Source organism: Pseudomonas sp. MN1F (assembly GCF_009391885.1).
Taxonomy (GTDB): domain Bacteria; phylum Pseudomonadota; class Gammaproteobacteria; order Pseudomonadales; family Pseudomonadaceae; genus Aquipseudomonas.
Genome location: NZ_VZII01000002.1, coordinates 57,672 through 99,897 on the forward strand (window position 1 = coordinate 57,672; position 42,226 = coordinate 99,897).

Here is a 42,226-nt window from a genome sequence, read left to right on the forward strand (position 1 = left end):
CTGTTTTCACTTATCCGGCTCTCTCGACGCTTGATCGAACTCACGCTGTCGTCCACCCGCTGACACTCGGAGGTGCCGCATGAGCACGTCGTTCAATCTGCTGAACCACGCCATGTTGAACCAGGTCCTGCATGAGCTGCGCCATGGTCGGCTGCAACGCTGCAAGGCCTTGGGCCTCGGCGACGAGGACATCGAGGTGCTGCAGTCGCTGCCGCCCACGACCTTGTCCCACCTGGCGCACTCCACGATCGCCTGGGTCGAAATCAAGGTCGACACCACGGTGCTGCGGCGCCTGATCGCCCAGGCCGAACGCGACGAGCTGAACGAGCGGCTGATCAACCGTGCCCTCAAGCTCGGGGCAAGTTCAAACATCATGTACCGCTGCTTCGGCCTCGACCATTCCGAGACGGCGTTGCGCCGACGCATCCTGAAGATCGAGACCCATCGCGGCCGCCCCGTCCAGCTCAGCGAGACTCAGGAGCATGCGGTGTGGAACCGCTGGCGCCAGTTGCGGGCTGAAGATCCGGACAGTGAACCGCTGGATGCAATGATGATGCTGGCCGAGGAACAGCAGATCAGCCTGACCCTGATCTGGCAGCAGATCGAGCTTTACGGAGGTATCCCATGCTGAATTTCTACACCGTGGACTGGGCCGATGTGGTGCGCCAGAGCATGGTCACGCTCAAGCGCTGTCTGGAGCAGGCCGAACAAGCCAAGGCCGCCCGTGCGCTGGCTGAGGGGCCGGGCTTTGTGTACCACGGCAGCCACGAACCGTTACCGGCGGGATTGCTACAGGATCGCCGGCTCACGCCCGTGGAGCGCAATCTCTGGTTGGTGCTGCGCTGGTTGATCACCGAGCGGCAAATGCGTACCCCACGTTATCAGGACCTGCAGCCGTACCTGGCGACCAGTCCGTGTGGCGCACAAGCTTCGCGCGAGACCATCGCCCGCGCGCTGAACGTGTTGCGTGCCACCCGCTGGCTCAGCCTGAGCGAGCGTTATCGGGATGCTCAGGGTTGCCTGCGCGGCTGTGTCTACGTGCTGCACGACGCACCGCTGTCACCCGCACAAGCCGTCGACCAAGATGCCGGTTACCTGACCCTGATCAGCCAAAACCTGTCCCATGCCACCAAAGGGGTACGCGATCTCGCTCAGCATCTCCTCCAGGAGCTGCAGGCGGATCCGGAGGTAGCTGACGAAGCCTTGGCCATGATGACTTCGCCCACCGCAACAGGCGCTCAACAGGTCTTGCCGCTGCAGGCCGACAGCCATGCCGAGCATTCCGAACGAGGCGAGGCGCACAGCGTTCGGTTTGCCACACCGTCCTCGACCGATTCCGAATCCAGCATGAACGTCCCGGCTTCGGCTGCCGTTCGGAATCCCGCGCACGACCGTACCGTACAAAAACAAAGCAAAAAAAGTACAGTACCGCCCGCCTCGGCCAGTGGCAGCGCCGCTTGGCCAGAGGGATTGCAGTTAAGCCCGACTGAACAGCGCCGGGCAGTCCAGGCGCTGCGCCAGCTCGCGCCCGAACAGCGACAAGCGGTGATCAATGAAGCAGCCGTTCGCTGTAGCCGCGGCGACATCCGCAAGCCGATTGCGTATCTGTTGGGGTTGATCAAGCGGGCGTGCCAGGGCGACTTCACCCTGTGGGCCGCCCGTAGCGATGCGCCGCCGGCACCGCGCAAGCGGATTCGCCCGCCAGAGCCAGCTGATGAGCGATCGCGGGAATCCGGAAGCCGCGTGGCCTCACCGCTGGCCAAGGCGTACCTGGAGCAGCTCAAGCTTCGCTGCGGTGTCGTGAGCGGGGCAACGTAACAGCGCGCTGAGTGTTCCAGATCTCCAACGTCCAGCGGACTTCAATGGATTTGATCACAGTGGCATCACTTGAAGAGTGCGATCAGCAGGATCAGGTGACAGGTCGTAGCAGTGGCCGAGGCAGAACGTATCGTTTGGCAGCGTTGGAACTCAGTGGATTTGATCGCAGTGGCATCACTCCAGTGACGTCTTCTAGCCAAACTCAATCGCTCGAGGAGTGTGATCTGCGTGATGGCTGTGAGGTCGCAGCTTTGACCAATCCCGGGATGAAGCAGTTAGCTGCATTGGCACTCAGTGGATTTGATTACAGTGGCATCAATGCCAGGACCATTGAAAGTAGGGGCAATGTGAGCCCATCGCGTTCACATTGATCACTGCCAGGTTGCCCGAGAGCGCAGATCGTCGGCGTCATTCCGACGGCGAGGATCTGGCGATGGTCGACCACTACCAGCTCAACCTGGGCTCACTGCGCAGCAGCATCACACTCACCCTGCACACGCATCACGCAGCAAGACTGTGGCAAGGCCGTGCCGCACGCGAAGGCGTGTTCGGCATCATGGGCATGGCGGGCTACATCAGCGTCACCAACCTGCTCAAGCAGGCGAGCAGTCAGGACGACCCCTTCGCCGACTGGTTCATGCTGCAACTCGAAGACAAGGTGCTGCAGGCCAAGGCCGAGCTGCTGGCGTTGACCGAACAAGTCAAACTGGTCGAGCGCGACCTGCCCACCCAGGTCAGCATCGGCGACAACCTGAACATCCACCCTGTCACCCTGCCCCTGTTCATCGGCAGCCAGTTGGGGTTTCTCGCCGTCTACCTGCTGACCGACTACGACACCCTGGTACGCCGCGTCCTGCTCGCCCACCACACCGCGCTGATCGGCCGGGTCGACATGGAGTACTGGATCGATGGTGGCGCCCATCTACTGCGCAGTCTGTTCAGCATGGCGCAGCAGTACCGACTGGCCGGGATCAGCCGCGACGACATGGCCGCCAACAACGCCCGCGCCCGCGAAGCCATCGACAAGTTCGGCACCCCGCCCCAGGACATTCTCGAAGGCACGCGGCGCTCGCAATTCGCCCCGCCCATCGTCCGCCCAACAAAAGCACCTTTGACCGTCGAGGCCGATCCACTTGAGACCGACGTGGAGTCCTCGCCCGGCGCCCCCGCCGAAGGCGGTGATGCATGACCCTGGCCGAAGCGATCGCCCATTGCTTGTCATCAGAGGCCTATCGCGAGCTTGAACAAAGTGCCTCTCTAAAAGGCCTTTTAAAGCCTTTTAAGGGTAAGGGGGAGCTGTTCCAGTTCGCCGAGACAATCAAGCAGCTGCGCGGCGAACTCGAGACGCTAATGGCCGCGATGCTGGCGATCATGGCGCAGCCACCCTTCTCGCTGCTCGAGTTGCGACTGAGCGTCCAGCACAGCTCCCAGGGCGCCTGCTTCCTCCGCTGGCGCAGCCCGGACTTCAAGCGCATGGGCGTGGAGGTCTGGGAGCAGGTGATGGAGCATCCGTTACTGCAGCCGGAGTTGCGCCAGGCGCTGTACCAGCTGGAGGCCAACCGGATCGTCCTCAACCTGCAGATGAGCAGCCTGAACTCACTCTATCGCCAGGTCCTCATGGGCGCCCTCAAGCTCGCGTATGCCGATGACGTCCTTTTCGATACCACCACCGAGGAGAAACACCCATGAGCACGTTCTTTGTTGGCGAAGGCAATATAGGCAGTCCCCCTGAGTTTCAGGAGTTCAACAACAACCCGGACGAGCCAAAGCGGCTGCTGCGGTTGAATGTGTATTTCGACAACCCAGTACCGCGCGAGGGCGGCTATGAAGATCGCGGCGGCTATTGGGCACCGGTCGAGCTCTGGCACCGCGATGCCGAGCACTGGAGCACCTTGTACCAGAAAGGCATGCGCGTCTTGGTCATGGGCCGAACGGTCAAGGATGAGTGGGAAGACAGCGAGGACAATGCCCGGGTGACATTCAAGGTCGAGGCACGGCACATCGGCATCCTGCCCCATCGCCTGGCCGGCGTATCCATGCGCGAGAAGGCCAGTGACAATGGGGGCAGCAGCCGCAAGCCGGCCGGCAAGAAAAACACCCGCAAGTCGACCTGAGCGGGTGGACGTCAGTGGAACCGTGCCCGTCAGCGCGATACCGCTCAGTCGCGGGGCCCCACGCCGCGGGCAACGCCACGCAGGTCGTCCCCCTCGATCAACCCTTTGACTTCCGCCAGGTACTGGTCCAGGGCAAGGAACGCCCGCCAGTGCGCGGGCGCTTCCTTGACCCACGCGATCAACCTGGCCCTCGCCGCTTGGTTGTCAGGTTCCTGATGGGTAGCCATGAACAACTCGCAGGCCTTGATCGCTAACGCATCCGCTTCATGCTGCTCACGTTCGTCCAATCCGCAATCTCCGTGTGACGGTCAGGTCACCGTAGTCTCATTGGGTGATACGCCCCACTAGGTTGACAGTCAACCTGTCAGGTCGTTCATATCCTTGGGTGGCTGGTCAACCATACGGGTTGAATTGGAGAGCCACCCCGTTGCCAGTCAAAGAGCCTAGCCCACAACACATCGGCCGCCAGTTGGCCAAGTACCGCCGTGCCCAGGGCTTTACCCAGGCGCAAGTTGGTGAACGCCTGGAGATCGGCACCGAAGCGGTGTCGCGCATGGAGCGTGGCAAGGTCGAACTGACCGTGCCCAAGCTGCTACAGTTGGCGGATATGTATGGCTGTCCGGCCGATGAGCTGCTGCTGGCCATCAGTCCTCGGCCACAGGACCAGGGGCAAAAGATTGCCGCTCTGATCAAGGACCTTGGCGAGACGGACAAGCAGTTTGCCCTGGACCTTCTGCAGACCGTGACCGCACACCTCGCGCAACGGTAGGTCGCTCGCCGCTGGCGGCTACACCGATATGATCTCGACCAGTTCAGCTTTTCCCTAGCACTCCCCTGTCACGCGACCACCCTGTCGGTACCTGACCGAGAGGGCCACGCCATGCGCCTCTACATTTGCGAAAAACCGTCCCAAGCCCGCGATATCGCTCGGGTCCTGCAGGCCCATCGTCGCGGCGATGGCTGCCTGCAGGGCGCGGGAGTGACCGTGACCTGGTGCGTGGGGCACTTGCTGGAGACTGCGCCGCCAGAAACCTATGGCGACCAGTTCAAGCGCTGGTCACTGGAGCATCTACCGATCATCCCGCAGCACTGGCAACTGGTGGCAAAGCCCAAGGTGACGGCGCAGTTGAAGGCGATCGGCCGGCTGCTGCAGACCTGCACCGAGGTGGTGATTGCCACCGACGCCGACCGCGAGGGCGAGATGATTGCCCGGGAGATCCTCGAACGCTGCCAGTATCAGGGGCCGATCCTACGCCTGTGGCTGTCCGCCCTCGACGACGCCTCGATCCGCCGGGCCCTGGCAGCATTGCGCCCGGGTGAGCAAACCCTGCCGCTGTACCACTGCGCCCTCGCCCGGTCACGGGCTGATTGGCTGGTTGGCATCAACCTCAGTCGACTGTTCACCCTGCTTGGTCGCCGTGCCGGCTTCAACGGCACGCTGCCCGTGGGCCGTGTGCAGACGCCGACCCTGCGCCTGGTGGTCGAGCGTGATCGCGCCATCGCCAGCTTTGTCGCCCGACCGTTCTGGACCGTGGACGTCGAGTTGCACGCGGACGGGGCGGATTTTCAAGCTCGCTGGCAACCCTCCCATACTCACTGTGATGAGGCTGGGCGATGCGTTGACCAGGCGGCGGCCGAGGGCGCTGCTCGACGCCTAGCCGCAGTGCAGTCAGTGCAGATCGAGCGTGTCGACGTTGAACGCGTGACGGAGGGACCGCCCTTGCCGTTCGACCTGGGCACGCTGCAGGAGGTCTGTTCGGCCAAACTCGGCCTGGGCGCGCAGGAAACCCTCAGTGTGGCGCAGGCACTGTACGAAACCCATAAGGCCACCACCTACCCCCGCAGCGACTGCGGCTACCTGCCAGAGAGCATGCTGGACGAAGTGCCGCGTGTGCTGCAGGCCTTGGCCGCGACCGATCCTACGCTTGGCCAGCGCTTCAAGGAGCTTGATCCGACACGACGCTCCCGCGCCTGGAATGGCAGCAAGGTCACTGCCCACCACGGCATCATCCCCACCGCCGTGTTGATCCCGCTGGATCAGTTGTCCGAGCGCGAGCGTGCCATGTACACCCTGATCCGCGCCCGCTACCTGGCGCAGTTTCTGCCCCACCACGAATACCTGAAAACCCAGGTGCAGCTGCGCAGCCAAGCCGATCAGTTGATGGCCCGCGGCAAGCAGATCCAGGTGCGTGGCTGGAAGGCCGTGATCGACGAAGCCGAAGCCGACGCCAGCGAACCGACCGAGCAAACGCAGCGGCTCCCCACCTTGCAGGAAGGTGCGCCGGTTGCTGTGCGCGATGCCACGGTCAATGCACAGCGCACCCAGCCGCCCAAACCCTACACCGAAGGCACACTGGTCAAGGCGATGAAAACCATCGCCAACCAGGTGGCCGACACGCGCCTGAAGCAAACCTTGAAAGACAGCATTGGCATCGGTACCGAGGCCACCCGCGCCGCGATCATCCAAGGCCTGATCGATCACGGCTACTTGACTAAGAAAAAGCGCAGCCTGGCGGCCTCTGCGGCCGCCCACACGTTGATCGAGGCCGTTCCGCGTGAGGTGGCTGATCCGGTGATGACTGCGGTATGGGAACAGGCACTGGCACGGATCGAGACCGGGCAGTTGAGCATCGAGGCGTTTCTCGCCAAGCAGGCGGCCTGGCTCACCCAGGTGGTGCGCAGCCAGGCCTCGCTGAACCTGCAGCTCCCTCGTTCGAAAGGTCCCGCCTGCCCCGTGTGCCGCAGCCCCATGCGCCAGCGCAAAGGCCGCACCGGTAACTTTTGGTCCTGTGTACGCTACCCGGACTGCAAGGGCACCAAGCCAGTGAAGGCCAGCGCGGCACCCGCCAAGCCGAAGCGAACCTGACTGCTTGACGCTGAGGCCAGTCGCTGGTGTAGTGAACAGGCCCCTCGCCATTTGGCGACCCCAGGCCGATTCGCTCCGGGCAGCTCGGCCAGACTCATTGAGTTCGGAGCCTCTTTCACCGCGTTGCATCACTGTTCCGGATGTCCAAGATTCCCGAGACGGATGACCCGTGCGACCTGCTGCAGGCTGTAGGGGTCATCCGCCTCGGCGACGATGCTCAGTGCCGGTGCCCGCCGGCGAAAAAACGGGCGCCGTTTGTGCGCGGATGCGTGCCAGTTATCCCGACCCAGGCCACGACAAGGGTCGGTTGATCAGGGTGACGCGACAGCTGAAGTGAAGCGACGACTTCGCTGTCAATGGACCGGATCAAGGGTGGCCTTTCTGTTCCTAGCCCGACGACCGTTGGGCTATTTTTTCGCACGTTTGAATCTACTGTGCACCACCCACGTCCACACCTCCGAGCCCAATCAAAACCGCTGTTGACGGGCGCTACGCGCCGTTCTATAGATGAACTGCACCACGCTGTCGTTGACAGCATCAGGTAGCCGGAACCTACAAGGCTACGCTCTCCCCAGAGTGGTTCCTCCCAAAGTGCGACTAGCGTTCGGCGGCTCGCACGGTTATCGCTCCCCGCGATGATGAGCGCTCTTACACCACTGCTGTTGCACCTGACCTTCCCTTGCGGACTCACCCCCGCCAGGGCCGGTGAATATCCGCGTTTCTCGCAAACAGGAGATTCACCATGACCACAGCAAACACTGCTGCCCCCACCACTTACTTCAACCTGCACACCCAAGGCATCGGTTACCTGAATCGCGTCCGCGAAGTCCCGGTTCGTCGTGGCCAAGCGTTCATGGCCTGTGACATCGCGGCCTTGCACGGCGCCTCGGACGACGTCGAGTACACCCGCTTCGACTGCAAGGTCGCTGGCGGTGAAGCCGAACGGCTGATCCGCGAACACCTCGAGGATGTCCGTGCCGAACGCAAGGTGCTGATCGCGTTTCGCATTGGCGACCTCTGGGTCGATGCCTTCACCTACGAGAAAGGTGAGCGCAAAGGCCAACCCGGCGCCAGCCTCAAAGGCCGGCTGATCTTCATCGAATGGATCAAGGTCAACGGTCAACTCACCTACAAAGCGCCAGCTCGGCAGGATGCTTCCTCGGCTGAACTGCCGCCCCAAGCGGCAGAAGAGCATGCACCGAATCCTTCACACAGTGCCGATCAGGCTCAGGACCAGGCCACGCAGCCTGCCTGAGACGGATGTTCCACCCCAGAGGCGCTCATCTGAGCGCCTTTTTTCCACCCCTGGAGGCTGCCATGGAGAGTTATTGGCTCTGTGAAGATTGCCTACACGCCGTCGCCTACGACGACTTCAGCACCTTGTCGCTGTACTACAGCGAGGCCGAAGTCGACCAGCGAATCACGCAGATGCGCAAGGAGCTGCAGGTGTTATTGCCACTTAGCGCTGATTTCGATCCGGAAACCGGTGTCGGCATCGCCCCCTTCTCCACTCACTCCTGCGAAGCCTGTCACTCCCCGTCGCACGGCACCCGGCATCGTTTCACCCGCCTGTGACCGCCTGACCCTAACCACAGGGGGCTCCTCCCGGAGCGCCCCTGCACACGAGGTTTTGCTCATGAACACGCCATTGACCCTGGTCGAGCCCCTCGACCCCGTCCTGACCCAGCGTGCCCACGAAGACGCGTTGATCAGCGAAGCCCTGCAGTTGCTGGACCAACGCTACTTTCAGCGCGGCGAAGTGCTGATCACACCTGCCGACGCCGCCTCCTACCTGAAGCTGCGCCTGGCGCCCTATCACCACGAGGTGTTTGCCCTGCTCTACCTCGATTCACGCCACCGCGTGCTGGACTTCGAAGTGTTGTTTTTCGGCAGCATCGATGGTGCCTCGGTCTACCCCCGTGAAGTGGTGGTCAAGGCACTGGCACACAACGCCGCCGCGGTCATCCTCAGCCACAACCACCCTTCCGGCTGCCCTGAACCCAGCGGCGCCGACCGCGTGCTGACGGCGCGTCTGATCGAAATCTTGGCGCTGGTCGAGGTCCGCGTTCTGGACCACATCATCGTCGGTGAAGGTCAGCCGCTGTCCCTAGCCGAATATGGCTGGATCTAACCCTCTCCCTCGCCACCGCCTGCATGGGGTGGCGTTCTCTTTTAATTGGAGCGCCACCATGCTCACCTCAACCCCTAACCCCTTTGCCCGCGGCTTCCACTCATTCGCCTGCGAACGGGTGGTCCAGATCCACTACGACGACCAGTGCCCGCCCTGCTACCGCCCCCTGCACACCGCCCAGTTGGACCTAGACGACGATCACATCAACTGCCAGGCTTGCGTGTTCGATGACGACTGCGCCGTCATCACCGAAGGCCAGGATGTCTCGGGTTTCCTTCGCATGCAGTTGCCCGCGGACGGCGTGGTCAGCACCGTGCTGTACCAGGTCACCGCCGAGCGGCTGAGTGGCTCGGTACACGTTGGTGACCTGCCCAGCTTGGAAGCGGCGGAGCACCTGATGCAGCAGCTGTCCTTTGCCACCGGCCAATACAGCCGTAGTTGGGAGATCAGCTCATCCCACCTACCGGCCGACGAGTTCGCCTACCTTGAGCAGCTTGCCCGCAGCGAACGACCGGCCGGCTTCTTTGAATGCTTCCGGTTGGTCAGCAACCGCTCCGTCGGCTGCAAGCTGTACTCGACACCCTGGCACCGCAGCGGCCAAACAGAAGGCCTCGGTTGCTCAGCGGCGGACGTCTGCACGCGCCTGCTGGACGAACAGGTCCCGCCGGTGTTGATGACCCTGTTGCTGCTGGCCGGCCAGGCCGACACGCGTTTCCTGGTGTTCGATCCCGATGCAGCCCTGCTGGCCGGACTGCCGGTATTTGCTGACAGTTGACCCAAGGCGCCCCGCAGGGCGCCTTTTTTATGCCTTGAGCCCGATAAACAGGGCGGGCAACTTCGGTTTTTCAGTGGGTGCACCTCGCGCGCGTTGCCAAGGTGTCGGCAACTTCTGTCGAGACCTGCTCATGTACACGCCCGCACTTCCTTACCTTGTCCTGATGCTCGCGCTGGCGGGCTGCAACATGTCGCCAGCCATCACCCCACCGGAGGCACCAGCCAAAGCCGTACCAGCTCCGATCACGCCGCCCAAGCCGTTGTCAGAATCACCGGCGTGGGTCCGCCAAGACCGCTACACCCTGGTCAGCACGCGACCGACGCTCGAGCAACGCCAGCCATTGTTCCAGCTCATCACTGTGCAGATTTCACCGGCGCTGCACGCGACGGTCGGTGATGCCCTGCGCCACGTGTTGCAACGCTCGGGCTACTCGCTCTGCGCGAACCGCGCCGAGGTCACGAGATTGTTCAGCTGCCCCCTGCCGGCCGTGCAGCATCAACTCGGGCCGATCGCGCTGCTGGACGCTTTGACCATCCTCGGCGGCCCGGCCTGGCGGCTGGTTATCGACCCGGTCGAACGCAGCGTGTGCTACACGCTTCGCACACCGGTGCCCGTCCCACCACACCCGCCGCTGGAGATCGCGCCATGAAGGTCCATCACTTTCAGGCCCTGGTGCTCGGGGCCCTGTGCCTGGGCGCCGCCGTGCTGGCCGCCGTGACCTATAACCACCAGCAGCAGCTGACCGCGTTACTGGTAGCCCTTGAGAATGCGCCAGCCGATCCAGTCCCGGCGCTGCGGCGCGACCTTGATGCACTCGGCGTCACCCTCGCGGCACTTCCACCGCAAGTGAAAGCGCAGGGCGAGCACCAGCGCCAGCAGGATGCGGCCTTCGCGACACTGAGCAAACAGCTGGATGAGGTGAGCGCGTCGCTCAAGGCCATTGGAGCGGTTTCACCGAGTCCGACCAAGGCCGACCTGGCCGCGATGGATCAGCGATTGGGCAATGCCGAAATCGCCATCCGCGCCCTCGAGGTTCGACCGGCTACGCCATCCGCACAGACCCAGCCTGCAGCCCCGGCCAAACCGGCCGCCAAAGCCCAAGCCCCGACGCCGCCATTCACCTTGCTAGGTATCGAGACCCGTGGTGATGTCCGGTTTGTCTCGGCCCTGCCGGCCGGCGCGCACGCCCTGTCGACCGTCCACCTGCTGCAGCCCGGCGACAGCCTGAACGGCTGGCAGCTCAAGGTCCTTCGCCGGAACCAGGCCGTGTTCCAGGTGCCTGGCCTCGGCGAACGTTCGCTGCCCCTGCCGTGACGAGGTGCATATGGTCCGGTTCACTCCCCTCTCGCTACTCCTACTCCCCATCTGCCTGGTAACAGGCCCGGGGTGGAGCGCACCCGCCACGGTCGAAACGGAGCAGCAGTCCAGCGAGCAGGCCCCGTTGCAGCAAGCGCGATCCGCAGCACAGGCCAAGGCCTGGGGGCTGACCGATGACGAATGGGCCAAATTCGAGCGCCTGCAGAGCGGTCCACGCCAGTACTGGTCCCCGCAGCTCGACCCGCTGACCACCCTGGGCGTGGAAGCCGATTCTGACCAGGAGCGTCAGCGCTATGCCGAGTTGCAGGTGCGACTCGAAGCCAAGCGCGCCGAGCGCGAACTGGCCTATCAAAAAGTCTACACCGCGGCTTGGGCACGACTGTTCCCGGGGCTGCTGCCGGTGCAAGGGATGAGTGATGCCGCCCCCTCGTCGAGCAACGCGCGCTATACGGTGTTTGTGGAAGACCCGTGCTCGACCTGCGGGGCCAGCCTCCGCCAATGGCTGAGCATGGGCGCCCACTTGGACGTCTACCTGGTGGGCAGCCAGGGCGACGATGCGCGCATTCGGCAATGGGCGCGCATGGTGGGCATTACCCCGATCCAGGTCAGTAGCGGCCAGATCACCCTCAATCACGACCGCGGCCGCTGGTTCGCCCTTGGCGCCAGCCGCCCCCTGCCCGCGCGCTTTCAACAGGTGGAAGGGAAATGGCAACGCGTCGACTGACCCTCGCCCTGACCCTGATGGCAGTCACTGCCGTCCGAGCAGGCGGCTTGCCTCCGCCGGCGTACCAGTTGGCCGCCGCCCAGGCCGGCATCCCGGCCTCGGTGCTGTTCGCCATTGCCCAGCAGGAGAGCGGCACGTCGTTGCGTGGGCAGCTCATCCCCTGGCCGTGGACCTTGAATGTGGCCGGCACGCCGCAGCGTTTCGCCACCCGTGACCAGGCCTGCAGCGCACTCGCCGGGGCGCTCACCCAGCATGATCCCAAGCGCATCGATGTCGGCCTCGGGCAAACCAACCTGGGTTACCACCCCGAGCGTTACCCCACCGCCTGCGATGCTCTAGATCCGCGTAGCAACCTCGCCGTCACCGCCGACCTGTTGCGCGCGCACTACGCCGACGCCGGTGATTGGGTCATTGCCGCCGGCCGCTATCACCGGCCTGCGGGAGGGGCCCCGGCGGCGCGCTACCGCATGCAGTTCAGCCAGCACTGGCAACGCCTTGAAGCCGCCGCATCCAGTCGTGGAGGACCACGCTCATGATTGACGTTCGCCGGGGCGCACTGATCTGCGGGTTGCTGGGTTGGTTGACTGCCGGGGCATGGCTTGTGCCGACCACCACAGTCATGGCCACCGAATCGGCCACGCCGGTTGAACGACCCGACCCACGCACACCGAACTGGGTGCTGCCGGTGCATAGCACGCGCCTCAGGCCGGGTGAGGTGCCGCGCAGAGCGCTGGATCTTCCAGGCATGGTCCCGCTATTCCTTGTTGGCGCGGACGCCGACTCGTTGGCGTGGCTGGCGCAGCATGCGCCGGCTCTGAAGCAGTTGGGCGCCAACGGCCTGGCCGTTGAGGTCGCCGATGCCGCAGCGCTGCTGCGCATCCAGGCAGTAGCGCCTGGGTTGACTATCTGGCCGGTCAGTGGCGACGACATCGCCGAGCGGCTGGAGCTGGAGCACTACCCGGTACTGATTACACCAACCGGCCTGGAGCAGTGAGGAACCGTCATGGGTGATCATGCGATGGAATCCCTGCTGCGCCCGGCAGTGGAGTTGTACACCGTGGGCATATGTGCCGGTGCCGGCGCGCTATGCCTGCATTCGCCCTGGGCAGTGGCGTTGTCACCGGAGATTGGCGCCGGCATGGCCCTGGCCTATACCGCCTTCGGCCTCAAGCGCCTGAATGAGGCCCGCATTGTTTTGCGTTATCGGCGCAACATCCGCCGCCTGACCCGCTACTCGCTGACCAGCCGACAAATCCCGGTCAGCAGCAAGCGCCTGTTCATGGGCCGTGGCTTTCGCTGGAGCCGCCTGCACACCCAGCGCTTGCTAGAGGCGCAAGACCCCGCGCTCGCCCGCTACGTCAACCAGTCGGTTGCCTACCAATGGGCACGGCGCCTGGAGCACGTTCTGGAAAAAGCGCCGCCAGGGCTCTCCCTCCTGCCTCGCGTGACCGCCTGGGATAGTCCCCTCAATCCGGTACGACCGCTGCCGCCCGTGGGCGGCTCACCGCTGCTGCATGGCGTTGAGCCCAACGAGCAGGAAGCCTCCTTGCCACTGGGCGAACGCGTGGGTCATACCCTGGTGCTGGGCACCACCCGGGTCGGCAAGACGCGCCTGGCCGAGGTCTACATCACCCAGGACATTCACCGACCAAGCCAAGAAGTGGTGATTGTCTTCGACCCCAAAGGCGATGCCGACCTGCTCAAGCGCATGTACGTGGAAGCACGACGTGCCGGCCGTGAGCACGAGTTCTATGTCTTCCACCTGGGCTGGCCGGAGATTTCCGCACGCTACAACGCCATCGGCCGCTTCGGTCGCATTTCGGAAGTGGCCACCCGTATCGCTGGCCAACTGAGCGGCGAAGGCAACTCGGCGGCGTTTCGTGAGTTTGCCTGGCGTTTCGTCAACATCATCGCCCGAGCCCTGATCGAGCTCGGCCGGCGCCCCGACTACCTGCAGATCCAGCGCCATGTGGTGAACATCGACGCGCTGTTCATCGAATACGCCCAGCACTTCTTCGCCTGTCATGATCCGCAGGCATGGGAGACCATTGTGGATCTCGAAGCGCGGCTCAACGAGAAGAACGTGCCGCGGCACATGATCGGCCGCGAAAAACGCGTGGTCGCCATCGAGCAGTACCTGACCGCCAAGCGCCTCTTCGACCCGGTCATGGATGGCCTGCGCTCGGCGGTGCGCTACGACCGCACCTACTTCGACAAGATCGTCGCCTCGCTGCTGCCGCTGCTGGAAAAGCTCACCAGTGGCAAGACGGCACAGTTGCTGGCCCCAAACTACGCTGACCTCGACGATCCGCGACCGATCTTTGACTGGCTGCAGGTGATCCGCAAACGCGGCATCGTCTACGTCGGCCTGGATGCGCTGTCCGATGCCGAAGTCGCCTCAGCGGTCGGCAACTCGATGTTTGCCGACCTGGTCTCTGTCGCAGGGCACATCTACAAGCACGGTATCGATCACGGTCTCCCGAACTCCTACAGCGCGACCGACAAGGTGCCCATCAACCTGCACGCCGACGAGTTCAACGAGCTGATGGGCGATGAGTTCATTCCGTTGATCAACAAGGGTGGAGGTGCCGGTATCCAGGTCACCGCCTACACGCAGACCTTGAGTGATATCGAGGCACGCATCGGCAGCCGGGCCAAGGCCGGCCAGGTCATCGGCAACTTCAACACCCTGCAGATGCTGCGCGTACGGGAAACCGCGACCGCCGAACTGCTGACCAATCAGCTGCCCAAGGTCAACGTGCAGACACGCAGCCTGGTCTCCGGCGCGACCGACACGGCGGACCCCGATGCCCGAACCGACTTCACCTCCTCCTCTCAGGACCGCGTGACCACCGCCGCCGTGCCGCTGATCGAACCCGCGCACATCATCGCGTTGCCGAAGGGGCAGATGTTTTCGTTCCAGGAAGGCGGGCAGCTATGGAAGGTACGGATGCCGCTGCCCAAACCAGCCAGGGACGATGCGATGCCGGCTGACCTTCAGGCCCTCGCTGCGCGTATGCGCGAGTCCTACAACGCCAACGCGGGAAGTTGGTGGAGCAGTACCGGAGGTGCGCCGACGGTCGACTTCGACCCCGAGATGCCACCACCTGGGCGTAAACACGCCCCGTGATCCCCTGACAGCCCGCGAACACCCGGGAGCATTATGCCTACTGCCCCAACCAATCCTCCTCAGACACAACGACGACCAGGGCTGATCTTCGGCACGCTTGAGCTGTGCCTGCGATTGCTCGGCCTCCTGTTTGCTTCCCTGCTGCTCTCCATCCTGTTGGAGTTTGTGGGCATGCTGTGGTTCTGGCCTGACCAAGGCTGGCATCACAGCCATGCCATGTGGCTGACTGAACTTGGCTGGCTCAGCAGCCACTTTAAGAGTTCGCTGCTGGTGCAGGAGCCGGCACAAGCCACCGCGAAAATCCTTGAACACCTCAACGACTGGGTCGTGTTGCGCTCAGGATGGGCGCAATCGGACGCACACCTGAAACTGCTCAGTCGCGAGGCGTCGCTGCAAGGACAGCTTGCTCAAGCGTACGTCGCTGGCCAGGACTACCTCCTGGCTACCCTGTTCACGGTCTTCACGTTCGTGGTGCGCTTAACCGTTCTCACTCTGGCCACGCCCCTCTTCTTGCTTGCGGTGCTCACCGGCATGGTCGACGGGTTGATGCGGCGCGACCTGCGTAAGTTCGGGGCGGACCGGGAGAGCAGCTTTGTTTATCACCGAGCCAAGCGGACGTTGCTGCCGTTGATCTTGAGCCCTTGGGTGATCTACCTCTCACTCCCTTGGTCTGTGAATCCCATTTTGGTATTACTGCCATGCGCCGCACTGCTTGGGTGGATGGTGGCGATCACGGCTACAACGTTCAAAAAATACCTTTGAATGACTGCATTCGACCCATTGCTGCCCTTCGTGGAGTACAGCTAGCAGCCAGAATCGGTCAATCGCAGAGTCTACGGAGGTGTGAGCGGCTCAGTCTTCACCAGTGAGAGCGTGCAAAGCCGTTTCCATTGTGACCGCCCCATCATCGGCCAGCGAGGTCAGCATCGCCAGCATTGTCTCGCAGCGCTGAAGGAAGAAGTCGCTAGCAACATCGTCCCAATCGTCGTCTTTGGCTAAGTGGTAAACGCCCATTAGGCTGAGCCTTGAGCTAACTTCTATCACCGGGCCGTAAGCGTCACGCTCATGAATAGTCAGATGCCAGTCCGGGGAGCCGAGGTGATCACCTAGCGACCTAACGAATTTCTCAAGTAAAGCCCTCTGTTCAGGCTCTAGGCCGCATCCATATTTCCAAATGCCCAGTCCTACTATGAGATCCGGAAGGCCCGGGTTAGCTGGTAGTAGTTCGTACGCCTGTCTAGCGATGACACCGCACAAGAAGACCAAGCTACTGTCGGTAGTTGAACGTGCAGCGGGTGTCAGAGTGCCCCCAAAAAAAGCAGGCGGTGAAAGCGGCCCCGTAGGTTTCCGAAACTGAAGCTTCGCGGGAGCAACGTCTCCACCGGACCTCAATGATTCACTGAGTGCTTTCGAGGCTATGGCACCTAGTTTCCTCATTCCTTCCTGTAAGCGATCAAATGCTGGAAGTACGACAATATCCGCAAGATCGATACGGGTACCACTCATGTTCTGGTCCTTGATGAAAGTGAGCAGGCTACTAGCCATGAACGCTAGGGCGCTGCCGCTGCTGCGTTTGTGAGTTTGAGACAGATAACGGGCTATGTCCCTCCAGAAGCAAATAGATCCCTTCCAGTGTTCTGGCGGAAGCGTGGCGTGGGTCAGTAACGTAATGCCCTTGATCTTCTCGCGGCGCTTATCCAAGTAACGTTGGTAAAGGGTCAACTGATCTGTATAGGCGACACCGTCATCGTCTAGGTGCGCAGTGAAGGGTGCCCAAGTTTTGTTCTCGATAATGATGAAGATGCCTGGGCCCCGACCTACCAGGTCGGGGCGCTTGTTAGTCGCGCTATCGTGGCCATGGCCGATGACGTGTTGAGTTTCCCACTTCACCGCGCGTAGGTCTTTAGCGGGAGCCCGTGCAACCGAATCGAGAAGGAACACGTCACGGATGATTACTGGTAGCTCCCCGGCCAGCGTGGCCTGCCGCAACCACTCGGCTAGTGCTTCTGTAAGGTAATCTTCAAGTGGGCTGCGTTGCTCCCGTTGGCGGTAATGATACAGTTGGGAAAGAAAACTCATAGGCGATTCATCCATGTTTTTGCCGACGCCCCTCGCGGCCCTTCGCGGGGGACAGCATTCGGCCAAAAGCATACCGTCGACGCGGTTCTGATTTAGCCGATAGTCAATGATCACAGCATGCGACTGCATATCTAGAGTTATTCTGGCTTATTGCTTACACCTATATCCCAATATACCCCTCTAATTTTCCGTAATCATGCCGAAGACATTAGTGTCAGGCTTCGTTGGCGGCCTACCACTAACTCTCTCAGGATCGACCTCAATCCGCGTTCATGTTGACAGAGAGCTCTATGACCGATATTCGCCGTGCAACGACCCTGCGCCAGGGTTAAGCTTCTCTGGCGTCGAGCCCAGATATGAAATTTAACAACACTGAGATTTACAATGGGTTGCTCTCGACCTCAAGCCCAAGCTTTTCTAAAGCCTTTCTGTGTAATTTTTGAAACCGCCATTCGGCATAACGCGGTTTGAGGTTGACTGGCTTTATATCCCATTTGGTACCGGCTATCCGCAGAATACCACTCGACAGTGCCACAGCAAATATAACCCAGCCTAAAGAAGCTTCGTCTACTTTGAAGAGCCCAAGCGCGGCAACTGCACCCTGACCTAGCCATACTGCCACGGAGAGGGCTGTAGCCTCGCGGCCTGCCTGCCTTTTGCAATCCCAGTAAGTATTTTTTCTTACTGCCTCAAGGTCGCCGGAAAGAGCACCTATTCTAGATTTCGCCACATTAAGCTCTTCGCTGATAGCGTTTTTGTCCTCTAATGCTTCTTTACGTATGTCATCTGAAACGCGAGCAATCGTCTCAGTGATTTTCTCATCAGTAAGTGCGGCTTCATCCCCTAAAGTCAGCCTCGTCAATTCGATCTGCACGTTATGACTACTACGCAGAAGTTGATGGTCTCTCGCAGAGATTTTTCCTTCTTTCTCTAGCTTCTCTGCTTCTATTAATACCTTGTCCCAAAATCCTCTTGGCGGCCGTGCTGCTGCATATGCAAAAGCAAGAACCTCTTTTTGGGGTAGGGCTGGCGCACCCTGCGGCGCCTTTAACCAAGCTGTATTCGCCAAGCTGAAATCAGTTATTACACTTGAAACCTCACGAGACATTTGGAAGGATTTACCATACTCAAACGCAGCTTTTGAGAAAGAGGTGTTACTAGTTACCAATACCGCCTTAGCTTTTTCAAGTGATCGAGGAGAACTGTCTCTTCTAAGAACGTAGACGCTGCGCACCGATCGAATATCATAATCTTTGGCGCGCGGATTGTTATAATCAATTTCATCACTCAGTACAGCGTCGAAAGCCTCAACGGCAATTTCAAACTTATGGTTCTCCTCGCTATAAGAGGGAGTTGAGACGGCAAGCACACCACTTCTCTCCAAAATTTCTTCTGCTTTACCGGCTATCATCAGCAAGTCAGCTTTTTGCTTACCCGATTTTCTTGCCTCATTAACAATTGTGCCTCGCCCCTTGTAGGAATCGATGAAATCAGCCGAACTATTTATAGAGTAGGTAAGCTCATCATATGTATGCGAGAAATAGCGCACCTTACCATTCAAGCGCTGAACTAAAGAAATTACTTCTTTGATCGCCTGTTCCTCACGCTCGCCCTCAAGCCCCAGTAGCTGGATTAACAATGGTGTATCTAAGTAGAAAGTAACGTCATTATACGTGTCAGAGACCGAGTGTAAATCCGGGCAAAGCAATGCGTTGGCCAACATGTGACCTTGCATAAGCATGGTGAATGAATTAAAAAGATTTGGCTGGCTCTGCAAAGCCTCAACAAAATGGCCAACCAGCGCCAGTTGCCAATTTGCATTACGTCCGATGTCGGGTAGCGTAGTGCCTCTAAGGTACGATTTCAGGCATGGAATGGAAAAGTGGGACAGGAAGTTAACTAAACTTTCAGTTGCCTCATCCTCAGATAGCACTCGCCCAATAGTACCTGTTGAAAAACCTATCAGTTCATTTACAATCAATGAAATATGTCGACTAGCGTCCGCCTTGGCCGCTGTCAAGTCGCTTTCAGGGAAGCTATCATTACAGGTGAACAGTCCATCACGCTTTACCAGAAGGCCTTCTTTTGCCAAACGCTGCAATACTACCTGCACGGTTCTAGGTGGAATTTTAAGACCACAGGAATCCGAAAGCCTTTCTGCCACGGCCACATCATTTATCTTGCTGGGCGGATCATTAGCTAGAACATCTATAATGTAAGGACGTATATAGTCCAGATAGTCTCCACCGCTATTAATTCTGACTTTGAGCATAGCCAAGCTACAGAGCGCCTCTGAATTGCTCAATTGATTATCCTCAACAGAAATTTTTGTGCGGTGCTCGCGTGTTGTAACTTGCAATTCTGACTACCTTGTACTTTTGGTTATGTATACATCTGAGTGCCTACGCAATATTAACGCAGGAGTATTTTTTCAACGTTGATTCAAAAGGTAGCGCAACGCCACCAGCGAGTCCAGAGACAGTCACCGGGCATGGCCAAATTGTTCGCGGCGCGATTTCATTAGGACGGCTAGAGCAGACGTCGCCTGAAGCCTACCCGCCTGCGTGAAATGATGGAGCGCGTCGGTGCCCTTCTGGGTCTGCACATTGTCAATCAAGCAGCACACCTGAATCGCCCCTGGTTTCATAGACGCGTTCAATTGTCTGACTATTGCCAATTAGCCAATTCTGAATGAAGGAAGCGGGTCGGAAGTCTCCTGACCCGAATGGCGGCTTTTGGCCGAAAGCAGCCTCTGGCGGACCTACCCTATGGGTCGAAAGTCGACGATTGCGGGATGGTCACGGGCGCACTAGAGCTTGATTCGAGGGTGTATGTTAGGGTGAAACGGGAGGCCCGCGTGGCCTGCCTCCCCAGCTAATGTCGCCACCTAATGCACCTACACGCCCGACTCCTCAGGTAATTTCATGACATTGAAGTCATCGTTTGCCAATGTGCTTCGAGTGCTACGCAGTCAGCGCAACATCACCCAGCGCGGATTTTCCGACACAACCAGCCGCACCTACTTGTCCAAGCTCGAAACTGGTAGATCGAGCATCACACTGGACAAACTTGAGCAGCTTAGCGAGAGATTGGAACTGAGCCCTTTGACGCTGCTGGCGTTGACGCTGAGCGAGGATACGGGGCAGACGGCAAATGAGTTACTTGGCAGGACCAGGAACGAGATTCGAGCACTTGAGTCGGAGGGTCGAATTCCAGGACTACAGGCCACACTGGGGGGCAATTTAGCTGAGCCCTCTTTGCCGGCCAGTTCACGCAATCCTCGACCGAAGATGCCCCCGCGCGCTCCGTGCGCAATTCAGGCGGAGCTGTCATTCTCCGACTGATGACTGACTAGCCTTTCAGGTGCTCGCTGCAGCGTTAGAAATAAGCCTGCAGCGCCGGCAGGTCCGCATCGCCCCTCAATACCTCACTCCAGGCTCACCCCACTTCTGCCCAACGTCGCCAGAAAGCGAAAGGCCAAGAATCCTTTTAACTCGTGCCTCAACTCGCCCGCTCGGTAATGGTGGCGACCAGAGATTGCTCTGGAGCCTGCCATGAGGACGTATGCCTTCCCGTTGCTTGTGATTTGTCTAGCAACCCTTCCGGCTGTTGCGCAAGAAAGTCGCGAGCGCTCGGATCTGGGGCTCGTGCAACGCCAGTTCACTGCCATCGACCAGTTGGCCGAGCGTGCGGAAAGCAGCTCAGACGATGCAGTTGGAACGCGCTATCGCTTCGACTATCCGAGGTTTGCGGCAGACCTAGAACGTGTGCGTGAAGGCATCCAACAATACTTATCGCCCTCCCGCGCGCAGCCGGCTGACCTGGTCGAGCTGGCCGGTCAGTACCGTGCTGAAGCACCCCACTCGAGCCCCTCCGATGAGCATGACTGACGCTCAACTCAGCGCGTTCTCGGCTGTGGCCGGGTTTGCCCCGCAGCTCAGTTCGATGCTGTGGCGCTCCTCGGTGCTGGTGTTGGCGTTGCTCTGGTGCACCTGGGCCCTGTGGACCGGCTACCGCGGTTGGGCGGCCGGCAACATCAATTTCGGCGCGCTAGGCGGCAGCACACTGCGCCTGGTTATTGCCCTGATCGTGCTGATGTTTTTCATGCTGTCGTAATCAGGAGACCCCGTCATGAAACTCTCCCGTCGCTGCAAACTTCCGCTGGTCTCGCTGTGGGCAACCTATACAAAAGCCCTGTTCGGTGGCTTGGTGCTGCTGAGCTCGACGCCAGCCTGGGCGGACCTGCCGACCATGGAAGCACCTTCCCGCGGCGAAGGATCAGGCCTGATCGACACCATCAAGAACTACGCCTACGACGGCGGCATCCTGCTCGGCCTGTTGATCGCTACCCTCGCCTTCCTCGGCGTGGCTTGGCATTCGCTCACGGTCTACGCCGACGTGCAAAACCAGCGCAAGACCTGGAAGGACCTCGGCGCCGTGGTCGGCGTCGGCGCGCTGCTGGTGGTAGTGATCCTGTGGTTCCTCACCAAAGCCGCCACGATCCTGTGAGGTTGCCATGTCCGACGTCCCTGCCACTCTCCCCGACGGCACGCTGACCTTCCTGCCGGAACGCCTCAACCGCGACCCAGCCGTCCTGCGCGGTCTCACCAACGACGAGATGTGGGTCGCGCTGATCGTAGGTGCCGTACTGGGCCTGATTCTCGGCGCACCGCTGGCGGTGGCCACCGCCTCCATCGCCACCCTCCCCACCTGCATGTTCCTGTGTATGGCGCTGGTGCTGCTTGGCGGCGGCAAACTGATGCGTCGGGCCAAGCGTGCCCGCCCCGAAACCTGGTTGTACCGGCGCCTACAGTGGCAACTGGCAGTGCACTGCGGCATCAGCAGTCAGTACCTGATCCTACACTCCGGCCCGTGGACGGTCCGGCGCACGCGCCGGCCTGTGTGGGTTGCTCCATGAGCCGTTTCCGCAACAAAGTCGATGCGCAGCAGGCGCATATTCTCAGCCTGCGACTCGCCGTGGCAGTTCTGGCGCTGCTGTGCAGTGGGCTGTGGTACGGCTGGCAGTCCGCCCCTTCCGAACTGACCATTCATGTGCCGCCGGATCTGCGCTCCGGCAGCACACGCAGATGGTGGGACGTGCCGCCCGAGAGTATCTATGCCTTTGCCCTGTATATCTTCGGCCAACTGAACCGTTGGCCCACCGACGGCGAGGTCGACTACCACCGCGCGATCTTCGCCCTGCAGCCCTACCTGACACCGGCGTGCAAGACCTTCTTCGATGGCGACTTTGAGTACCGCAAGGCGGCCGGCGAACTGCGCGGCCGCGTACGCGGCGTGTACGAGGTGCTGGGTCGTGGCTACAGCGACGATCCCGAGCTGCGGGTAAAGCAATTGGATAAGCACAGCTGGCTGGTCAAGCTCGACCTCAATGCCGACGAATACTACGCCGCCGAGCCGGTGAAGCGCGTGGTCGTTCGCTACCCCCTGCGCGTAGTGCGCTTCGACGTCGACCCTGAGCACAACAAATGGGGCCTGGCCCTGGACTGCTACGAAGGCACACCGCAGAAGTTGACACTGCCTGGAGGTGCGTGATGATGCGTGTCTTGATCCTGATGCTGGTCTCGATCGCCGGCTGGTGTTCAACCGTGGGTGCCGTCGAGCTCAAGTACTGGGACCGCCTGCCGTTGGCCGTGCCGCTGACGGTGGGCCAGGAACGTATCCTGATGCTGGATGGGAATGTCCGCGTCGGGCTGCCCAGTGCGATCAACAGCAAGCTGCGCGTGCAATCAGTCGGCGGCACTGTGTACCTGCGTGCGTCGGAAACCATTCCCCCGACCCGACTGCAGCTGCAGTCGGTGAAGTCGGGGGACATCATCCTGGTCGACATCGAAGCGCTTGAGGGCAGCGAAGCGCTGGAGCCGGTCAAGATCGTTGCCCAAGCGCAGGCGCCAGACGTGGACAACAAGCAGGACGCAACCCCTGCAGCGACGCCGGTACCGGTGGTGCTGACTCGCTATGCAGCGCAGAACCTCTATGCGCCCCTGCGCACCGTGGCACCCTTGCCCGGCGTGCGCCGGGTCCCGCTGGGCGATTCCTCTGGCTTCAGCACACTGCTGCCGACCGAACACGTGGCCATCAAGGGGCTCGCCGCCTGGCGGCTGGGCGACTATTGGGTGACGGCGGTGAAGATCGTCAACCGTGGATCAGCCAAGGTCATACTGGACCCGCGGCACCTGCAGGCCACACTTTACGCCGCCACCTTCCAGCACGAGTACCTGGGGCACGCCGGCACACCTGAAGACACCACCGTGGCGTACCTCGTCACCCGCGGCGGCGACCTGAAGCACGCGCTGCTGCTGCCACCTCCTGCACCGGAGGCCGCCGATCATGAAAGCTAATGGTTTGCTGAAATGGCTGGTACCTGCGGTCCTGCTGGGGATTGTGCTGATCATCGGCAAATCCTGGGTGTCTGCGCCAGACGTTCAACCTGCCCATGATCCCGAAAACACTGCCCTCAGTCCGGAACAAGCCAAGGCCCTCGGCATCGCCGGCGACACGCCGCGTGACACCGTGGCCACGCTGATCGGCCAGGTAAAGGCGATGCGCAGCGAGATGCTGTCGCTGAAGAAAGGCAACGAGACCCTGCAGACCGAGAATAACCGGCTGCGCACGCGCGAAGGCAACATCGACAGCCGTATCCAGAGCACGCTGAGCAGTGTCACCCAGCAGGTCACCGAGCAGCGCCAGCAGGCCAACGATGCCCGGGAGAAGGCCGAGCAGCAGCACCGCGAGACCCAGGGTTTGCTGTCCCGGCTCAAGGATCAACTCACCAACAAGCCGGCCACGAAGTCCGACGTACCCGTGGGCTTTGGTCTCGAGCCGGGTGACGAGCAACAATTCTCCGGGGCACAACCTCCAGCGGATGCGGTGCAGTGGATCGAGCCATCAAATGCACGTGCTGGCCAGGAAGGCACCAGCAAAGCCGAGGGGCCGTTGTCATCGCTGACGTCGAAGTTCAAGGATCTGCATGGCCTGGACAACAACGCCATCGACCGCGGCCAGGACCATCTGCGCAGCGTGGCCAAGGGCGAGCGCGACCTGGAAGGCACTCAGGATCGGACCGAGGGCGCCAAGCCGGTCTACACCCTCCCGGAAAACTCGACCCTGATGGGCTCGATCGCCATGACCGCCCTGATAGGCCGAGTGCCGGTGGACGGCACAGTGAATGATCCCTACCCGTTCAAGGTGCTGGTGGGACCGGAGAACCTCACCGCCAACGGCATCGACCTACCGGACGTAGTCGGCGCGGTCATGAGCGGGACCGCGGCCGGCGATTGGACCTTGTCCTGCGTGCGCGGCCAGGTCGAGTCGATCACCTTTGTCTTCAGCGACGGCACCGTCCGCACGGTGCCACAGCCACAGAAGGTGGTCAGTCGCAACCGCAGCAGCGCCCAGACCTCGGACTCCGAAAAAATCCGCGGCGGACTGGGCTACATCTCCGATCCTTATGGCATCCCCTGCATCGCCGGCGAGCGTCGCTCCAACGCCCAGCAGTACCTGGGCAGCCAGAGCCTGATCACTGCGGCCGGCGCCGGTTTCGCGGCCGCGCTGGGTAGCGAGCAAACCAACACCTCGTTCATCAACTCGGCCAGCGGCAGCCTGGGGCTCTCGCAAAACAGTGGCAACAGCGCGCTGAACTCGGTCATCAGCGGTGGCATCGGCGATATTCGCGACTGGATCAACAAGCTCTACGGCGAAGCCTTCGCCGCCATCTACGTCCCACCGGGTGCCAAGGTGGCCCTGCACCTGGATCACGAAATCAGCATCGACTACGAACCCAAAGGCCGGAGAGTGAACCATGAACGCCCATCCGTTTCGGTACTGGACCTGGATTAGCCTGCTGCTGTGCCTGCACCTGGCAGGCTGCACCACCAGCAAGGACGAAATGCTGCCCCACGGCGATCACACCATGCTGGATATCTGGAACAGCGGCGGCGCGGTCGGCACGCAACAGCAATTGCAGGAGGCTCGCGGAGAACTGCGCCGGCCGGTGCTCGATCCCGAACGCCTGAAGGACCAAAGCGCCTACACCCGTACGGCAGCCAACGAGATCCGCTCCCAGTTCCCGCGCCTGCCTAACCCTGATCTGGTGATGTACGTCTACCCGCACCTGGCCGGTACCCAACAGGCACCCGTGCCTGGCTACTCGACCGTATTTCCGCTGTACGAGAAGGTCCAGTACGCGCTGCCCGGCGAACGCCTGGATGATCTGTGATGGACGATGATGCAGATCGCACCCCGCCGCGCTGGCAGCCCTGGCGCGCGGCACAGCGTCGGCGCGCCACGTGTGCGGATGAGGCCGCCCAGTATGCACACAACCCAAGTTTCACCGACCACTTGCCCTGGGTCGAATACCTCGAGGAAGAGCAGTGCTTTCTGCTCGACGACAACCGCTCAGTGGGCGCGGTGTTCGAGTTGCAGCCGATCGGCACCGAGGGCCGTGAGCCCGAATGGCTGATGGCGGCACGTGATGCGCTGGAAGATGCACTGCAGGACAGCTTTGACGAGCTCGACCAGGCCCCCTGGGTGGTGCAGTTCTTCTGTCAGGACGACAGTGATTTTTCCCCGTACCTGGAGCGCCTGGCACAGTACGTTGCACCACGGGCGACAGGCACCCCCTTCACTGCAGCTTTCCTCGCCTCGATGCAACACCACCTCGATGCCATTGCCAAGCCAGGCGGCTTGTTCGACGACCATGTCGTGTCGCACCTGCCCTGGCGCGGCAGCAATCGACGGATTCGGCTGGTGGTCTATCGCTGGCTCGGTGACCAGGCCGACGACGAAGGGCAAAACCCCGCTCAGTTGTTGGGAAGGACCTGTGATCGCCTGATGGCCTCGTTACAGGCCTGCGGGGTCAATCCTCGCCGGCTGAACGGGCGTGACTTCTATGCCTGGTTGCTGCCTTGGTTCAACCCAGCCCCCACCGTCACGGGCGAATCACCAGCGGCATTCTATCGACGCGTGCCGTACCCGGAGGCTGATGACGGCGAGGACCTGACACTGCCATTCGACCACGACTTTGCCGAGCGACTGTTCTTTCAGGAGCCACGCTCGGACAGCCAGCAGGGGCTGTGGTATTTCGATCAGCAGCCGCATGCCGTGATGGTGGTCGACAAGCTGCGCCGGCCACCTCATATCGGCCAGCTGACCGGTGAGACCCGCAAGGGCGAGGCGCTCAACGCCCTGTTCGACCAGTTGCCCGAGCAGGCCGTCCTGAGCCTGACCTTGGTGATTACACCCCAAGATGTGCTCGAGGAGCAGCTCAACCGTCTGGCGCGCAAAGCCATCGGCGAAAACTTGGCCTCGACCCAGACCCGCCAGGACGTGGAAGAGGCCCGCGCACTGATCGGCCGCCAGCACAAGCTGTACCGGGGAACCTTGGCCTTGTACCTGCGCGGCGCCGATGAACAGCAATTGCGCCAACGCTCGATCCAGGCCGCCAACGTGCTGCTCGGTGCCGGCCTGCAGCCGGTGCGTGAGGGCGATGAAGTGGCCGCCTGCAACAGCTACCTTCGCTGGCTGCCGATGGTCTACAACCCTGCGCGGGATAAACGCAACTGGTACACCCGGCTGTTGTTTGCCCAGCATGTCGCCAACCTGCTGCCGCTGTGGGGACGCAGCATCGGTACCGGTAACCCGGGCATCACCTTTTTCAACCGAGGTGGCGCGCCGCTGTCATTCGACCCGCTGTCACGCTTCGACCGCTCCATGAATGGTCACCTGCTGTTGTTCGGCCCGACTGGCGCCGGCAAGTCGGCCACCCTGGTCTCGATCCTGATGCAGGTCATGGCGGTGTACCAGCCGCGGCTATTTATCGTCGAGGCCGGCAACTCCTTTGGCCTGCAGGGCGACTACTTCGCCACCCTCGGCTTGACCGTCAACAAGGTCCAGCTCAAACCGGGCAGCGGCTTGAGCCTGGCCCCCTTCGCCGATGCCCGCCGGCTGATCGAGCGCCCGGACCAGGTCACCAGTCTGTCGACCGAAGACCTGGATGAAGACGCTGCGGGCAGTGACGAGCAACGCGATGTGCTGGGCGAGCTGGAGATCACCGCCCGCCTGATGATCACCGGGGGTGAAGCCAAGGAAGAGGCGCGACTGACCCGGGCAGACCGTAGCCTAATTCGCGAGTGCATCCTCGACGCCGCCAGGCACTGTGCGGCCAGCGATCAGCAGGTCATGACGCGCCATGTGCGAGATGCCCTTCGAACGGTGGCGAGCGACGCCCACCTGCCCGACAAGCGTCGCGAGCGGGCTCAGGAAATGGCCGAGTCCATCGACCTGTTCTGCCAAGGCTTCGAAGGGGCGTTGTTTGACCGACCAGGCACACCCTGGCCGGAAAGCGATGTCACGATCGTCGACCTCGCCACCTATGCCCGCGAGGGCTATGAAGCGCAGATGTCGATCAGCTACATCAGCTTGATGAACACCGTGAACAACCTTGCCGAGCGCGACCAGTACCTCGGTCGGCCGATCATCATGGTCACCGACGAAGGCCACATCATCACCAAAAACCCGCTGCTGGCGCCCTTCGTGGTCAAGGGCACCAAGATGTGGCGCAAGCTCGGTGCCTGGTTCTGGCTGGCGACACAGAACCTAGCCGACTTCCCCGATGCGGCGCAGACCATGCTCAACATGATCGAGTGGTGGATCTGCCTGAACATGCCGCCGGCAGAGATCGAAGAGATCGCGCGGTTCAAGAAGCTCACGCCGGCGCAGAAGACCCTGCTGCTGTCGGCGAGCAAGGCCTCGGGCAAGTACACCGAGGGCGTGGTCCTATCGAAGCAGCTGGAGACGCTGTTTCGCGCAGTCCCGCCGAGTCTTTACCTCGCCCTGGCCATGACAGAACCCGAGGAAAAGGCCCAGCGCTGGCGGTTGATGGAAACGCATCAGCTGTCCGAGCTGGAGGCCGCGCTGCGGATTGCCGCGGAAATCGATCGCCTGCGCGGCATGTCCTGAACCTCGGAACACACGATTTTCTGGGCCTGCTGAACAATAAAAATCGGAAGGAGTACATTTGTACTCCTTTGGTGACTTTGGACAATCCGCAGCCTCACCCTGGCGACTGAAGAAATCGAACGTACCAGTCTCGGTTTGTCCGTCCCCCTCCTCTACCTGATCCGCGATGCTGCAACTCGGCGCATGGATGCACACCGTTGTCCCTTGCCGAGCGCTGCCGATGAACCTGACCGCCCCATGCCGAACGCCACAGCCGAGCAAACCTGGCCGGGGTCGCGCCTTCCTCGCGATCGCGTCGCTCATGGCTGCCGAACAGTGCCTGGCGCTGACCACCCCCTCCATCATTGCCTCCGTCGCGTCGCTGCAGTGTTTGGAGTACCGGATCGTCGGGATCTGCTACTGGCTGCTGTGTACTCCGTTTGGCTGTACAGTGAGAACATCGCCCAAGGTCCGTCACTTCATTCCCGAGTTGGTAGTCGCGAGCTATTCCGATACCGGCAGCAACCCCTGGGGCGAGATGTCTGCCTTGTCGGCACCGACCCAACTGTCGCAAGGCGGGGGCAACCTGATCACACCCTCGCCCCAGCGCAACAACCTGCCCCGCTTCAAGAATGTCGACGGCATCGGACATCCTGGCGGCGCTGCACTGACGGCCCTGGCGCACAGCTTCGGCTATGCGTGTCCGAGCGGGGCGGTACCGCTTGCGCCCTACTACCTCAGCACGCTCGATCCGCTGGCCTGGCGCCACGCCATTCCCGAGTCCGTGTACCCGCAGGCATTGATCCCAGGCATGCGCGAGATCGGTAGCCAGGCCCTCGGCAACATGTGGGGCAACGTCTACCCGCGCCAGGGCTTCCTGGTACAGCCCGACGACTTCAAAGCCGCCGCGGTGATGGCGCAGCGTGCCAGTGACTTCATCACCCGCGTTGGCCAGCCGCACGTCTATTTGCCGCTGCAGCCGATGCCATCGCCCGGCTACTGGCCGCCACAGCCAGTGATGGAGAACGACATCAACAACCACCGCTGGCAGTTGCTCGCACCGATGGTGCAGAGCACCTGCGCCATCTTCCCCAGCCCAACGTTCCAGAGTGCCGAGGGCGCCTACGCCTGGTCACTGTGGCGCCCGTACAAGTGCTGCCAACGCATGGGGCAGACCTTCCTGTTCAGCATCGACTTTGGTGGAGACCAGTGATGAATACCCTCTCGTTCGGGTTGGTGTGTTTGCTTGTTTGTACCGTCGGCCACGCCGCCGAGAGTGGCTACCACCTTGGCGATCAAGCCCAAGTGTTGGACGACCGGGTGATGTACACCATCGGTGGCGGATCGGCGGCGGGCGCGCCCTCCTCGCTCTACCGGCCCAGCGGACTCGGCGTAGGGCTGTCCTGGCGGGCGAACATGATGTGCGGAAACATGAACCTCTCTAACACCCTGCAGAACCAGCTTAACGGTGCCACCCAGGGTTTCCAGCAGATCATGGGCAACGTCATCCAGAACGCCACCCAGGCGGTGATGTCGCTGCCGGCAATGATCATCCAGCGCGCCAACCCCGGACTGTATGAACTGCTGAGCAACGGCGTGTTGCAGGGGCGCATCGACTTTGACCGGTCAAAGCTCACCTGCCAGGCGATGGCGGCGAAGATGGCTGACAAGGTGGACCAGGCCGGTTGGGGAGCACTGGCGCAGAACCAGGAAATGCAGCACAACCTGGAGCAGTCCGACGGTGATGCCGTGACGGCGGTGAAGGACACCGAGTCCAACAACGGCAACAATGGCGTCAGCTGGGTGGGCGGGCAGAAAGCCGGCGGCCATGGCCAGGCGCCGATCCGGGTGACCTCGGACGTGGTCAAGGCGGGTTACAACCTACTGCACAACCGTTCCGTCGAGGACACCTCGGCGGTCGGTTCAGGTTGTCAGAACGGCGCGATTTGCCAGGCTTGGTCGAGCCCCGACGAGGCCGCTGAGTGGGCCACTCGTGTGCTCGGCGAATCCGAGGTGGAGACCTGCGATGACTGCGAGGCGCTGCGCGTGAGCGCGGGTGCAGGGCTCACACCATTGATCCAGGAAACCTACACGCAGCACCTCGAGGGAATGCAGCGCATGCTGTCGGGCGCAGAAGAGCCCACGCCAGAGAACCTCGGCAAAGTCTCCAGCCCATTGCTACAGGTTTCGCGCGGCGTCATCGAGGGCCTGCGCGATGACCCCGATCAGAACCTGTTGGCCCGACGTTTGGCCAGCGAGACCGCGCTGTCGAGCGTGATCTACAAAGCGACGCTACTGCAGCGCACGTTGCTCGCCGGCAGCCGTGAGCCCAATGTGGCGTCGGCACAGCCGGCCACCACTGCACTCAACAGCAACGTCGAAATGCTGGAGCGCGAGATTCGCCTGCTGCAAACGGAGTTGCAAGTGCGCCAAGCCCTCGCCACCAACACCGCCAGCCTGGTTCTTGATCGCCACGCCGGCGGCGCCGATGCCTCGCGCAGCATCGACCAGCGCGATCCGCAACCCGACCGCCTGCACCGTGCGGAGCAAGGAAGGAGTGCGCCATGATGCCGTTTTCTGTGAAGAGCACGGTCGTCAGAGTTCTGCTGATCCTCGGCGCGATGATCGTTACGTTGCTGATTGCCTTGATGGCGATACAACTGAACGGCTCCCAGCTGGGCTGGTTCGAGGAAACGCGATCAGACCCACGTTTTTTCGCTTGTGTGCGCTCACTGCTGTACAGCCTGATCTTCGCCGGCTGGACCACAGCATTGCGCTTGCGGCATTTACCTGAAGACCAGCAACGGCTCTTGCGCCTGGGCCTGATCGGCTTCGGCTCGATCGTCCTTGTCGAACTCTCGCGTGTGTGAGGTGCAGCCATGAACATGAGCACCAACAGCTACCTCGAATATTACCTGTCGCTGCTGGCGTGGATCATCAACAACGGCATCTGGAACACGCTGGCGGACACCGGACTGTTCGCTGCGCCGTTTGGCGCGATTATCCTGCAAGAGTGGTTATCCGCCCGCCAACAGGGGGCTGACGAAGGTAACCAGGGCCTGCTGTCGATCCCTCGCGTCGAAAACCGGCTGTGGATGAGCTACGTCGTCATCCTGTTTGGCTGCATGCCGTTTTTTCCGCTCAACCTGTCCTCCGTGACCTTCGACAATGCGGCAAGCCAGCGCTGTGGTGTATCAATGGCCAAACCCGCCGACACGGCCTGGGGAACCACCTTCAATACCATCGGCGAGAAATCTGCCAACGTGCCGGTGTGGTGGTACCTGGTGCATGCCATGAGCAAGGGAATCACGGCCGCTGCAACTGCGTCCATCCCCTGCGCACCCGACATTCGCGCGATGCGCATGGAGATCGACAGCTCGCGGATCAACAACCAGGTGCTGCTGCAGGAAGTCGCCGACTTTACCCGCGACTGCTACGGCTTTTCGCGCTCACGACTGTTTACTAACCGCCCTGAGCTGGATGAGTCGCAGAGTTACGATGCGTCCTGGATTGGTTCGACGTATTTGCTCGACACACCGGGCTACTACGACACGGATCGCTCGCGCACGCCCCGGATTGATTGGCCATATGACGAGACGCGGGACACCTCCCTGCCCCGGTTGGACAACGGTGCGGGCTACCCAACCTGCAAGCAATGGTGGAGCGATGCCACGGTCGGTTTGCACGATCGCCTGGTCGCCGAGGTCGATCCCAATCTGCTCACGCAACTGCGCGGCTGGCTGACCGGGCGGAGCTCTGCCGAAATCGAAGACGCCACCCTCCGTGAACTGGTGAGCCCGCGCCAGCAGTCACTGAACATGGCGCCTGGTCAGGTGTTCCAGGACTACGGCAGCAGCGCCCGGGGCGGCTCGTTGACACAAGGGCTCAACAACCTTGCCACCAACACCGGCCTGGCCTTGGGCTCGTTCAGCAATTTCCCGGCAATGAATGCGCTCCGGGCTGCATTGCCAATGGTGCAGGCCTTTCTGATCATGGGCACGATCATCTGCCTGCCGCTGGTGCTGCTGATCAGCACGTATCAGCTCAAAGCGCTGATGACGATCACCTTCGCGCTGTTCACCCTGCATATGCTGACGTTTTGGTGGGAGCTCGCCCGCTGGATCGACTCGAGCATGCTTGACACGCTGTACCACCAGGTCTCTGTTACGGACCAGGCGCTTTTAACATTGCCAACGGCAGGGTTCATGGATGGGACGGTCACCGCGCAAGTCATCGAGTATGTGATGGGAGTGATGTTTGTAGTGCTGCCGATGTTTTTCCTCAGCGTGATGAGCTGGGCGGGATACAACGTGGGCAGTGGTGTCCAAACCCTCTTAACGCGCGCCACGGAAGGGGCTCAGGCACAGGCTGAAAAAGGAACATCGCAGCTAATGTCGGCAGCCCGGAAATCGAAATGACTGATTACCTCGGGTCCCCATTGTCATCGTACATTTCTGGATACCTGAGATGATGTCGAGGGTGACTCATTTCATGAATCCGAGGTTGCCTATCTGTACTAATAGGCAGCGCCGCGATGGTCCACAGAGCAACCACTCCGATCGCCAGGAAGAAAGCGACTGATGCGACAGCAAGCAACAGCATCAACTTAACGGTCTGCATACCCAGACGGCGATACACAAACGGCACGCGCGCCAAAATCGATGAGTGCATAACGCTGGCTTCTAGCTGATTCACCAATCGTCCCGCATGACCTGCGGCACGAATCAAGTACTTGCCGAAAGGCGTACGGCTGGTGCTTGAAGAAGCTGGGGCCGTCATTTTCGTACCTCCGTTTACTTCACCGCACGTGCGGCCAAACCGCTACAGACAATTTGGATCCAAGCTTTAGCTTACTCCTCTCCCGCAGTTTTCCATGACCGTTGATCACTTGGTTTACGCTGCTGATCGCCAGTGGCACCGCATGGATTGACGCATTGCTCCCGCCTGAAAATCCCCATTGACGCAATGCCGGCCCGCTTGATAAACCGAACTTGCAAGCGCTGGAAAACCAGCACCCCAGGTGGCCACAACCTTAAAGGCTACGTCACTCCCGTGATGGTTGTCCCAAGGGCGATTAGCGTTCGGTGGCTCGCCTGGTTACCGCTCCCGCGGTGATGAGCGCTCTTTCACATCAGCCTCACTGAGCCCTGCTCCGTCGAAGCTCCTTTTCCATTTCCGTGCCGGGAATTCTTCCCGCATGGGTGGCATTCCTCCGCACTACCTGGAGGAACTCACCATGTTGCGCTTCACAGGAACTGAACTTCATGCTGTTTTGACTGAAGCGGCCCTCATCGGCTGCCGAGTCATCCTGGTCAAAGACCACGGTGTCTACCTCATGTCCGAGTTCGGCGAAAGCAAACCCGACGGAGGTAGCCGCAAACACATTGCCTACGCCATGGGTTGCAACCCTGACATCGACGACTTTGACGCCTGGTGGAATCGCGCACGCAGTGAATTCGGCGGCGACGATTTTGCCGAGTACTTCGACCTTGATGATCCCGTTCTGGAGAGCCTACGCGGCACCAATGGGTCGCTGGTAGTTGAAGCCACATCCACGCACCTGTACATCGCTGCCGAGATTGCCCTCTCTGGGAAATCCTGAATGCTCTCGCAACACCCGCGATGTCCCAGGGAAGCACGAGCCAGTGCCTCTTTGGGATATCGCCCACTTCAATCTTTACGCCGACAGCAGCCGTCCATCTGGACCTTTCGAATGGAAAGCCTTCGCTGGAAGCGGCTGGAAACTCGACCTTCGCGGTGCCCTAGCTTGGGCATTGACCCCACCGGCAAGCGCGTTTTAATGCCTAGACACGCCCAGTTCACAGTGTGAGTTGTAGCGATGGTACTTCCCCAAAGTTGTTCGTGAAGCCATCGCAGGATCAGCTCTAAGGAGGCAATAGTGTCCCGAAACAACCGCTCCTTGCCCGCCATCGTCATGAGCCCAGGCGTATGGCAATTCATCACCGAGGTTGGTACGGCTACTGACGCTGTCGAGCAATCAGGGCAGCGCTTGCAAGCCGTATTAGGCATCGCCCTGGCATCGACAGACCGTCGCTACTTGCGCCAGTCGCTTGAGTTACCGCTCAGCCAATCTTCCCAGAGCGACTCACGCTCATCGGCGGCTGCTCCTCAGTTTCTGGTAACTCACATCACGCCAGATACCGGCCCTGTTTTTCTGCACATCAGGTTGCCACATGAGATCGGTGTGGACATCTCATCGGCCTGAACGCCCGCACTACCACTGTCCACTTACCCCACCGGGAACCCTTCCCGGCCGGGCAGCGTTCCCCTTCTTTGACTGGAGAACGTCATGTCCGATATCTACCTGGACGTCACCAACAAGATTATCAGCGCCCTGAGCCAAGGGGTCATCCCCTGGATCAAACCCTGGACCACTTCAGGCTCAAGTGCTGATGCACCTTTCCCCATCAACGCGATCACCCGGCGGCCCTACGCCGGCATCAATATTCCACTGCTATGGGCCGAAGCCCGCCTGCGCGGGTACCGCCAGGATCGCTGGCTCACCTACAACCAAGCCCGCAAAGCCGGTGGTCATGTGCGCAAGGGCGAACAATCGACCCTCGCGGTGTTGTACAAACCCATGAGCAAGGAAGCACACGACGAAGACGGTCAGGTCGTCCGTGATGAGCAAGGTAACGTCAAGATGGTGCAGTTCGCACTGCTACGGACGCATTGCCTGTTCAACATCGAGCAGACTGAGGGACTTCCCAACGAAGAGCAGCCACATGATGAGAGTCAAGATCCGGTGGCGTTCATCGATCATGCACCTGCCGAGCGACTGTTGGCCGCCAGCGGCGCACGCATCGAGCATCGCTACGGTGATTCCGCGTTTTATCTACCGATACGGGATCTCATTCAATTGCCCACCAAGGCCCAGTTCGTGGACGTCGGCAGCTACTACGCGACCGCGCTGCATGAGCTGACGCACTGGTCGGGTCACCACGCCCGCCTCAACCGAGAAGGCATCACAGGCGGGCACGCGTTTGGCTCTGCAGCCTACGCCTTCGAGGAGTTGGTCGCGGAGATGGGCGCGGCATTTCTCTGCGCCCTCACCGGCACCCAGGGCGAGCTGCGCCACGAAGAGTACCTGGCATCCTGGTTGAAGATCCTCAAGGAAGACAAGCGGGCCATCTTCCGCGCCAGTGGACAGGCCCGTGAAGCGTCCGAGTACCTGTTAGCGCTGCAGTTGGATCAGTCCCGCGAGACGACCGAACGGCTCACGGCGTGACTTTTCCCTTCAAATAGAAAGGCCCCTACCGGGGCCTTTGTTTTGCCTGCAACGCCGAGCATCGGCCGCTGCAATTGAGCAAGCGCTTACTGCAGCCAGCTCTCGACGACATCCGAGCCGTGCTCCTGCTTCCACTGCTTGAGGATCTTGTGGTTGCCGCCCTTGGTTTCGACGATCTCGCCGCTGTGCGGGTGCTTGTAGCGCTTGACCTCACGCGGCTTGCGCTGAGCGCCGGTGGAGACGCTCGAAGTGCTTACGCTCACGCCCTTGGACGGATCGAGAATGGTGATGACCTGGCGCAGGTTCATGCCGTACTCATCCAGCAGAGCCTTGAGCTTTTGTTCAAACTCGATTTCCTGCTTCAGGCCGGAATCGTTTTTCATCGCGTCCAGCTGTTGAAGTTGAGCAGCCAGTTGAGCTTCCAGTGCTTTGAATTCGGCAAGTTTGGACATGTGAAATCTTTCCTAGGATTGGGGCATGTGTGGCGATATTACCTGAGGCACAAGTACTAGCCGAGCATGAATTGGCTCTTCAGCTAACTTTTCATCCTTCAACATGTGCACATATCTATGTGACTAATCAGTCCGGCAAGAACTGGCAAAGGTGGCCCACTAGTTCACGAGGTGCAGCACTGTTGCCGATCTTGAACAACATATCGCGCTGACTGCGTGGCAGCTGCTTCGCACAGCGCTTGGCGGCTGATCGAATGGCAGCATCCGTCCCATGAATTCGGTCGGCCAACAGCACGATCAAAATGGCATCGCTTAACGTCATCAGACCACCTACCCAAAATGATGCCGGACAGTCTACCCCCCGAGAAAAGGACAGACCATGCCGGTCCCACAGGTAACCCGATGCGCCAGGCTTCGAATTTTCGCGTTCGCGAAAAGGACCAAAAGAGTAAAGGGTAACGGCGACAATGGAAGGGGGCACAAGGGTAAGAGGCCTATCCGAAAAGGCAAAAGGACCTTCTGAATGCAAGGCAGGTACTGCGATGAAGCGCTGGTGGTTCAAACATCAAAAAGGCAATGCCGCGGAGCCCACGCTCGCTGCAGCGCCCGAGGGGTTTCTCCTCCCGCTCCCCGCTGAATCCCTGCTCTGGGCCGACCACCGGAAAAAGCTGCTGGAGCGCATCTGGCAATACACGGCGCTCTCCGAGCCTCAGTTTGAACAGCTCTACCTTGAGCCGATCCGCCGTTACGCCGCCTTTGCACAGCAACTCCCCGCCAGCGAAAGCCACCACCATGCCTACCCGGGCGGCATGCTCGACCATGGACTAGAACTGGTGGCCTACAGCCTGAAGCTGCGCCAGTCGTACCTGCTACCCAGCGGTGCCGCGCCAGAAGACCAGGCCGCGCAGTCCGATGCCTGGAGCGCGGCGATTGCCTACGGCGCCTTGCTCCACGACATTGGCAAAATTGCCGTCGACGTGCAGGTGGAGTATCAGAATGGTGAGGTGTGGCACCCCTGGCACGGGCCTTTGACCCAGCCCTACCGCTTTCGCTACGTAGTCGGCCGCGATTACAAGCTTCACGGCGCCGCCACCGGGCTGCTGTACACACAAGTTTTGACATCCCGTCAGCTCGACTGGCTCAGCAGCTATCCAATCCTGTGGGGCCACCTACTGTTTCTGCTGGCCAACCACTACGAGCATGCCGGTACCCTCGGGGAACTGGTGCTGCAAGCGGACCGGGTCTCTACAGCGCAGAACATCGGCGCCAATCCCACTAAGGCCATGCTGGCACCTAAACACTCGTTGCAGCATCACCTGCTCACGGGCCTGCGTCACCTGGTTAAAAACGAGTTCAAATTCAACCAGCCCGGTGCAGCCGGCTGGCTCACCGAAGACCATCTGTGGTTGGTCAGTAAAACCGCCACCGACAAACTGCGCGCCTACCTGCTGGCTCAGGCCGTGGATGGCATCCCCTCTTCCAACATCGCTTTGTTCGATGAACTGCAGTCGCATGGATTGGTGGATGCGACCCCAGAGGGCAAAGCGGTATGGAGCGCCACCGTAACAGAAGACGACTGGCAACATCGCTTTACCTTTCTCCGCCTGCAGCCGAGCCTTATTTGGGCAAATGAACCTCGGCCAGACTGTTTCTGTGGCAGGATCGAACCGATGATGAATGGTCCACTGCGGACCAGTGAAGCGAAGACAGTTAGGCCGCAAACTGCTGAAGATGAAAAGCAGCCAACCGCCTCTCCCCAGAGAGAGGATTTCGACTATCTCGACGATTTGATGAACATGTTGCAAGAACGGAGCGAGGCCGAAACTGGGCCAGGCGCGGGAAGTCCTCAATCCTCCACTGCACCATCCAAGGATGCCGAGGGGCTGGCCTTCCTCGAATGGCTTCGCAAAGGGGTTCTCAATCATCGCTTAGTGGTCAACGACAGCAAGGCCAAGGTCCACACCGTGAACGGCACTTTTTTCCTAGTCACGCCGGGCATTTTCCAGCGCTACGCCGCAGAGCACCCAGACTTGGCTGACGCATACTCTAAGAGCGATGCCTGGCGGCGCATACAACGTCAATTTGAGAAGCTGCATGTACATTTGAAGACGCCCAATGGCCAGAACATTTGGACATGCACAGTTAGAGGCCCTCGAAGCGCCAGCTCGTTGAATGGCTACTTGCTAAACGACTCCAGGACAATTTCAGGAGAGCCTCCTGCCAACAATCCTTTTTTAACGTTGATGTCTTGAGCTTTTTACCCGCGTTGAAAAGAGTCTTCGAACCGGCATGACCATAAGCGTTACGGGCCCTTGTGCCGTCAAGCGGAGCGCGTAGACCAGGATGGCCGAAGATTTGAAAGTAAAATGCCGATTTAGGCAGCACGCCGAGGCTCGGTTCACGATAGCCTGGCCGCAAAGCGGCAGCCTCCTCAACACGCCGGCAGCTCAGCGCCAATCCTCCGCTAGGTCTGTTCCACTAAGATGGAAAAACGATAGAGCAACTCGACTGAGGACATTTTGCCACCATCGGCTGTAGAATCTTCCCTCCCAGCGATTTCCGGTTGGCACTAGACACTCATGCCAGCTGTGATTCGTGCGTTCTTAGCTGGCAGCATCAACCATTCTCAAGGAAGCAGTCTGGCATGTCCGAAACGCTGAAAATCAAAATCGACTTCGCCGAAAAGCGTCAGCGTCCGGCAGAGGTCTTCCAGGCAATGAGCGGCTACATCGAGGCCTACCAAGCACTCGGCCAAGTGTTGGTCAACGCGCTAGGAGACCCGGAAGACTTCGCGCTACAGCTCGAGTGCGTTGAGGCGGGCTCAGTTGCTAGCTTCATCAAAGCTGTGCCTGGTCGGCTCAAAGGATGGATGTCCTCCGCAATCATTGAGTCGGGCTTCACACTCGCTGATGCCCTCTCAGGAGTTGAGAGTACGGCCACTGAAGGCGAGGTCGATGCGATCGCTTCTGTACTTGAGAACGAGCTGACCAAAAACGATAACCCGCAGATGATTCACCCTAAAATTGACAGGAAAGAGCTCGCGTTCGCTCTCCAGAAATTCTCTGAGGCCAACAAGAAGCTTCTCCCGGACGAAACCGTCCTAACGTCCCTGGCGGATACAGAGAATGTCACCCCCATCAACACCCACTGGCGCTTCAACGCTAATCCAAAGAATATGTTCCTTGGGATTACAACAAGCTTCAATGGCTCAGATCGGCTTTACGTACGCGCCCCAGTTAACATAGGCAAAGGTGCCTGGTCGATGGTAAGTGTTACAACAGGTAGTCGGTACAACGCCAACATTATTGATATAAAGTGGCTTGATGACTATCAAAATGGCTTGGTGCGCGCCATCGGGCCGAAGGATGTCATGGAAGCTGAAGTCTCGTTCCAGCTCTACACCCCTCCTCCTGGCCAAGGCAAACCGTATATATCAAATGCCAAAATTGTAAAAATTATTGATATCCATCGAAACGTGGGATTGCAACATGAAACAATACCCTTGCTCTAAAGAGCAGAAAGCAATCCTAGCAGAGCTGTGCTCCGAATACCTTTTTATCGTAACTCCATTCGTTTTTTTGGTAGCGATAAAGCTATACGCATACTCATGGAAAGATATATTTCTAGCTGCCGACTGGTCGCTAGTGTCATGCATTATATTTGGTCAAATCGCGGTAAGGACGTCCCGCGCCGCCATTAAAAACCGCACAGTAGATGATCGACACTTTTCTTGGTACTCATCCAAACGTTTCTTCTTGGTAGCCATGTCCCTCTTGGTTTACTTTGGCATGATTGCTAAACCTACATTGTGCCTTGGATTTGGACAGCTTGGACTGTTCGCATTAGCAAGCCTTTTTCATTTCAAAGATGGCGTTGCTGCGAAAGCAATCGAACACAGAACCTTGACTACTGTGTGAGTACATTCTCCGCGAGGAATTTTCTTGTAGAGGACTCGTGAAAAATTCCGAGCCTTCCTCAAAAAGCCACCCGACCTTAATAATTTTCGAGTGGCTTATGGCTGAGGCCTTTGTAACACTAAGAACGATGAACACTAGTGTAAGTTACAAGCGCAGCGCCCTCCAAATGCGCGCCTCAACCGGCCTCTTCCAATTGTTCTATTGTTGTCCACTCGAGGCAGTTACCCGGTATCTGCTTAGAGGAGTCAAGCAGATAATCTAACAATGCTTTCACCTTCTCAGCAGATTCTGCATCTTCTTGGATACGGACAAAGGCTCGATATGGCTTCTCGTCCTTGGACTCTTTTCCAAATAACGCTGTCTCGAAGCATGTACGGCACGCAACAAGCCTAACGCGCCCTACTGCGTTGTCGAGCTTAAGCACGGAGGCTATGGTGCCGTTCATGCCCCAGGCTGGGTTGCCTTTACCGGCCACCGTAAGCGGGGAGTCGGTATCGTGGAGGATCGTAAACTGCTTGGAGAACTGCAGTAGGACTTTTGCCAGGGAAGGAATGATTCCCTTACCACGAGCACGGATGATTTGAACATCCTTGTACTCGTCGAGATACATGTCCCTGATGATCGAGAATGCCGTGTACTCGGTGTCGCCCTCTACGATGATCTGCCGTCCACCGAAGAAGAACTCGTTTACGTAGGGATCACAAACGTTGAGCATCTTGAGGTTTTTCTTGTCGTCATCGTCCAATTTGGCGCGAGTAGGCCTGTACAAGGTCGTACTTTCCACCTCGTTACCTTCACCACGGTACACGCGAACAATCGTGGTGTTGTCTTTGGACAGATCGATGAAGATCGGTGAGTGCGAGGTAATCATCACCTGCCAGTTGCCCGTCTGAGGCAGATCGTAAAGCACTGCTCTGGCCTCCCGGATGGCAGAGGGGTGCAGACAAATTTCTGGTTCATCCAGCAGCAAAACGTGCGGCCTTGTCCCTTCGCTATCTTTCGCCTCCGACAGGTACTTCAGGGCGGCCCACAGCAACGTTCGACGGGCTCCGCTCCCCTGGTTGGCAATACCTGACAGGTAACCATCCTTCGGGCCCATCAGCAGGTCGGCGGTGGTTTTGAATGGGGTGTAGGCCTTTTCGATGTCCAACTCAGGTTTGGCATCGAACTTCACATGGTGGTTTGGGAAAAGCCGATCGAGATACTGGGTAATCTCTGACTCGATGGAAGCCACCTCTGCTTCAGTCGCCTCCACGGCTTTTGTCTGCAGATTTTTGATCTTCTCGATCACAAGTTCGTAGTCAGAAAGCTCTTGAGCCGGATCCGACTTGATTTGTTGGACGCGCTCCTTCAGCAAGGAGCTGATCAAGTTAACAATCTCATTCGCTTGGGCATCTGGCGAAGCAAATGCGTCTATGCGATGGGGACGCGGACGCCTGGCGTTGGCCACGTTTGGAGCCCCCCAAGGCACCTGCGCATCCCAGTCACCCTTTTGCACATCGAAGCCTTGGCGCACCGGCTCCCTGGCAGGGCTGTCCCAGATCCAACGCTCGCGGATCAGGAACTCTCCGTTGGCCTGCACGCCAAGCCATCTATCTCCCGGCGCATTACTGAAGACGATAGTTTGGAGCTCGATGGTTGGGAGCGCTTCCCTGTCGACCTCGCCGTTGGGAAAATCACTAATACTGAGTTTGCCGGCGCTAGATCCATGAGACATTACGATTTCATAGGCTCGCAAGATACTGCTCTTACCAGCGTTGTTCGCACCAACCAGTACAACGATGTCATCTAGCTCGATCTCTACCGGGATTGACCCAATTGAACGAAAATTTTGGATGATGAGTTTATGCAGTCTTGGGCGAGGTGTACCTTCTTCAATCAGTGAAACAATTTCAGCTACTGCGGGCTTCTTGGCCATACACAAATCCCTGTAATCGTAATTTGATACCCAAGACTGCTGGACTTTGGGTCAGGGTAATATCATCGCCACCATCAGACATGTCAATATGACATCATTTCAAATGTTTTCAGCTGTTTACCGGTACCGAATGTCTGCTGAGGACGTTCATAGCGAGTGACCACAGAGCAAGATCTACCTCTACTACGACTATCAATAAGCTTTCTGCTTGAGTTTCCTGATCACAGGCATGCGGAGCGTGTAGGTCAGGAAGGCTGACGGCGTGAAGGTCGTCAATCCGAGCACGCCTTCTGAACCATGGGCTCTAACCCCACTATGCTCGAGTAGTGAAAATTCGGTGGGGTAAAAAGTGGGGTAAAAACCTACATCCAGTACAATCCATCGCCCATAAAAAAAATCCAGCCACTGCTAAGCGGCTGGATTCTTTGGAGTTATTTGGTCGGGACGGAGTGATTCGAACACTCGACCCCTTGCACCCCATGCAAGGAGAGATGGACAAGAGGCTAGTTACGCTGATGGTCCTCCCCGTATCAATGCGGACAAAGTGGCCTCGAAATTTTCCGGCAGCACAACATCTAGCGGTGGACGCCCCCACCAAGCTTCCCGCCGCAGCACTGCCCCCCACTGCAATTTGAAATATTTTTCGACGGTCCCGTGCTAGCACCTGGAGATAGCAGGTCGCTGATGAGGGTCCGCTATCGACCCAGGCTGTGTGAAAACGCCTGCGATTGTCTAACCTTCTGATCGTCGAGATCGCGGCGGGGACGATCATGAAGCGAT

At 59.8% G+C, this 42,226-nt stretch carries 45 protein-coding genes (1 of these 45 running past the window's edge); 39 read left to right on the plus strand and 6 right to left on the minus strand.

The annotated features are described in order from the left end of the window. The 6 genes from F6X59_RS00460 to F6X59_RS00485 form a co-directional block, all read left to right on the plus strand. On the plus strand, positions 1-63 hold the final stretch of the coding sequence (locus F6X59_RS00460) for a ParB family protein (RefSeq protein WP_152953891.1). The gene continues 1,500 nt to the left of window position 1, outside the view; only the last 63 of its 1,563 coding nucleotides appear in the window; its start codon lies beyond the left edge, outside the window; its stop codon occupies positions 61-63. Positions 64-79: 16 nt separating this feature from the next. After that, positions 80-631, plus strand: a complete 552-nt coding sequence (locus tag F6X59_RS00465) for a DUF2857 domain-containing protein (protein ID WP_013972314.1) — start codon at positions 80-82, stop codon at positions 629-631. Beyond that, on the plus strand, positions 625-1,818 hold the full coding sequence (locus F6X59_RS00470; protein WP_152953892.1) for an STY4528 family pathogenicity island replication protein: 1,194 nt from the start codon (positions 625-627) through the stop codon (positions 1,816-1,818). The genes F6X59_RS00465 and F6X59_RS00470 overlap by 7 nt, the downstream gene beginning before the upstream one ends. Before the next feature lie 433 nt (positions 1,819-2,251). Continuing rightward, a complete protein-coding gene (locus tag F6X59_RS00475; protein ID WP_152953893.1) occupies positions 2,252-3,007 on the plus strand; it encodes a PFL_4669 family integrating conjugative element protein in 756 nt (251 codons plus the stop codon). Then, positions 3,004-3,507 (plus strand): DUF3158 family protein, encoded by a 504-nt coding sequence (locus F6X59_RS00480; protein WP_152953894.1) that lies wholly within the window; start codon positions 3,004-3,006, stop codon positions 3,505-3,507. The genes F6X59_RS00475 and F6X59_RS00480 overlap by 4 nt, the downstream gene beginning before the upstream one ends. Further along, positions 3,504-3,932 carry a single-stranded DNA-binding protein gene (locus F6X59_RS00485; protein WP_152953895.1) on the plus strand — a complete coding sequence of 143 codons (429 nt, stop codon included), beginning with the start codon at positions 3,504-3,506 and terminating at the stop codon, positions 3,930-3,932. The genes F6X59_RS00480 and F6X59_RS00485 overlap by 4 nt, the downstream gene beginning before the upstream one ends. A 44-nt stretch (positions 3,933-3,976) precedes the next feature. Here the strand turns inward: F6X59_RS00485 and F6X59_RS00490 are convergent, their stop codons facing one another. Next, positions 3,977-4,159, minus strand: coding sequence for a hypothetical protein (locus F6X59_RS00490; RefSeq protein ID WP_136917451.1), 183 nt, complete (start codon positions 4,157-4,159; stop codon positions 3,977-3,979). Between the two features lie 200 nt (positions 4,160-4,359). Here F6X59_RS00490 and F6X59_RS00495 point away from each other — a divergent pair, with 200 nt between their 5' ends. The 13 genes from F6X59_RS00495 to F6X59_RS00555 all read left to right on the plus strand — a co-directional run bounded on the left by F6X59_RS00495 (position 4,360) and on the right by F6X59_RS00555 (position 15,637). Beyond that, positions 4,360-4,701, plus strand: coding sequence for a helix-turn-helix domain-containing protein (locus tag F6X59_RS00495; protein ID WP_152953896.1), 342 nt, complete (start codon positions 4,360-4,362; stop codon positions 4,699-4,701). A gap of 111 nt (positions 4,702-4,812) precedes the next feature. Beyond that, a complete protein-coding gene (locus F6X59_RS00500; RefSeq protein WP_152953897.1) occupies positions 4,813-6,798 on the plus strand; it encodes a DNA topoisomerase III in 1,986 nt (661 codons plus the stop codon). Between the two features lie 742 nt (positions 6,799-7,540). After that, positions 7,541-8,053 carry an STY4534 family ICE replication protein gene (locus F6X59_RS00505; RefSeq protein WP_152953898.1) on the plus strand — a complete coding sequence of 171 codons (513 nt, stop codon included), beginning with the start codon at positions 7,541-7,543 and terminating at the stop codon, positions 8,051-8,053. A gap of 62 nt (positions 8,054-8,115) precedes the next feature. Then, entirely contained in the window at positions 8,116-8,373 is a 258-nt protein-coding gene (locus F6X59_RS00510; RefSeq protein WP_152953899.1) for a hypothetical protein, read from the plus strand. A 61-nt stretch (positions 8,374-8,434) separates the two neighbouring features. After that, complete coding sequence (locus F6X59_RS00515; RefSeq protein ID WP_152953900.1) at positions 8,435-8,929, plus strand: JAB domain-containing protein; 495 nt, start codon at positions 8,435-8,437, stop codon at positions 8,927-8,929. A gap of 58 nt (positions 8,930-8,987) precedes the next feature. Further along, positions 8,988-9,704, plus strand: a complete 717-nt coding sequence (locus F6X59_RS00520; protein WP_152953901.1) for a hypothetical protein — start codon at positions 8,988-8,990, stop codon at positions 9,702-9,704. A gap of 130 nt (positions 9,705-9,834) precedes the next feature. Then, a complete protein-coding gene (locus F6X59_RS00525) occupies positions 9,835-10,353 on the plus strand; it encodes a pilus assembly protein (protein WP_178120020.1) in 519 nt (172 codons plus the stop codon). Then, positions 10,350-11,018, plus strand: coding sequence for a hypothetical protein (locus F6X59_RS00530; RefSeq protein WP_152953902.1), 669 nt, complete (start codon positions 10,350-10,352; stop codon positions 11,016-11,018). Before F6X59_RS00525 ends, F6X59_RS00530 begins: the two co-directional genes overlap by 4 nt. A gap of 10 nt (positions 11,019-11,028) precedes the next feature. Beyond that, on the plus strand, positions 11,029-11,745 hold the full coding sequence (locus tag F6X59_RS00535; protein WP_152953903.1) for a TIGR03759 family integrating conjugative element protein: 717 nt from the start codon (positions 11,029-11,031) through the stop codon (positions 11,743-11,745). Further along, entirely contained in the window at positions 11,727-12,281 is a 555-nt protein-coding gene (locus F6X59_RS00540) for a transglycosylase (protein ID WP_152953904.1), read from the plus strand. Before F6X59_RS00535 ends, F6X59_RS00540 begins: the two co-directional genes overlap by 19 nt. After that, positions 12,278-12,739: an integrating conjugative element protein gene (locus F6X59_RS00545; RefSeq protein WP_256668979.1), complete on the plus strand. Its 462-nt coding sequence runs from the start codon at positions 12,278-12,280 to the stop codon at positions 12,737-12,739. The genes F6X59_RS00540 and F6X59_RS00545 overlap by 4 nt, the downstream gene beginning before the upstream one ends. 9 nt (positions 12,740-12,748) lie before the next feature. Beyond that, positions 12,749-14,875, plus strand: a complete 2,127-nt coding sequence (gene traD / locus F6X59_RS00550) for a type IV conjugative transfer system coupling protein TraD (RefSeq protein WP_152953905.1) — start codon at positions 12,749-12,751, stop codon at positions 14,873-14,875. A 33-nt stretch (positions 14,876-14,908) separates the two neighbouring features. Continuing rightward, complete coding sequence (locus tag F6X59_RS00555; protein WP_152953906.1) at positions 14,909-15,637, plus strand: TIGR03747 family integrating conjugative element membrane protein; 729 nt, start codon at positions 14,909-14,911, stop codon at positions 15,635-15,637. A gap of 90 nt (positions 15,638-15,727) precedes the next feature. On the opposite strand, the gene F6X59_RS00565 is transcribed toward F6X59_RS00555, so the two are convergent. Both F6X59_RS00565 and F6X59_RS00570 read right to left on the minus strand, forming a co-directional pair. Continuing rightward, positions 15,728-16,954 (minus strand): PD-(D/E)XK nuclease family protein, encoded by a 1,227-nt coding sequence (locus tag F6X59_RS00565; RefSeq protein WP_256668980.1) that lies wholly within the window; start codon positions 16,952-16,954, stop codon positions 15,728-15,730. Between the two features lie 379 nt (positions 16,955-17,333). Next, positions 17,334-19,313 (minus strand): hypothetical protein, encoded by a 1,980-nt coding sequence (locus tag F6X59_RS00570; protein ID WP_152953908.1) that lies wholly within the window; start codon positions 19,311-19,313, stop codon positions 17,334-17,336. A 565-nt stretch (positions 19,314-19,878) separates the two neighbouring features. On the opposite strand from F6X59_RS00570, the gene F6X59_RS00575 reads away from it, so the two are divergent. The 17 genes from F6X59_RS00575 to F6X59_RS00655 all read left to right on the plus strand — a co-directional run bounded on the left by F6X59_RS00575 (position 19,879) and on the right by F6X59_RS00655 (position 35,159). Next, positions 19,879-20,298 (plus strand): helix-turn-helix domain-containing protein, encoded by a 420-nt coding sequence (locus F6X59_RS00575; protein WP_152953909.1) that lies wholly within the window; start codon positions 19,879-19,881, stop codon positions 20,296-20,298. A 210-nt stretch (positions 20,299-20,508) separates the two neighbouring features. Then, positions 20,509-20,844: an RAQPRD family integrative conjugative element protein gene (locus tag F6X59_RS00580; RefSeq protein ID WP_152953910.1), complete on the plus strand. Its 336-nt coding sequence runs from the start codon at positions 20,509-20,511 to the stop codon at positions 20,842-20,844. Continuing rightward, entirely contained in the window at positions 20,831-21,070 is a 240-nt protein-coding gene (locus tag F6X59_RS00585) for a TIGR03758 family integrating conjugative element protein (protein WP_152953911.1), read from the plus strand. Before F6X59_RS00580 ends, F6X59_RS00585 begins: the two co-directional genes overlap by 14 nt. A 15-nt stretch (positions 21,071-21,085) precedes the next feature. Next, positions 21,086-21,463, plus strand: a complete 378-nt coding sequence (locus tag F6X59_RS00590; RefSeq protein ID WP_152953912.1) for a TIGR03745 family integrating conjugative element membrane protein — start codon at positions 21,086-21,088, stop codon at positions 21,461-21,463. A gap of 7 nt (positions 21,464-21,470) precedes the next feature. Further along, positions 21,471-21,872 (plus strand): TIGR03750 family conjugal transfer protein, encoded by a 402-nt coding sequence (locus tag F6X59_RS00595; protein WP_152953913.1) that lies wholly within the window; start codon positions 21,471-21,473, stop codon positions 21,870-21,872. Further along, positions 21,869-22,507 (plus strand): PFL_4703 family integrating conjugative element protein, encoded by a 639-nt coding sequence (locus F6X59_RS00600; protein ID WP_152953914.1) that lies wholly within the window; start codon positions 21,869-21,871, stop codon positions 22,505-22,507. The genes F6X59_RS00595 and F6X59_RS00600 overlap by 4 nt, the downstream gene beginning before the upstream one ends. Next, complete coding sequence (locus tag F6X59_RS00605; protein ID WP_152953915.1) at positions 22,507-23,313, plus strand: TIGR03749 family integrating conjugative element protein; 807 nt, start codon at positions 22,507-22,509, stop codon at positions 23,311-23,313. The genes F6X59_RS00600 and F6X59_RS00605 overlap by 1 nt, the downstream gene beginning before the upstream one ends. Continuing rightward, on the plus strand, positions 23,303-24,811 hold the full coding sequence (locus F6X59_RS00610) for a TIGR03752 family integrating conjugative element protein (RefSeq protein ID WP_152953916.1): 1,509 nt from the start codon (positions 23,303-23,305) through the stop codon (positions 24,809-24,811). The genes F6X59_RS00605 and F6X59_RS00610 overlap by 11 nt, the downstream gene beginning before the upstream one ends. Further along, complete coding sequence (locus tag F6X59_RS00615) at positions 24,774-25,190, plus strand: TIGR03751 family conjugal transfer lipoprotein (protein WP_152953917.1); 417 nt, start codon at positions 24,774-24,776, stop codon at positions 25,188-25,190. The genes F6X59_RS00610 and F6X59_RS00615 overlap by 38 nt, the downstream gene beginning before the upstream one ends. After that, positions 25,190-27,931, plus strand: coding sequence for a conjugative transfer ATPase (locus F6X59_RS00620; protein WP_152953918.1), 2,742 nt, complete (start codon positions 25,190-25,192; stop codon positions 27,929-27,931). The genes F6X59_RS00615 and F6X59_RS00620 overlap by 1 nt, the downstream gene beginning before the upstream one ends. Before the next feature lie 220 nt (positions 27,932-28,151). Next, entirely contained in the window at positions 28,152-29,123 is a 972-nt protein-coding gene (locus F6X59_RS00625; protein WP_152953919.1) for a TIGR03756 family integrating conjugative element protein, read from the plus strand. Next, the gene (locus F6X59_RS00630) at positions 29,123-30,478 is read left to right on the plus strand and encodes an integrating conjugative element protein (RefSeq protein ID WP_152953920.1); all 1,356 of its coding nucleotides are present in this window, start codon (positions 29,123-29,125) and stop codon (positions 30,476-30,478) included. The genes F6X59_RS00625 and F6X59_RS00630 overlap by 1 nt, the downstream gene beginning before the upstream one ends. Further along, positions 30,475-30,780, plus strand: coding sequence for a hypothetical protein (locus F6X59_RS00635; RefSeq protein WP_152953921.1), 306 nt, complete (start codon positions 30,475-30,477; stop codon positions 30,778-30,780). Before F6X59_RS00630 ends, F6X59_RS00635 begins: the two co-directional genes overlap by 4 nt. Positions 30,781-30,789: 9 nt before the next feature. Next, positions 30,790-32,328: a conjugal transfer protein TraG N-terminal domain-containing protein gene (locus F6X59_RS00640; RefSeq protein ID WP_152953922.1), complete on the plus strand. Its 1,539-nt coding sequence runs from the start codon at positions 30,790-30,792 to the stop codon at positions 32,326-32,328. A gap of 818 nt (positions 32,329-33,146) precedes the next feature. Then, on the plus strand, positions 33,147-33,512 hold the full coding sequence (locus F6X59_RS00645) for a DUF3085 domain-containing protein (RefSeq protein ID WP_152953923.1): 366 nt from the start codon (positions 33,147-33,149) through the stop codon (positions 33,510-33,512). 297 nt (positions 33,513-33,809) lie between these two features. Then, positions 33,810-34,136: a hypothetical protein gene (locus F6X59_RS00650; protein WP_152953924.1), complete on the plus strand. Its 327-nt coding sequence runs from the start codon at positions 33,810-33,812 to the stop codon at positions 34,134-34,136. An 84-nt stretch (positions 34,137-34,220) separates the two neighbouring features. After that, positions 34,221-35,159, plus strand: a complete 939-nt coding sequence (locus tag F6X59_RS00655) for an ArdC family protein (RefSeq protein WP_152953925.1) — start codon at positions 34,221-34,223, stop codon at positions 35,157-35,159. A gap of 86 nt (positions 35,160-35,245) precedes the next feature. Here the strand turns inward: F6X59_RS00655 and F6X59_RS00660 are convergent, their stop codons facing one another. Beyond that, a complete protein-coding gene (locus F6X59_RS00660; protein WP_152953926.1) occupies positions 35,246-35,611 on the minus strand; it encodes a histone-like nucleoid-structuring protein, MvaT/MvaU family in 366 nt (121 codons plus the stop codon). Between the two features lie 127 nt (positions 35,612-35,738). Continuing rightward, positions 35,739-35,933, minus strand: a complete 195-nt coding sequence (locus F6X59_RS00665; protein ID WP_012315179.1) for a hypothetical protein — start codon at positions 35,931-35,933, stop codon at positions 35,739-35,741. Between the two features lie 220 nt (positions 35,934-36,153). On the opposite strand from F6X59_RS00665, the gene mobH reads away from it, so the two are divergent. The 3 genes from mobH to F6X59_RS00680 all read left to right on the plus strand — a co-directional run bounded on the left by mobH (position 36,154) and on the right by F6X59_RS00680 (position 39,528). Then, a complete protein-coding gene (gene mobH / locus F6X59_RS00670; protein ID WP_152953927.1) occupies positions 36,154-37,863 on the plus strand; it encodes a MobH family relaxase in 1,710 nt (569 codons plus the stop codon). 392 nt (positions 37,864-38,255) lie between these two features. Continuing rightward, positions 38,256-39,122, plus strand: coding sequence for a hypothetical protein (locus tag F6X59_RS00675; protein WP_038409444.1), 867 nt, complete (start codon positions 38,256-38,258; stop codon positions 39,120-39,122). Then, positions 39,100-39,528 (plus strand): hypothetical protein, encoded by a 429-nt coding sequence (locus tag F6X59_RS00680; protein WP_152953928.1) that lies wholly within the window; start codon positions 39,100-39,102, stop codon positions 39,526-39,528. The genes F6X59_RS00675 and F6X59_RS00680 overlap by 23 nt, the downstream gene beginning before the upstream one ends. Before the next feature lie 175 nt (positions 39,529-39,703). Here the strand turns inward: F6X59_RS00680 and F6X59_RS00685 are convergent, their stop codons facing one another. Continuing rightward, positions 39,704-41,446 carry an ATP-dependent endonuclease gene (locus F6X59_RS00685; protein WP_152953929.1) on the minus strand — a complete coding sequence of 581 codons (1,743 nt, stop codon included), beginning with the start codon at positions 41,444-41,446 and terminating at the stop codon, positions 39,704-39,706. Between the last annotated feature and the right edge of the window lie 780 nt (positions 41,447-42,226).

Bases quoted from the DNA above. Each gene is read 5' to 3' on its own strand.
- F6X59_RS00465 (WP_013972314.1), top strand. From the start codon at position 80: ATGAGCACGTCGTTCAATCTGCTGAACCACGCCATGTTGAACCAGGTC.
- F6X59_RS00470 (WP_152953892.1), top strand. From the start codon at position 625: ATGCTGAATTTCTACACCGTGGACTGGGCCGATGTGGTGCGCCAGAGC.
- F6X59_RS00475 (WP_152953893.1), top strand. From the start codon at position 2,252: ATGGTCGACCACTACCAGCTCAACCTGGGCTCACTGCGCAGCAGCATC.
- F6X59_RS00480 (WP_152953894.1), top strand. From the start codon at position 3,004: ATGACCCTGGCCGAAGCGATCGCCCATTGCTTGTCATCAGAGGCCTAT.
- F6X59_RS00485 (WP_152953895.1), top strand. From the start codon at position 3,504: ATGAGCACGTTCTTTGTTGGCGAAGGCAATATAGGCAGTCCCCCTGAG.
- F6X59_RS00490 (WP_136917451.1), bottom strand. From the start codon at position 4,159: ATGGCTACCCATCAGGAACCTGACAACCAAGCGGCGAGGGCCAGGTTG.
- F6X59_RS00500 (WP_152953897.1), top strand. From the start codon at position 4,813: ATGCGCCTCTACATTTGCGAAAAACCGTCCCAAGCCCGCGATATCGCT.
- F6X59_RS00505 (WP_152953898.1), top strand. From the start codon at position 7,541: ATGACCACAGCAAACACTGCTGCCCCCACCACTTACTTCAACCTGCAC.
- F6X59_RS00510 (WP_152953899.1), top strand. From the start codon at position 8,116: ATGGAGAGTTATTGGCTCTGTGAAGATTGCCTACACGCCGTCGCCTAC.
- F6X59_RS00515 (WP_152953900.1), top strand. From the start codon at position 8,435: ATGAACACGCCATTGACCCTGGTCGAGCCCCTCGACCCCGTCCTGACC.
- F6X59_RS00520 (WP_152953901.1), top strand. From the start codon at position 8,988: ATGCTCACCTCAACCCCTAACCCCTTTGCCCGCGGCTTCCACTCATTC.
- F6X59_RS00525 (WP_178120020.1), top strand. From the start codon at position 9,835: ATGTACACGCCCGCACTTCCTTACCTTGTCCTGATGCTCGCGCTGGCG.
- F6X59_RS00530 (WP_152953902.1), top strand. From the start codon at position 10,350: ATGAAGGTCCATCACTTTCAGGCCCTGGTGCTCGGGGCCCTGTGCCTG.
- F6X59_RS00535 (WP_152953903.1), top strand. From the start codon at position 11,029: ATGGTCCGGTTCACTCCCCTCTCGCTACTCCTACTCCCCATCTGCCTG.
- F6X59_RS00540 (WP_152953904.1), top strand. From the start codon at position 11,727: ATGGCAACGCGTCGACTGACCCTCGCCCTGACCCTGATGGCAGTCACT.
- F6X59_RS00545 (WP_256668979.1), top strand. From the start codon at position 12,278: ATGATTGACGTTCGCCGGGGCGCACTGATCTGCGGGTTGCTGGGTTGG.
- traD (WP_152953905.1), top strand. From the start codon at position 12,749: ATGGGTGATCATGCGATGGAATCCCTGCTGCGCCCGGCAGTGGAGTTG.
- F6X59_RS00555 (WP_152953906.1), top strand. From the start codon at position 14,909: ATGCCTACTGCCCCAACCAATCCTCCTCAGACACAACGACGACCAGGG.
- F6X59_RS00565 (WP_256668980.1), bottom strand. From the start codon at position 16,954: ATGAGTTTTCTTTCCCAACTGTATCATTACCGCCAACGGGAGCAACGC.
- F6X59_RS00575 (WP_152953909.1), top strand. From the start codon at position 19,879: ATGACATTGAAGTCATCGTTTGCCAATGTGCTTCGAGTGCTACGCAGT.
- F6X59_RS00580 (WP_152953910.1), top strand. From the start codon at position 20,509: ATGAGGACGTATGCCTTCCCGTTGCTTGTGATTTGTCTAGCAACCCTT.
- F6X59_RS00585 (WP_152953911.1), top strand. From the start codon at position 20,831: ATGAGCATGACTGACGCTCAACTCAGCGCGTTCTCGGCTGTGGCCGGG.
- F6X59_RS00590 (WP_152953912.1), top strand. From the start codon at position 21,086: ATGAAACTCTCCCGTCGCTGCAAACTTCCGCTGGTCTCGCTGTGGGCA.
- F6X59_RS00595 (WP_152953913.1), top strand. From the start codon at position 21,471: ATGTCCGACGTCCCTGCCACTCTCCCCGACGGCACGCTGACCTTCCTG.
- F6X59_RS00600 (WP_152953914.1), top strand. From the start codon at position 21,869: ATGAGCCGTTTCCGCAACAAAGTCGATGCGCAGCAGGCGCATATTCTC.
- F6X59_RS00605 (WP_152953915.1), top strand. From the start codon at position 22,507: ATGATGCGTGTCTTGATCCTGATGCTGGTCTCGATCGCCGGCTGGTGT.
- F6X59_RS00610 (WP_152953916.1), top strand. From the start codon at position 23,303: ATGAAAGCTAATGGTTTGCTGAAATGGCTGGTACCTGCGGTCCTGCTG.
- F6X59_RS00615 (WP_152953917.1), top strand. From the start codon at position 24,774: ATGAACGCCCATCCGTTTCGGTACTGGACCTGGATTAGCCTGCTGCTG.
- F6X59_RS00620 (WP_152953918.1), top strand. From the start codon at position 25,190: ATGGACGATGATGCAGATCGCACCCCGCCGCGCTGGCAGCCCTGGCGC.
- F6X59_RS00625 (WP_152953919.1), top strand. From the start codon at position 28,152: ATGAACCTGACCGCCCCATGCCGAACGCCACAGCCGAGCAAACCTGGC.
- F6X59_RS00630 (WP_152953920.1), top strand. From the start codon at position 29,123: ATGAATACCCTCTCGTTCGGGTTGGTGTGTTTGCTTGTTTGTACCGTC.
- F6X59_RS00635 (WP_152953921.1), top strand. From the start codon at position 30,475: ATGATGCCGTTTTCTGTGAAGAGCACGGTCGTCAGAGTTCTGCTGATC.
- F6X59_RS00640 (WP_152953922.1), top strand. From the start codon at position 30,790: ATGAACATGAGCACCAACAGCTACCTCGAATATTACCTGTCGCTGCTG.
- F6X59_RS00645 (WP_152953923.1), top strand. From the start codon at position 33,147: ATGTTGCGCTTCACAGGAACTGAACTTCATGCTGTTTTGACTGAAGCG.
- F6X59_RS00655 (WP_152953925.1), top strand. From the start codon at position 34,221: ATGTCCGATATCTACCTGGACGTCACCAACAAGATTATCAGCGCCCTG.
- F6X59_RS00660 (WP_152953926.1), bottom strand. From the start codon at position 35,611: ATGTCCAAACTTGCCGAATTCAAAGCACTGGAAGCTCAACTGGCTGCT.
- F6X59_RS00665 (WP_012315179.1), bottom strand. From the start codon at position 35,933: ATGACGTTAAGCGATGCCATTTTGATCGTGCTGTTGGCCGACCGAATT.
- mobH (WP_152953927.1), top strand. From the start codon at position 36,154: ATGAAGCGCTGGTGGTTCAAACATCAAAAAGGCAATGCCGCGGAGCCC.
- F6X59_RS00675 (WP_038409444.1), top strand. From the start codon at position 38,256: ATGTCCGAAACGCTGAAAATCAAAATCGACTTCGCCGAAAAGCGTCAG.
- F6X59_RS00680 (WP_152953928.1), top strand. From the start codon at position 39,100: ATGAAACAATACCCTTGCTCTAAAGAGCAGAAAGCAATCCTAGCAGAG.
- F6X59_RS00685 (WP_152953929.1), bottom strand. From the start codon at position 41,446: ATGGCCAAGAAGCCCGCAGTAGCTGAAATTGTTTCACTGATTGAAGAA.